Source organism: Streptomyces sp. HPF1205, assembly GCF_020400825.1.
Classification (GTDB): domain Bacteria; phylum Actinomycetota; class Actinomycetes; order Streptomycetales; family Streptomycetaceae; genus Actinacidiphila.
Window position 1 is genome coordinate 115,344 of the sequence record NZ_JAINVH010000012.1, and the last position, 57,671, is coordinate 173,014.

General features: G+C 72.5%; 47 protein-coding genes (2 of these 47 cut by a window edge). 31 read left to right on the forward strand and 16 right to left on the reverse strand.

What is annotated here, in order from left to right:
* Nucleotides 1-336, forward strand: partial view of a nuclear transport factor 2 family protein gene (locus K7G61_RS16055; protein WP_225847602.1) — the 3' portion only. Its footprint begins 138 nt before the window's first position; 336 of the gene's 474 nt are visible here — the last part of the coding sequence; its start codon lies beyond the left edge, outside the window; it ends in the stop codon at nt 334-336.
* A 92-nt stretch (nt 337-428) separates the two neighbouring features.
* Here the strand turns inward: K7G61_RS16055 and K7G61_RS16060 are convergent, their stop codons facing one another.
* Nucleotides 429-2,084, reverse strand: a complete 1,656-nt coding sequence (locus K7G61_RS16060; RefSeq protein WP_225847519.1) for an ABC-F family ATP-binding cassette domain-containing protein — start codon at nt 2,082-2,084, stop codon at nt 429-431.
* 95 nt (nt 2,085-2,179) lie between these two features.
* Complete coding sequence (locus K7G61_RS16065; RefSeq protein WP_225847520.1) at nt 2,180-3,814, reverse strand: ABC-F family ATP-binding cassette domain-containing protein; 1,635 nt, start codon at nt 3,812-3,814, stop codon at nt 2,180-2,182.
* Nucleotides 3,815-4,547: 733 nt separating this feature from the next.
* Here K7G61_RS16065 and K7G61_RS16070 point away from each other — a divergent pair.
* Both K7G61_RS16070 and K7G61_RS16075 read left to right on the forward strand, forming a co-directional pair.
* Nucleotides 4,548-6,170 carry a tannase/feruloyl esterase family alpha/beta hydrolase gene (locus K7G61_RS16070; protein WP_225847521.1) on the forward strand — a complete coding sequence of 541 codons (1,623 nt, stop codon included), beginning with the start codon at nt 4,548-4,550 and terminating at the stop codon, nt 6,168-6,170.
* 55 nt (nt 6,171-6,225) lie between these two features.
* Nucleotides 6,226-6,819: a DUF308 domain-containing protein gene (locus tag K7G61_RS16075; RefSeq protein WP_225847522.1), complete on the forward strand. Its 594-nt coding sequence runs from the start codon at nt 6,226-6,228 to the stop codon at nt 6,817-6,819.
* An 82-nt stretch (nt 6,820-6,901) separates the two neighbouring features.
* On the opposite strand, the gene K7G61_RS16080 is transcribed toward K7G61_RS16075, so the two are convergent.
* Nucleotides 6,902-8,236: an alpha/beta hydrolase gene (locus K7G61_RS16080; protein ID WP_225847523.1), complete on the reverse strand. Its 1,335-nt coding sequence runs from the start codon at nt 8,234-8,236 to the stop codon at nt 6,902-6,904.
* Between the two features lie 69 nt (nt 8,237-8,305).
* Here K7G61_RS16080 and K7G61_RS16085 point away from each other — a divergent pair, with 69 nt between their 5' ends.
* On the forward strand, nt 8,306-8,923 hold the full coding sequence (locus K7G61_RS16085) for a TetR/AcrR family transcriptional regulator (RefSeq protein ID WP_225847524.1): 618 nt from the start codon (nt 8,306-8,308) through the stop codon (nt 8,921-8,923).
* Between the two features lie 488 nt (nt 8,924-9,411).
* On the opposite strand, the gene K7G61_RS16090 is transcribed toward K7G61_RS16085, so the two are convergent.
* The 4 genes from K7G61_RS16090 to K7G61_RS16105 all read right to left on the reverse strand — a co-directional run bounded on the left by K7G61_RS16090 (nt 9,412) and on the right by K7G61_RS16105 (nt 13,481).
* The gene (locus K7G61_RS16090) at nt 9,412-10,302 is read right to left on the reverse strand and encodes a Bax inhibitor-1/YccA family protein (protein ID WP_225847525.1); all 891 of its coding nucleotides are present in this window, start codon (nt 10,300-10,302) and stop codon (nt 9,412-9,414) included.
* 233 nt (nt 10,303-10,535) lie between these two features.
* Entirely contained in the window at nt 10,536-11,099 is a 564-nt protein-coding gene (locus K7G61_RS16095; RefSeq protein ID WP_225847526.1) for an ABATE domain-containing protein, read from the reverse strand.
* Between the two features lie 348 nt (nt 11,100-11,447).
* Nucleotides 11,448-12,395: an alpha/beta fold hydrolase gene (locus K7G61_RS16100; protein WP_225847527.1), complete on the reverse strand. Its 948-nt coding sequence runs from the start codon at nt 12,393-12,395 to the stop codon at nt 11,448-11,450.
* Nucleotides 12,396-12,515: 120 nt separating this feature from the next.
* Nucleotides 12,516-13,481, reverse strand: a complete 966-nt coding sequence (locus tag K7G61_RS16105; RefSeq protein WP_225847528.1) for an RNA polymerase sigma factor — start codon at nt 13,479-13,481, stop codon at nt 12,516-12,518.
* 308 nt (nt 13,482-13,789) lie between these two features.
* Here K7G61_RS16105 and K7G61_RS16110 point away from each other — a divergent pair, with 308 nt between their 5' ends.
* From K7G61_RS16110 to msrA, 4 genes are all read left to right on the forward strand, one after another.
* Nucleotides 13,790-14,629, forward strand: a complete 840-nt coding sequence (locus tag K7G61_RS16110; protein WP_225847529.1) for an alpha/beta hydrolase — start codon at nt 13,790-13,792, stop codon at nt 14,627-14,629.
* 193 nt (nt 14,630-14,822) lie between these two features.
* A complete protein-coding gene (locus K7G61_RS16115; RefSeq protein ID WP_225847530.1) occupies nt 14,823-15,470 on the forward strand; it encodes an HAD-IA family hydrolase in 648 nt (215 codons plus the stop codon).
* 94 nt (nt 15,471-15,564) lie between these two features.
* Entirely contained in the window at nt 15,565-15,693 is a 129-nt protein-coding gene (locus K7G61_RS36445; RefSeq protein WP_263984453.1) for a hypothetical protein, read from the forward strand.
* A 58-nt stretch (nt 15,694-15,751) separates the two neighbouring features.
* On the forward strand, nt 15,752-16,267 hold the full coding sequence (msrA, locus tag K7G61_RS16120; protein ID WP_225847531.1) for a peptide-methionine (S)-S-oxide reductase MsrA: 516 nt from the start codon (nt 15,752-15,754) through the stop codon (nt 16,265-16,267).
* 144 nt (nt 16,268-16,411) lie between these two features.
* Here the strand turns inward: msrA and K7G61_RS16125 are convergent, their stop codons facing one another.
* A complete protein-coding gene (locus tag K7G61_RS16125; RefSeq protein WP_225847532.1) occupies nt 16,412-17,491 on the reverse strand; it encodes an alpha/beta fold hydrolase in 1,080 nt (359 codons plus the stop codon).
* Between the two features lie 441 nt (nt 17,492-17,932).
* Between K7G61_RS16125 and K7G61_RS16130 the strand changes: the two genes are divergently transcribed.
* Nucleotides 17,933-19,417, forward strand: coding sequence for an MDR family MFS transporter (locus K7G61_RS16130; protein ID WP_263984454.1), 1,485 nt, complete (start codon nt 17,933-17,935; stop codon nt 19,415-19,417).
* Nucleotides 19,418-19,570: 153 nt separating this feature from the next.
* Here K7G61_RS16130 and K7G61_RS16135 read toward each other — a convergent pair whose 3' ends face one another.
* Together K7G61_RS16135 and K7G61_RS16140 are read right to left on the reverse strand one after the other, a co-directional pair.
* Nucleotides 19,571-20,506: an SDR family NAD(P)-dependent oxidoreductase gene (locus K7G61_RS16135; RefSeq protein ID WP_225847534.1), complete on the reverse strand. Its 936-nt coding sequence runs from the start codon at nt 20,504-20,506 to the stop codon at nt 19,571-19,573.
* Nucleotides 20,507-20,698: 192 nt separating this feature from the next.
* Entirely contained in the window at nt 20,699-21,217 is a 519-nt protein-coding gene (locus K7G61_RS16140) for a TetR/AcrR family transcriptional regulator (RefSeq protein WP_225847603.1), read from the reverse strand.
* 188 nt (nt 21,218-21,405) lie between these two features.
* Between K7G61_RS16140 and K7G61_RS16145 the strand changes: the two genes are divergently transcribed.
* A complete protein-coding gene (locus K7G61_RS16145) occupies nt 21,406-22,848 on the forward strand; it encodes an aldehyde dehydrogenase (protein WP_225847535.1) in 1,443 nt (480 codons plus the stop codon).
* Nucleotides 22,849-23,037: 189 nt separating this feature from the next.
* Here K7G61_RS16145 and K7G61_RS16150 read toward each other — a convergent pair whose 3' ends face one another.
* From K7G61_RS16150 to K7G61_RS16165, 4 genes are all read right to left on the reverse strand, one after another.
* The gene (locus K7G61_RS16150; protein WP_225847536.1) at nt 23,038-23,856 is read right to left on the reverse strand and encodes an SDR family NAD(P)-dependent oxidoreductase; all 819 of its coding nucleotides are present in this window, start codon (nt 23,854-23,856) and stop codon (nt 23,038-23,040) included.
* Nucleotides 23,857-23,998: 142 nt separating this feature from the next.
* A complete protein-coding gene (locus tag K7G61_RS16155; RefSeq protein ID WP_225847537.1) occupies nt 23,999-24,856 on the reverse strand; it encodes an oxidoreductase in 858 nt (285 codons plus the stop codon).
* 143 nt (nt 24,857-24,999) lie between these two features.
* Nucleotides 25,000-25,905 (reverse strand): oxidoreductase, encoded by a 906-nt coding sequence (locus tag K7G61_RS16160; protein ID WP_225847538.1) that lies wholly within the window; start codon nt 25,903-25,905, stop codon nt 25,000-25,002.
* A 271-nt stretch (nt 25,906-26,176) separates the two neighbouring features.
* Nucleotides 26,177-27,535, reverse strand: a complete 1,359-nt coding sequence (locus tag K7G61_RS16165) for an amidase family protein (RefSeq protein WP_225847539.1) — start codon at nt 27,533-27,535, stop codon at nt 26,177-26,179.
* 261 nt (nt 27,536-27,796) lie between these two features.
* Here K7G61_RS16165 and K7G61_RS16170 point away from each other — a divergent pair, with 261 nt between their 5' ends.
* The gene (locus K7G61_RS16170) at nt 27,797-28,408 is read left to right on the forward strand and encodes a TetR/AcrR family transcriptional regulator (RefSeq protein ID WP_225847540.1); all 612 of its coding nucleotides are present in this window, start codon (nt 27,797-27,799) and stop codon (nt 28,406-28,408) included.
* Nucleotides 28,409-28,437: 29 nt separating this feature from the next.
* Here the strand turns inward: K7G61_RS16170 and K7G61_RS16175 are convergent, their stop codons facing one another.
* Nucleotides 28,438-29,238, reverse strand: coding sequence for an SDR family NAD(P)-dependent oxidoreductase (locus K7G61_RS16175; RefSeq protein ID WP_225847541.1), 801 nt, complete (start codon nt 29,236-29,238; stop codon nt 28,438-28,440).
* Nucleotides 29,239-29,670: 432 nt separating this feature from the next.
* Here K7G61_RS16175 and K7G61_RS16180 point away from each other — a divergent pair, with 432 nt between their 5' ends.
* The 12 genes from K7G61_RS16180 to K7G61_RS16235 all read left to right on the forward strand — a co-directional run bounded on the left by K7G61_RS16180 (nt 29,671) and on the right by K7G61_RS16235 (nt 46,993).
* Nucleotides 29,671-30,051: a hypothetical protein gene (locus K7G61_RS16180; RefSeq protein ID WP_225847542.1), complete on the forward strand. Its 381-nt coding sequence runs from the start codon at nt 29,671-29,673 to the stop codon at nt 30,049-30,051.
* Nucleotides 30,052-30,470: 419 nt separating this feature from the next.
* Nucleotides 30,471-32,282: a peptidoglycan-binding protein gene (locus K7G61_RS16185; RefSeq protein ID WP_225847543.1), complete on the forward strand. Its 1,812-nt coding sequence runs from the start codon at nt 30,471-30,473 to the stop codon at nt 32,280-32,282.
* A gap of 40 nt (nt 32,283-32,322) precedes the next feature.
* On the forward strand, nt 32,323-32,649 hold the full coding sequence (locus tag K7G61_RS16190; protein WP_225847544.1) for a hypothetical protein: 327 nt from the start codon (nt 32,323-32,325) through the stop codon (nt 32,647-32,649).
* Nucleotides 32,650-33,004: 355 nt separating this feature from the next.
* Complete coding sequence (locus tag K7G61_RS16195; protein ID WP_225847545.1) at nt 33,005-34,852, forward strand: phage tail sheath C-terminal domain-containing protein; 1,848 nt, start codon at nt 33,005-33,007, stop codon at nt 34,850-34,852.
* 8 nt (nt 34,853-34,860) lie between these two features.
* Complete coding sequence (locus K7G61_RS16200; protein WP_225847546.1) at nt 34,861-35,385, forward strand: phage tail protein; 525 nt, start codon at nt 34,861-34,863, stop codon at nt 35,383-35,385.
* 6 nt (nt 35,386-35,391) lie between these two features.
* The gene (locus K7G61_RS16205) at nt 35,392-36,132 is read left to right on the forward strand and encodes a hypothetical protein (RefSeq protein WP_225847547.1); all 741 of its coding nucleotides are present in this window, start codon (nt 35,392-35,394) and stop codon (nt 36,130-36,132) included.
* Entirely contained in the window at nt 36,125-36,835 is a 711-nt protein-coding gene (locus tag K7G61_RS16210; protein ID WP_225847548.1) for a hypothetical protein, read from the forward strand. The genes K7G61_RS16205 and K7G61_RS16210 overlap by 8 nt, the downstream gene beginning before the upstream one ends.
* On the forward strand, nt 36,832-37,491 hold the full coding sequence (locus K7G61_RS16215; protein WP_225847549.1) for a DUF4255 domain-containing protein: 660 nt from the start codon (nt 36,832-36,834) through the stop codon (nt 37,489-37,491). Before K7G61_RS16210 ends, K7G61_RS16215 begins: the two co-directional genes overlap by 4 nt.
* A 15-nt stretch (nt 37,492-37,506) precedes the next feature.
* Nucleotides 37,507-39,627, forward strand: coding sequence for an ATP-binding protein (locus K7G61_RS16220; RefSeq protein ID WP_225847550.1), 2,121 nt, complete (start codon nt 37,507-37,509; stop codon nt 39,625-39,627).
* A gap of 26 nt (nt 39,628-39,653) precedes the next feature.
* Nucleotides 39,654-40,037 carry a hypothetical protein gene (locus K7G61_RS16225; RefSeq protein WP_225847551.1) on the forward strand — a complete coding sequence of 128 codons (384 nt, stop codon included), beginning with the start codon at nt 39,654-39,656 and terminating at the stop codon, nt 40,035-40,037.
* Entirely contained in the window at nt 40,034-46,456 is a 6,423-nt protein-coding gene (locus K7G61_RS16230) for a Rossmann-like fold-containing protein (RefSeq protein ID WP_225847552.1), read from the forward strand. Before K7G61_RS16225 ends, K7G61_RS16230 begins: the two co-directional genes overlap by 4 nt.
* A gap of 9 nt (nt 46,457-46,465) precedes the next feature.
* A complete protein-coding gene (locus K7G61_RS16235) occupies nt 46,466-46,993 on the forward strand; it encodes a hypothetical protein (RefSeq protein ID WP_225847553.1) in 528 nt (175 codons plus the stop codon).
* Nucleotides 46,994-46,995: 2 nt separating this feature from the next.
* Here the strand turns inward: K7G61_RS16235 and K7G61_RS16240 are convergent, their stop codons facing one another.
* Nucleotides 46,996-47,580, reverse strand: a complete 585-nt coding sequence (locus K7G61_RS16240) for an alpha-ketoglutarate-dependent dioxygenase AlkB (protein WP_225847554.1) — start codon at nt 47,578-47,580, stop codon at nt 46,996-46,998.
* 67 nt (nt 47,581-47,647) lie between these two features.
* Between K7G61_RS16240 and K7G61_RS16245 the strand changes: the two genes are divergently transcribed.
* The 8 genes in view from K7G61_RS16245 to K7G61_RS16280 are tightly spaced (at most 44 nt apart) and all read left to right on the forward strand, a layout consistent with a single transcriptional unit that may run on beyond the window.
* Nucleotides 47,648-48,313: a hypothetical protein gene (locus tag K7G61_RS16245; protein ID WP_225847555.1), complete on the forward strand. Its 666-nt coding sequence runs from the start codon at nt 47,648-47,650 to the stop codon at nt 48,311-48,313.
* A 1-nt stretch (nt 48,314) separates the two neighbouring features.
* Nucleotides 48,315-48,677, forward strand: coding sequence for a hypothetical protein (locus tag K7G61_RS16250; protein ID WP_225847556.1), 363 nt, complete (start codon nt 48,315-48,317; stop codon nt 48,675-48,677).
* Nucleotides 48,670-49,812 (forward strand): hypothetical protein, encoded by a 1,143-nt coding sequence (locus K7G61_RS16255; protein WP_225847557.1) that lies wholly within the window; start codon nt 48,670-48,672, stop codon nt 49,810-49,812. The genes K7G61_RS16250 and K7G61_RS16255 overlap by 8 nt, the downstream gene beginning before the upstream one ends.
* A gap of 17 nt (nt 49,813-49,829) precedes the next feature.
* Nucleotides 49,830-50,342 (forward strand): phage baseplate assembly protein V, encoded by a 513-nt coding sequence (locus K7G61_RS16260; protein WP_225847558.1) that lies wholly within the window; start codon nt 49,830-49,832, stop codon nt 50,340-50,342.
* Between the two features lie 20 nt (nt 50,343-50,362).
* The gene (locus tag K7G61_RS16265) at nt 50,363-50,683 is read left to right on the forward strand and encodes a hypothetical protein (protein WP_225847559.1); all 321 of its coding nucleotides are present in this window, start codon (nt 50,363-50,365) and stop codon (nt 50,681-50,683) included.
* Nucleotides 50,684-50,727: 44 nt separating this feature from the next.
* A complete protein-coding gene (locus K7G61_RS16270; protein WP_225847604.1) occupies nt 50,728-51,120 on the forward strand; it encodes a GPW/gp25 family protein in 393 nt (130 codons plus the stop codon).
* Nucleotides 51,117-54,257, forward strand: a complete 3,141-nt coding sequence (locus K7G61_RS16275) for a putative baseplate assembly protein (protein WP_225847560.1) — start codon at nt 51,117-51,119, stop codon at nt 54,255-54,257. Before K7G61_RS16270 ends, K7G61_RS16275 begins: the two co-directional genes overlap by 4 nt.
* On the forward strand, nt 54,254-57,671 hold the 5' portion of the coding sequence (locus tag K7G61_RS16280) for a putative baseplate assembly protein (protein ID WP_225847561.1). Its footprint extends 362 nt past the window's final position; 3,418 of the gene's 3,780 nt are visible here — the first part of the coding sequence; the start codon lies at nt 54,254-54,256; the stop codon falls past the right edge of the window. Before K7G61_RS16275 ends, K7G61_RS16280 begins: the two co-directional genes overlap by 4 nt.

Consider the following 57,671-nt stretch of genomic DNA (forward strand, 5'->3'; position numbering starts at 1 on the left):
CGCAATCGCGTGGAGTTCGTCACGGGGCGGGACGAGATCGTCGCGTTCCTGACCCGCAAGTGGAACACCGAACTCGACTACCGGCTGATCAAGGAGCTGTGGGCCCACGACGGCAGCCGCATCGCCGTGCGCTTCGCCTACGAGCACCGCGACGACGCCGGGAACTGGTACCGCTCCTACGGCAACGAGAACTGGGAGTTCGACGAGCGCGGGCTGATGCGCACCCGCCACGCCTCGATCAACACCCTCCCGATCGCCGCGTCCGAGCGCGCGTACTTCTGGCCGCTGGGCCGCCGCCCCGACGACCACCCCGGCCTCGGCGACCTCGGCTTCTGAGCACGTCCCCGGGGGCGCCGTCCGGAATCCCCGGGCCGGGCGTGGTGCGGGGCCGCCGGTCAGGAGCCGGCACCACCGCGCGTCCCCTTCGGTTACGCGGACCCCTGCTCCAATCGCAGTTCGCGGCCCTGCCACCGGCGGCGCAGCCAGCGGTCGTGGCTCGCCACGACGATCGCGCCCGGCCCCGGCCCCAGCGCGGCCTCCAGTTCGTCGCACAGCACGGGCGAGAGGTGGTTGGTGGGTTCGTCGAGCAGCAGCAACCGGGGCGGGAGGGCCACGAGGAGGGCCAGCGCGAGCCGCCGGCGCTGGCCCACGGAGAGCTGTCCGACCGGCTTGTCCAGGTCGGCCTCGTGCAGGAGGCCGAGCGAGGTCAGCGGCACCTTCTCGGCCCGCTCCGCGCCCAGCGAGCCCTCATAGGTGTCGCGGGCCGTGCGGTCGGGCCGCCGGAACACGGTGTCCTGGGTGAGCAGCCCCAACGTCAGCCCGTGCCGCCTGCTTATCTCGCCCCCCGCCGGGAGACGCCCGGCGAGCACGGCCAGCAGCGTCGACTTGCCGGCCCCGTTGCCGCCGGTGACCAGCAGCCGGTCCGTCTCCACCACCTCCAGGCCGTCCAGCGCGAGCCGGCCGGGCACCCGTACGCGGCGCGCGGACACCAGCGGCCGCGGGTCCTGCCGCGCGCCCGCGGCGAGTTCGTCCTGCCGCGCGCCCGCGGCGAGTTCCGCGGCCGCGAACCGCAGTGGCCTCGGCGGCTCGGCGACCCGGGCGCGCTCCAGTTCGTCCAGGCGGCGGGCCGCGTTGCGCACGCGGCGGGAGATCTGGCTCTGCACGCGGCCGGCCCGGTGGCCGTAGCCCATCTTCTCGTTGTCGCGCGGCCCGCGGTCCGGCGCGAGGCGGTGCGCCGTCACTCCTGCCGAGTGCCGCAGCTCCTCCAACTCCACCTGCTGCTCGGCGTACCGCCGCTCCCAGCGTTCCCGTTCGGCGCGCTTGTGGCCGAGGTAGGCGCTGTAGGTGCCGCCGTAGCGGACCGGGCCGTCCACCGCCGGGTCGAGGTCGACCAGGTCTGTGCACACGGCGTCCAGGAACGCCCGGTCGTGGGAGGCGACGACGACGGCCCCGGGCAGGGCGCGCAGCTGCTCCTCCAGGAAGGAGGCGGCGCGGTCGTCGAGGTGGTTGGTCGGCTCGTCCAGCAGGAGCGCGGACGGCCGTCGTACGAGCAGCGCGGCCAGTGCCAGCCGGCCGCGCTGCCCACCGGACAGCGAGCCGAGCGGGCGGTCGTGCCCGAGCGCGCCGAGGCCGAGGCCGTCCAGCACCAGTGCCGCACGGCGGTCGGCGTCCCACGCCTCCCGGTCCTGGGCCCGCTCCAGCCGCTCGGCGTAGGCGTCGAGGAGCTGCCGGTGGCCGGGGTGGTCCTCGGGTACGCGGGCGAGTTCCGCGCCGAGCCGGTCCAGCTCGGCGAGGTCCTCGCGGGCCTCGCGCAGCGCCTCGTCGAGCACCGCGGCGACAGTTGTGCCGGAGTCGTACGGCATCTCCTGGTGGAGGAAGCCGAGGTCGCCCGGGCGGGTGACGCTTCCCGCGTCGGGTTCGTCCGCACCGGCCAGCAGCCGCAGCAGGGTGGACTTGCCGGCGCCGTTCTCCCCGATCAGGCCGATGCGGTGGCCGGGGGCGGCGGTCAGGGACACGGCGTCGAGGACGCGCCGGCCGCCCAGGACGCGGACGAGGTCGCGGGCGAGCAGGGCGGGTCGGGGCATGGGAAACCCTCCGGGGTGATCGGGCCGACGTGGGGCGGGGGGCGGGCCCGCGGGGCGTACGGCCTCGGGCGCGGGCCGCGTGGCACGCCGGCGGCTCACACCTCGGGGGCCCCCGCCTCCGTGAGGGTTCCGCCGGCCAGCCGCAGCCGGCGGTTCACGCCGATCCCGGCGAGGAACCGCTCGTCGTGGCTGACCACGACGAAGGCACCCCGGTAGGAGGTGAGGGCGCTCTCCAACTGGGCCGCGCCGACCAGGTCGAGGTTGTTCGTCGGCTCGTCGAGCAGGAGCAGGTGGGGGGCCGGTTCGGCGCACAGGACGCAGGCCAGGGTGGCGCGCAGCCGTTCGCCGCCGGACAGGACGGCGACCGGCAGGTGCGCCCGGGCGCCGCGGAAGAGGAAGCGGGCCAGCAGGTTCAACCGCTCGGCCTCGGGCCGCTCGGGGGCGAACGCGGCGAAGTTCTCCGCGACACTGCGGCTCGGGTCCAGCAGGTCCAGGCGCTGCGAAAGGTAGGCGATACGGCCCTCGTTGCGCTTGACCGTGCCGCTGTCCGGGGCGAGGTCACCGGTGACCAGCCGCAGCAGGGTCGTCTTGCCGGAGCCGTTGGGCCCGGTCAGCGCGATCCGCTCCGGGCCGCGGACGGCCAGGTCGATGCCGCCGTCGGCGAAGACGGGCCGGCCGCCGTGCGCGACCTGCATGCCCTCGCCGGTGAACAGGGTGCGCCCGGCCGGCACCTGCGTACCGGGCAGCTCCAGGACCAGGCGCTGCTCGTCGCGCAGCGCGCGCCCCGCCTCGTCCAGGCGGGCCCTGGCCTCCCCGACCCGGGCCGCGTGCGTCTGCCCGGCCCGGCCGGCGGATTCCTGCGCCGAGCGCTTCATGTTTCCGGCGAAGATACGGGGCAGCCCGGCGTTCTTCAGGTTGCGGGCGGCGTTGCTCGCGCGGCGCTCGGCGCGTTCGCGGGCCTGCTGCATCTCCCGCTTCTCGCGCTTGAGTTCCTGTTCGGCGTTGCGGACGTTCTTCTCGGCGACCTCCTGCTCGGTGCGCACGGCCTCCTCGTACGCGGTGAAGTCGCCGCCGTACAGGCGCAGTTCGTCGCGGCCGAGTTCGGCGATGCGGTCCATGCGGTCCAGCAGGGCGCGGTCGTGGCTGACCAGCAGCAGGCAGCCGGTGAAGTCGCCCAGTACGTCGTACAGCTTGTGCCGGGCATCGAGGTCGAGGTTGTTGGTGGGTTCGTCGAGCAGCAGGACGTCGGGGCGCTTGAGCAACTGAGCGGCCAGGCCCAGCGAGACGACCTGGCCGCCGCTGAGGGTGCCCAGGCTGCGGTCCAGAGCGAGGTCCCCGAGCCCCAGGCGGTCGAGTTGAGCGCGGGTGCGCTCCTCGATGTCCCAGTCGTCGCCGATGGTGGCGAAGTGCTCCTCGGCCACGTCGCCGGACTCGACGGCGTCCAGGGCGCGGATCACCCCGGCGACGCCGAGCACCTCCGCGACCGTCAGGTCGCCGGTGAGGGGCAGGCTCTGCGGGAGGTGGCCGAGCGTGCCGCCGACCGTCACCGAGCCGGAGGCCGGTTTCAGTTCCCCGGCGATCAGCTTGAGCAGGGTGGACTTGCCGGACCCGTTGGGGGCGACCAGACCCGTGCGACCTGTCGTCACGGCGAAGGACAGGTCCTGGAAGACGGGGGTGTCGTCGGGCCAGGCGAAGGACAGGTTGGAGCAGACGACGGCGACGTCGGACATGGAGAAGACCTCGGACGGATCGCGGGCAGCACACGCACCACTGCCCTGGGCAGACGTGGAAGAAAGGGGTACGACGAAACCGGCCACCCCCACAGCGCTCCCGAGCGCCGGCCGGTGGCCGTCAGATCCGGGTCTCACCCGGAGATGTCGTCTTCACCCACCACGTTTGCGGCTCCTCACCGGACGGTCTGCGTGCCTTGCCAGTTTAGCAGGCCCGGGTCCGCCCGGTCGGCGGCACGCGAGCCCGATGGGCGCGGCGAAGAACGCCCGGGGTCATACGTGTGCACCGTGGGGGCGCTTTCACGAGGGTGCTTCCCCGGTGCGTACGGCGACGGGTGCCGGGGGGAAGCCCGTCGTCGCGGGCGCCCGGGCGCGCCGGACCGTCGAATGACCTAACGCGCTCTCCACGCGGTGCGGTGCGGCCCGTGGGCGCGGACCGTCACCTGACGGTTGTTCCGGCGGACGGCCGACGGCCAGAGTGGGACCCGGTCGGGGGACACCGGTCCACCGGCTCGCACGGAGGTGGAACTTCTTCTTTCGTCACTGGCTCAACCGGTGATACGTTCTGACTCGATCTTCCGCGGACCGGGCCGGTCCCGGCTCGTACACCCAGGTCACGGGTCACACGCACGGAGAGCATCCGCCGCGGCCCGCCGAGGTGGCAACTCTCCCTGCTCACGTGCACATGTGCTGCCACAGCCAGGCGCACACCTACTTCTTGGATGGGAAAGCAATGAAACGACTCCTGACTGTCCTCGCGGCCGGCGTGCCGCTGGCCGCGGCGGCGGTGTACCTGCCGAGCGCGTCGGCGGATTCCCACGGCTCCTCGACCGCCGCGCCGTTCACCTGCTCGTCGCCGTCCGTGAAGGCCCCGTCCGGCACCGAGGTCGAATCCGTGGCGGCGGCCCTCCAGGCCGGGGGCACCGTCCACGGGACCGGGCTCCTGGGCGGCACGGTCACCGGCGTCCCGGCCTACTGCGAGGTGACGGTCACCCTCACCCACCCGGGCGACGGCGACCACGCCAAGGTGCAGACCTGGCTGCCCGCCAGCGGCTGGAACGGCCGCTTCCAGGCGCTCGGCGGCAGCGCCTACAGCGCCGGGGACAACGGTGTCGGCATGGCCAACGCGGTCAAGAACGGCTACGCGGTGACCACCACCGACGCCGGCGTCGGCGACGTCCTCGACGTCGGTTGGGCGCTCGACGGCCAGGGGAAGGTCAACACCGCCCCGCTGAAGGACTTCGCCTTCCGCTCCCAGCACGAGGCCGCGGTCGTCGGCAAGGAGGTCGTCGACGGCGTCTACGCCAGGAGTGCCTCGTACTCCTACTTCAACGGCTGCTCCACCGGCGGGCGCCAGGGCTACATGGAGGCCCAGCGCTACCCGAACGACTTCGACGGCATCCTCGCCGACGCGCCCGCGATCAACTGGGACGAGTTCGAGGTCGCCACCCTGTGGCCGCAGGTGGTCATGAACAACGAGAAGACCTACCCGACCGGCTGCGAGTTCGCCGCCTTCACCAACGCCGCCGTCAAGGCCTGCGACCGGCTCGACGGGGCCGTGGACGGCCTCGTCAACGATCCGGCCCGCTGCGACTTCGACCCCCGCCGCCTGATCGGCACCAAGGTCGTGTGCAAGGGCGTCGAGCTGACCATCACGGCGGCCGACGCCGACGTGGTGCGCAAGATCTGGGACGGCCCCCGTACCACCACGGGCGAGAAGCTGTGGCCGGGCGTGCCGGTCGGGGCCGACCTGTCGGCCCTGGCGGGCGTCAACCAGCCGGACGCGAACGGCGTCGTGACGGGAGCGCCGTTCCCGGTGCCCGCGCTGTGGACCAAGCTGTGGGTGGCGAAGGACCCGTCCCTGGACCTGTCGACGATCACCTACAGCCGGTTCACGCAGCTGTTCAAGCAGTCCGAGGCCGAGTACGACAAGGTCATCGGCACCGACGACCCGGACCTGTCCGCGTTCCGCGACTCCGGCGGCAAGCTGCTGACCTGGCACGGCCAGGCCGACCAGTACATCCCCACCCAGGGCACCGTGCGCTACCGCACGCAGGTGGACAAGGCGATGGGCGGCTCCAAGCACGTGGACGACTTCTACCGCCTCTTCCTGGCCCCGGGCACCGTCCACTGCGGTCTGAACAAGGGCGACGGCACGACCGACGACCTCGGCGCCCTCACCGCCTGGGTGGAGCACGGCAAGGCCCCCGCGACCCTGCCCGCCACCCTGATCAACGCCAACGGCGAGCAGGTCAGCCGTGACCTGTGTGCCTATCCCGCGGTGTCCCGCTACGCGGGCCACGGCGACCCCTCCCTCGCCTCCAGCTTCCGCTGCGTCTTCCCGTCCCGGCACTGACCGGACCGATGACGCCCCGATGACGTCCCGATGACGTGAGAAAGGCCGAACCATCATGAGCACGCAGACAGCGGCCCAGCCGCACCGCCGGGCGCCGGACGAGCGTTCCTCCCTGCTGAAGCTGTACCTGACTCGCGGCGTCCTGGCCGTGGCGTGGGCCCTGGCGTTCGCCCGAGCCCACGAGCACCTCGACGCGGCGGCGGTCACGCTGCTGGTCCTCTACCCGCTGATCGACGCGGTGTCCTCGCTGATCGACCACCGCGCGACGCCGGGTCGTTCCGAGCGCCGGGTCATCGCGTTCAACGGGGCGCTCAGCACGCTCGCCGCCGTCGCGGTCGGCATCGCCGGCGCCGCCGGCGGCGTGGCACCGGTGCTCCACGTGTTCGGCACCTGGGCCGTCGTCTCCGGCGCCGCCCAGGTGGCCGTCGGACTGCGCAGGCGCGGCCCCGAACTGGGCGGGCAGTGGCCGACCCTGATCTCGGGCGCCCTGTCCTTCCTCGTCGGCATCACGTACAACATCCAGGCCGCGGGCGACCACCCCTCGCTGGCAGTCCTGTCGGTGTACGCCACGGGCGGCGCCGTGTGGTTCGTCCTCCAGGCCGGCCTGCTTGGCTGGAAGACCCGCCGGCTGCGCGTCAGGACCGCCTGACCGCCGGCCCCCGCGAGGCACCGTCCCGGCCCGCGCCGCATGGCGCGGGCCGGGACGGTGCCGGTGACGGGCGGCGGCGTCTTCATTTGTGGTCACGCAGGAAGGTAGGGATCTCGTCGCGGGTCGGGTAGTTCGGCAGAGGTGCCGGCTTGTCCTGGAGGAACGCGGTGATGACGGCGGCGGCTCGTTCGTTGTTGTCGTCCAGGCCGTTCCACATGTGGTGTCCGACTCCGGGCATGTACTGCGTGCGCCGGATGGCGGGGTCATCGGCGAGGACGGTGGTCTCCCATTGACGGATCTGGGAGGAGCACTCGGCGATCATCAGCATCGCGGGGGTCCGGGACTGCCTCAGTTGCGAGGCGATGGAGGGAGAGTCCTTGACCGTCTGCTGGATGCGGAGGCTGGCGGCGGGGCTGAAGGAGAAGTTCTGTGCGGTGTCCTCGGCGGGGATGCGGTGCGCGTCGCGCGCGCAGTACGCGGATGCGGTGTCGCTGCCGAGGTCTGCGGCGGTGAAGGCGTTGTCGCCTTCGGCCTGTCCGATCAGTCCGGTGTCGGGGCTGAGGAGTCCCAGTCGCATGAGGCCGAATGCCACGGCGTACCGGGGGACGTGTGTCGATCGCGGTCCGGTCGGGGCCGGCGCGAGGCCGCGTGCGGATTTTCGGCCCTTGTGCCCGGTGATGTGTGCGGTGGGGCCATCCATGGGGCCGGGTTCGGCGATGATCGCCCGGTGCAGGCGTGCGGCGACACTCGGGTCGGCCAGGGCTCGGGTGAGCACGGCCCCGCCTGAAGAGAATCCGAGGATGTCGACCGTGCCCTTGTTCAGGCGGTCGATGAAGGCGGCAAGGTCGCTGACCGACCTGGAGATCGTGTACTGGCTTATGGGGAGCAGGTCGCTGCGTCCGCCGCCGGCCTGTTCGTAGGCGTAGACGTCGTAGCCCTGGCGGGCCAGGAGTTGCAGGAACCGGTGGTCGAGTACCGAGATGCCACGGACCGGTCCGCCATTGAGATACACGAGCGGGACGGGGCGTCGGGGGCCGGGGTTCGCAGGCGGGTAGTGGTACACCGCGACCCGGCTGCCGGTGGACAGGCGCCAGTGCTGCGTAGTCACGAACGGCAGGGCGGGCGGGTACCGCCGGGCCGTCGGCACGGTCGGAACGCAGACCGACGCCGTCAGTGCTGCCGCGACGACCACCGGCAGGAACAGCACGAGCCGCGTCGGCCGACTGCGGCGCCGACCCCGCCATATCGCGAGGGCAGCCCCGACTCCAAGGGTCGGCAACCATGAGGCGAGCCCCGAGCCTGCCCCGTCCGTGAGGGCGATCAGCGTGAGAAAGACGACGACCAGCATCACGACGGCGGCCAGGGCCGGCAGCAAGCGTCCGGCGAAGCGGACGAGACGTATGGCGGACGTGGGCACAGCGGACCTCCAACAGTTTCAGAACGTCGTTTCAAAACGATGTTATCAAAGCGAGGTAGGCTACTGGTCGTGGGTAGGCCGAGAACGAACGACGAGGCCGTCAAAGAGCGGCTTGTGGAGTGCGCGACCGAGATGCTCGCCACCCGTCCACGGGAGTCACTCACGGTCCGCGCCGTGGCCGCTGCTGCCGAGGCTTCAACGACGGCGGTGTATTCGTTGTTCGGCGGTAAGGACGGGCTGATCGGCGCGGTGCGCGACAGGGCCGTCGCGGGCCTGTTCCACCACCTGTCGGCGGCGCAGACCTCCGCGGACCCTCTCGCCGACCTCTACGCGCAGGCCGTCGCCTACCGTCGTTGGGGGCGCGGACACAGCCACCTGTACACGGTGCTGTTCGGCGGCGTGCAGTCCTTCGACCCGTCGGGGGAGGTCGGTTCCAGTGACCCGATCCTTCCGCTCCTCACGGCGATCGATCGCGCGTTGGCGGCGTCCGTCCTCGTCGGCGATGCGACGGCGATCGCCCTGTCGATCTGGGCCACCCTGCACGGGCTGGTGACTCTCGAACTGGCTGGGGCCCTCGACGACGCCACGGCCGAGGCCGCATTCCGATCGGCGATTCACGCCACGTTGCGAGGATGGGCGACCCCGGCGGTGTTCCGCAGCCTTCGCCAAGCCGAACTCGCTCATTGACAGGATCAGGGCCTGTTGTCCGGGCCCTCCCGGTCCCTGCCGGAGCGGAGTGCGTCGTCGGTGAAAACCGGCATGCGCTCGCGGAGGTTCTGGATGAATGAGGCGTGGCCTCTGGCGGGGGTCCACCTGGAGAACGGGGCAGCAGATGCGGGCGTGCTCGTAGTCCGGTCGACACCTCGGTGGCACTCGCCGTCGCAGCACCTCGCTCACGGCGGGAAGCCGACCTCCCGTGCGGCAAGGGGAGTTGCGGGACGACGGGGGCTGCCGGCCGCGGCGCCGCAGCGGCTCGCAGGCGCCGCGGCCGTTACCCACGGGGGCGTGCCGCTGCCGTGCGAAGGGCTGCCCGGCTGCCCGCACGCCGCGCCTGCCGCAGTGTGCCCGCCCCGGTCCCGGAGCCCGGAGGGGGCGGACGGCACGCGTCGACGGGGCATGCGCGGTGCGCATGCCCCGTCGGGCCGAAAGGGATCCGAAGATCCGAAACGAAGAGGTCAGTCGTCGCTGTTGAGAATCGTCACCACGCGCAGCACCTCCAGATAGATCCACACCAGCGTCGTGGTCAGGCCGAAGGCCGCCAGCCATGCCTCCTCGCGCGGCGCGCCGTGGGCCACGGCGTTCTCGACCTCCTTGAAGTCCACGGCGAGGAAGGCCGCGCCGAGCAGGATGCCGGCGATGCCGAAGAGGACGCCGAGGCCGCCGCTGTGGAAGCCGAGGCCGCGTCCCGCGCCGAAGGCGGAGAAGAGGGAGTCGGCCACCAGCAGCAGGAGGAACCCGGTGGCGGCGGAGGCGGCGAAGCCGGTGAACCTCCGGGTGACGCGGACCCAGCCCGCCCGGTACGCGACGAGCACACCCGCGGTCACCGCGAGGGTGCCGAGCACGGCCTGGACGACCACGCCCCGCGCGATGTAGGTCGAGGTCGCGCTGGAGATCACACCGAGGAAGACGCCCTCGAACGCCGCGTACCCGAGGATCAGCGCGGGCGCCGGCGTCCGCCTGAACACCTGTACCAGCGACAGGACGAAGGCGACGAGGGCGGCTCCCACGGCGATCGCGTAGGACCGGCCGATGTCCGACTCGCCCGTCGGCAGCAGCAGCCAGGACAGCGTCGCCGTCAGGGCCACGGTGCCGAGGGTCGCCGCGGTGTGGACGACGACGTCGTCCATCGTCATCGCGGCCCGGCCCGCCCGCGCGTCCATGTCCGTGCCGGTGCCGGTGCCGGTGCCGGTGCCGGTGCCCGCGGCCGGGGTGTAGAGGGCGGCCGCGCGGTTGTCCGCCGGTCCGGTGCCGGCCGCGGCGCCCACCGGGCTGCGCACGTACGCGCCGGTCCGGCGGGCGCCGCGGGCGGCATCCCAGCGGGAGAAGACCGGGTTGCTGGTTCTCACGTCGTTCCTCCTCGTTCGCCGCGATCCGCGGCCTGGGGCAAAGGTGTTGTCACCGGGACCCGGGCGGCACACATGCGATATGGCCGGTCCTCAGGGGCGGGTCGGCGTCCGGCCACCACTGTTCCGGCAGAGGAAGAAACGGCGCATCAGTCACATGACGGTCAACAGGCCGGACCGGCACACGTGACGGAACACGTGTGCCGGTCCGGGCCCGCTCGCGAGTCCGCGTCGCGTCAGGAGGCGACCGCAGCGGGTGTGTTCTTCTTGCGGGCGCGGTAGGCGGCGGCTTTGATCTTGTTTCCGCAGGATTCCATGCCGCACCATTGGCGGCGCATGCCGCGGGAGCGGTCGATGTAGACGCGGGTGCATTCGGGGTTGCTGCATTCCTTGAGGAGGGGTACGTCGGGTCCGCTGAGGAGTTCGACGGCCTGGCGGGCGACGGTGGCCAGTGCTTCTTCCGGTGTGGCCGAGGTGCGGCGGCCGTTCGGGGTGAGCTGCGGTACGGCGGCGGGTTTGCGGGCGGCGGTGTTGAGTACGTCCAGGGCCCGCGGCTGGTAGTCCTCGCCGAGTCGGCGGGCGGTGACCAGGCTGTAGATGGCTTCTCGTACGGTCACTGCCTGGTCGACGTCCGCCTGGCGGCTGGGGGCGAGTGCGTCGACGATTCCGGCTTCCAGGTACCAGGCGTCCAGCCGGTCCGGTGCCGCGAACATCTCGAAGCGCGTCGATCGCCTGGCCCGCAGGGTCGCGGCGAAGTCCAGCGCCGGGTGGTCGCAGACGAAGACATGGGTGAGATTCATGTCACCATTTTGACAGGTGACATATGGAGGAGCAAGGGCCTGGGCGCCTTCGGGCGGCGGGGAGTCACCGGTCCCTCGCACAGAGTACGGCTTCCGGACACCCCGCCGCCCGCCCGCACCGGCTCCGCCCGCTCCGGGCCGCCGCGGGGCGGCTCGCGGTCACTGCCGGTCGTACGCGGTGCGGTTCACCCGCCGCAGGTCACCCGCCGCAGGTCGGCCCGCAAGGCGGGGGAGACCAGCTGCGGGCTCGGGCCGGCAGCCCTCCACCGCCCCAACGGGCCGGGATCGCGCACGCGTTCACAGGGCGCCCGCCGTCGTGCGGCCGGCGCCCGTGCCCGACGACCCGCGCTACAGGGCCTCCTCCCGCGGCGTGGGACCGGTTTCGAGGACGAAGCGGCGTACCGCGTCCGCGAAGCGGACGGGTTCCTCGATGTGCCCCATGTGACCGCTGTTCTCCAGCACCACCAGCCGCGAGTCGGGGATCAGTTCGTCGAGTTCGCGTGCCCAGCGCATTCCGCAGATGACGTCGTGCCGGCCCGCGACGACCAGGGCGGGTACGGTCAGCCCCTTCAGTTCGGCCCGGTCGTCGACGACGTCGGCCACGAGGTCCTCGTCCAGACCGGAGACGTACGTGGCCCGGACGGAGTCCCGGAACGGGGCCAGCCGCTCCTCGTCGCCCCAGTAGTCGGCGAAGTACGAGGGCAGGACCCCTCGGGCGACCGCCGTGGTCTGCTCGTCGGTGGACATGCCGGACATGGCGGCGAACGCGGCCATCACCCCGGGCAGCCCCGGGTGCCCGGCGTGCCGGGCGGCGAACGCCTCGACCATGCGGGCCGCCTCGGCGGCGTGCTCGGGGCCCGTGACGGGCGCGCCCGCGTACAGCACGACGCCCGCGAGGCGTTCGGGACGGCGCAGGGCGTGGTACGCGGCCACGAAGGCCCCGTGGGAGTGGCCCAGCAGGTGAACCTCGGGCACGCCGAGCCGGCCGATCAACACGTCCAGGAAGCCGCTGTACCGCTCGCGCGTGTACCCGTGGGGGTGGGAGGGCAGGCGGCTGTCCGCAGCGGTGCCGACGGGCTCGACGTACACCATGGTCAGGTGCTCTTCGAGGGCCGGCATGCGCATGTACTCCCAGTCGATGCCCGGGCCTCCGGAGTGGGCCACGCACACCGGACCGCTGCCGTGGACGTGGTACCGCTGGGTCACTCCGGCCAGCCGGTAGCCGTGGGTGCCGGGGGAGAGGGGGCCGGTGCCGGACGCCTGGGCGTCGGTGTGTGCGGCAGGACGATCGGTCATCGCGTCTCCATGGATGTGTGGGTGTCGGTGACATCCACATGACGGCGCGTGGGGGGAGAAGTTCGATCGCCGCTGTGTGATCCGGGTCACGGTCGCCGTGGCGGGACGCGCCGCGCGGGATCAGGCCGCGGCGGGCGCGGGCACCTCCCGCGGGTGCGCCGCGTGGTACAGGTGGACCCGCTCGACGCGGCCGCCCTCCAGCGTCATGATCCAGGCCACCCCGGGCGGACAGTGGTGCGGGTCGTCCGGCGGGCTGAGGAGTTCCATCTCCCACACGACCAGCGAGCGGCCGGCCGTCACGTGCAGGGGACGCTGGCGTACCCCCGCCGACAGGTCGCTGTCCATGCCCGCCAGCAGCAGTTCGGCGCCGCCGAGCCGGGCTCCGCCGGCCAGCAGGGACACCTCGCGGGAGTAGCGGTCCCTGACCACCGTGCCGAACTCGCCCCGCTCGGCGGCCGCGAGCGTCTCGTGCGCCTCCTGCCAACTGGCCCTGGTGCGGCGCAGCGCGTCCTCGTGCGCGGTCGCAGCGGTGGCCTCCAGTGCCCGGGCCAGGGCGGTGCGCGCCTGGTTCAGCCGGCTGCGCACGGTGCCGACCGGAATCGCGCACGCCTCGGCTATCTGCTGGTACGACGTGATCCCGGTGGAGAAGTAGCGCAGCACCACCGGCAGGCGCAGGGCCGGTGACAGCGTCTCGACGGCCTCCCACACCCAGTCGCGCAGGGCATGGCTGTGCAGGACCTGTTCCGGTGTGCCGCCGTCCGGCGGCAGCGGCACGTCCGCCACCGGCTCGACCCGCCGGGAGGCGCGCAGCAGGGTCCGGCAGCTGTTGCGCACGACCATGCGCAGCCACGCTCCCACGGCCTGCGGATCACGGACGTCCGCGATCCGCCGCAGCGCCACCAGCGCCGCGTCCTGCATGACGTCGTCCACGTCCGCGCCCGGCCCGAGCAGGTTGACCGCGACCGCGCGCATCCCTGGCCGGTGCCGTTCCAGCAGCACGGCCAGCGCCGAGACGTCGCCCGCCTGGGCGGCGCGCGTCAAGGCCGCGTCCTGCGCCGGGCCGGCGCTCTGTGGCGTTGCGTACATACCTCGTCCCTCGGCCGTGACACATGTTTCTGCCCGGACCCTAACGTCTCCCGTACCCGGCCGGGTACGGACGCCCCGGCGCGCGGACGCCCTCCCGGCGGCCACCGGGGCCCTGCCGGGGACCCTCGGCACAGCGGCCGGCCGCGCGTTCCGGCGGCGGACCGGACCGCCGCCGGACCGCCGCCGAAACGCCACCGGTCGCGAACATTAAGTCATTCGACTGTCGTCGCCGCCGTGCGCCCGAACGATGCTGGTGCAATCGCCCGCGTGCCGGTACCGGGTGGTCGTCGTGCTCGGAGGGGCCTGCCGTGAACCGTACTCCCGTCGTCTTCATCCACGGCGCGTGGCTGCACGCGCTGGCCTGGGAGTCATGGGCGGAACGCTTCGCCGGCCGGGGGTTCCGCGCCATCGCGCCCGGATGGCCGGGGGAGGCGGCCGCCGCCCGGGACATGCGTGAGGATCCCCAACCGCTCGGCAGTGTCGGCCTGGACGCGCTGATGGACCACTACGCCCGGATCGTGCGGTCGTTCGACATCTCGCCGGTGATCGTCGGCCACTCGGTGGGCGGGCTCATCGCACAGCATCTCATCGGTGCCAATGTCGGCCGGGCAGCGGTGGCGATCGCGCCCGCTCCGGTCAACGGCGTCCCCCTGCCCGCCGCGCAGACCCGCCTGTGGACCCCCGGCGGGACGGACCCCGCGGACCCCGCGGACCCCGCGGGCCCCGCGGGCCCGCTGGTCTCGCTGTCCCCTCGGTTGTTCCACGAGGTCTTCGCCAACACGGTCCGGGCGGAGGAGTCCGACCGGCTCTTCGAGCGCTACGTGGTGCCCACGTCGCACCGGCTGCTCGCCGACCTCGGATACGTGGACGCGCGAGCGGGCCGCAGCCCGCGCGCCGTGGCCTGCGTCGACAACCCGCGTCGCGGCCCGCTGCTGCTGATCTCCGGGCAGGAGGACCGTCTGGTGCCCGACTCCGTGACCCGCGCGGTCTACAAGCAGTACGGCGACTCCACGGCCGTGACCGACCTGAAGCAGTTCGCGGACCGCGGCCACTCGCTGGTCGTCGACAGCGGATGGAGGTTCGTCGCCGACTACGTGCTCGACTGGCTCGCTGACCGCGGCGTAGACGCCCGTCAGGCGGAGGGCTGAACCCGCCGCGGCCCAGAGGCGGGCCCCGCCCGCGGGCCCCGCACCCGACGTACCGCGGTACCGCGCCGCCGGTCCGCGATGTGTGCCCGCCGAACCTTCTCCCGCGCGGACACGTGCACCGGCGCCCCCTCGCCCGGCGGGACACGTGTTCCCCGGGTGGGAGCCGGCGTCCGCGGGCGTCTAGGGTGTGCGCATGACTGATCGAATCGGCCTCGTCCTCGACTTCGGCGGTGTGCTGACGACGCCCGTACTGCCCGCCGCGCTCGCCTTCGAAAAACGCGCGGGGCTGGCCGAGGGGACCCTGCTCACCGGCCTCTACCTGGACCCCGAGGGGATCCGGCTCACCGAGCAACTGGAGCGCGGCACCCTCACCCAGGCCCAGTGGAACGAGGCGGCCGGGCGAATGCTCGGCATCGCTCCGGACAACCTGATGGGACGCATCTTCGCCGATCTGCGCCCCGAGCCGGTGATGACCGCCGCGGCCGCCGCCGCACGCCGGGCCGGGGTGCGGGTCGGCATCCTCTCGAACTCCCTCGGACTGACCCCCTGGAACGTGTACGAGGGGCACGACCTGGACGGGCGTTACGACGCCGTCGTGCTGTCCGAGCGGCACGGCATGCGCAAACCCGATCCGGAGATCTTCCGGCTCGTACTCCGGGAACTCGGCCTGCGGGCCGAGGAGTGCGTGTTTGTCGACGACACCGAGCACTACCTGCCGGCCGCGGCCGCGCTGGGATTCGCCACCGTTCACGCCGTGGAGCCCGCCCGTACGGTCGCCGCCCTGGAGGAACTGCTCGGCATCCCGCTGACCGGCGGAGATCCGCACCAGGCCACTGCCTGACCCTGCCGGGCGCCCGGCAAGCCCGCCGACCGGCCCGGCGACCTCCTCGGACGCCCACCCCGGCGGCCCGGCGGAAACGGGGGCGCTGCTCGCGATGCCGGCGGCAGCGGCCGCGCTCGACGCACTGGGCATTCCGCTGCTCGCGGCCACCGCCTTCCTGCTCGGCCTCGCCGGCCTCGGCGGATCGTTCATCACCTGTCAAGGCGGTGACGAACGGGAATAGTCGCCCGGTGCGCAACGCTGGAAGAGGTGATCCGTCACGGACAGAAAGGCAGGACGTCGTGAGCGACATCGAACAGAGGGCGCTGCTGGCGGGCGGGTGCTTCTGGGGCATGCAGGAGCTGATCCGCAAACTTCCCGGCGTGGTGGCCACGCGGGTGGGGTACAGCGGCGACGACGGCAAGCCGCGTCCCACCTACCGCGACCACGGACGGCACGCGGAGTCGATCGAGATCACCTTCGATCCCGCGGTCACCGACTACCGCGCGATCCTGGAGTTCTTCTTCCAGATCCACGACCCGACCACGAAGGACCGGCAGGGCAACGACGTGGGCGCCTCCTACCGCTCGGCCATCTTCTACCTGGACGACGAGCAGCTGCGCGTCGCGCGGGACACCATCGCCGACGTCGAGGCGTCCGGGCTGTGGCCGGGGCCGGTGGTGACCGAGGTCGTGCCGGCCGGTCCCTTCTGGGAGGCGGAGCCGGAGCACCAGGACTACCTCCAGCGCTACCCCGACGGCTACACCTGCCACTTCCCCCGCCCCAACTGGCGCCTCCCCCGGCGCGAACAGGCCTGAACGCGGACGCGACCGGTTCCGGACGCGAACGCGACCGGTCCTGAACACGCACGCGGCCGGGACGGTTTCTGCCGTCCCGGCCGCGCGTGCGTCCCGGCCGCCGGACCGGTGTGACGATCCGGCGGCGGTGCCCCGCGTGGGGTTTCAGAGGTGGTCGGCGTCGACGACGGCCTGGGCGAAGACGGTGGGCGCTTCCTGCGGCAGGTTGTGGCCGATGTTCGCGATGGTGCGGTGCTCGTAGGGCCCGGTGAAGTGGCCGCGGTAGCCGGCGCCGTCGCCGGGCGGGGTGAAGGGGTCCAGCGCGGGGTCGAGGGTGATCGTCGGCACGCCGATCGACGGCTGCGCGGCGAGCTGCGTCTCGTACCGTTCGTAGCGGCGTTCGCCGTCGATCAGGCCGATGCGCCAGCGGTAGTTGTACAGCACGATCGCGGCGTAGTCGGGGTTCTTGAAAGCCTGGGCGGTGCGCTGGAAGGTGGCGTCGTCGAAGTCCCAGCCGGGGGAGACGAGCGTCCACACGTAGCGGCACAGGGCGATGCGCTGCTCCTCGTTCTCCATGGCCTGCTTGCCGCGGTCCGTGGCGAAGTACCACTGGTACCACCAGTTGTGCTCCACGGCCGGCGCGGCGGGCGTCAGCTGGGCCCTGAGGTTGGTGATGACGTAGCCCGTGGTGGAGACCAGGGACGTCACGCGCTCGGGCCACAGCGCCGCGATGATGTCGGCGGTGCGCGAGCCCCAGTCGAAGCCGGCGAACAGGGCCTTGTCGATCTTGAGGGCGTCCATCATCGCGATGATGTCGAGGGCGATCGCGGACTGCTCGGCGTTGCGCGGGGTGCGCCGGGACAGGAAGGTGGTGCTGCCGTGGCCGCGCAGGTAGGGGACGATGACGCGGTAGCCCAGGTCGGCGAGCAGCGGGGCGACGTCGACGTAGCTGTGGATGTCGTACGGCCAGCCGTGCAGGAGGACGACCACCGGGCCGTGCGCGGGACCGGCCTCGGCGTAGCCGATGTCCAGGACGCCGGCCTCGACCTGCTTGAGCGTGGTGAAGCCGGTGTGGGTGCCGGGGACGACGTAGGGGACGGTGGGCGCGGGCGTGCCGCCCGTCGGCCGGGAGGCGGTGGCTGAGACGGTGGCTGCGGACGCGCTGCCCGGCAGGCCGGACAGCGAGACCGCCGCCACGCCGGTGCCCAGGCCGACGGCCTTGCCGAAAGTGCGCCTGTTGATCATGTGAAAACCCTCCGTCGTGCGTTCTCCGGTGACCGGCCCGTGCCCGGGCCCGCTCCCTGCTCCGTAGGAGGTCACCGCGGTGTGTGGCGCGACGACCCTCGCACACGGCCCGTCACCTGTCAAACAGGTGATCAATGGGTGCCCTCTCGCGCCGGGTGATGGGGAAGTGCTGGTGGAAGGGTCGGTCGGCGGGCCGCCCGGTCCGCGACACACATATTCGTTCGCCGCGGAGTCGGACGCTTCGGATCGCTCGCGTGTGCACCTTCCCATTGGAAGTGCTACAGTGAAGCGACAGATCGAATTGATAGTGCCAGCTGTACGAGTCAGAAGCGCCCTGTGGGCGGTTCGTGCGCCACTACTGGCACCCGCGTAGAAGGGCACTCGTCCATGTCGAAGGCACAGCAGTCCTCCCATCCCGGAACCGGAGGTGTCCGCGCCGCCATGAGCGCACTGGTCCTGGCGGTCCTCCTGGCGGCCCTCGACCAGACCATCGTGTCGACGGCGCTGCCGCGCATAGCCGAGGACCTGAACGGGTTCGCCGACATCGCGTGGGTCAGCGCCGCGTATCTGCTGGCCTCCACCGCGGTCACACCGCTGTGGGGCAAGCTCGGCGACATGTTCGGCCGCAAGCGCCTGTACCTGGCCTCGACCACCATCTTCCTGATCGCCTCGGTCACCTGCGGCATCGCCCAGAACCTGCCCGAGCTGATCGGTGCCCGTGTGCTGCAGGGCATGGGCGGCGGCGGCATGATCGTGCTGACCTTCGCCCTGGTCGGCGACATCGTCGCCCCCGGCGAACGCGGCCGCTACCAGAGCATGTTCGGCTCGGTCTACGGCGTCGCCAGCATCGTCGGCCCGCTGCTGGGCGGCGTCTTCACCGACCAGCTCTCCTGGCGGTGGGCGTTCCTGGTCAACCTGCCCGTCGGAGCCGTCGCCCTGGTCATCGCCGCCCGGGCACTGCCGGCCGCCACTTCGGGCACCAAGGCACGTATCGACTACGCAGGCGCCGCGGTACTGGCCGCCATCGCCACCGGCCTGGTGCTGGTCACCTCCTTCGGCCAGCGCTGGGGCTGGGCGTCGCCGGCCATCATCGGCCTGATCGCCGCCACCGTCGTGCTGGGCGCCGTGCTGGTGCCCGTCGAGCGCCGCGCCGCCGCCCCGGTCCTGCCGCCCTCCGTGTTCTCCTCCAGGACCGTGGTCTTCTCCTCGCTGATCGGGTTCGTCGCCAACGCGGCGATGTTCGCGGTCCTGGTGTACCTGCCCACCTACCTGCAGATCGTCCACGGCGTCTCGGCCACCCTGTCCGGCATCCACATGCTGCCCCTGGTCGCCGGCCTGGTCGTCAGCCAGTCCCTGGCCGGACGCTGGTCCGCCCACGCCGGCCGGCTGCGTCCGATCCTCCTCGGCGGCCTGCTCGCCAACCTCGCCGGGCTGCTCCTGCTGGGCACCATCGGCGCCGCCACCAACACCCTGGTCCTCGGCGTCTACTTCCTCATCACCGGCATCGGCATCGGCATGGTCCCCACGGTCGTGCTGACCACCGCGCAGAACAGCGTCCCCGCCGCCGACCTCGGCGCCGCGAGCGCCGCGGTGACCTTCGCGCGCTCGATCGGCGCGGCCTTCGGTGTCGCCGTCTTCGGCACCCTGCTGAACACCGGCTTCGCCGACCGCACCCACGGGCTGCCGACCGCCGGAGGGTTCGACCCCGCCCGCCCCGACACCGTCGCCCTTCTCCCGGCCGGCCTGCGCGACGTCGCGCTGGGCGCCTTCGCCCACGCCACCGCCACCGGCTACCTGTGGATCTCGCCCGCCCTCGTCGTCGGCACCCTGCTGGCCCTCTTCCTCAAGCCCGCCCGCAGGACCGGGCAGGGGGCGACCCGCGCCGCCGGCCCCGCCGGCACCAAGGAGACGGTCTCGGCCGCCTGAGACCGGCAGGCCGGGAACCCGGCCCCGTGGCACCTGACCCGCCGCCCCCGTAGCACGCAGACGGCCGGCGCCCTCACCGGGCGCCGGCCGCGGCCGTGTTCGCGGTGTGCGGCTCCCCGCGGCCCGTCCCCCGCCGGGCGCAGGGGCACCGGGTCAGCGCACCGCGGGGAGGGCGTGGTCCCACAGCCGGTCCGCGGCGGCAGGATCGACCGACCACCTCGCCACACCCGCCATCACGTCGGGGCCGCCCTCGACGACCTCCGATTCCTGGTTGTCCTCGAAGTACCGTCCGGTCACGCCGTCGAGCAGCGGCGAAGCGGCGAGCAGCACCGTGGTCGCCGCCCCCTGGGCCGGGGTCTTGTAGTAGTCGGGGGTGACGAGGTTGCCGTCCGCGTCCATGGCACCGAGGGCCTGCATGGTCGCCCGGTCGAGATGGCGCGCCAGATTGGTGTGGATCCACCCCGGCGCGCAGGCGTTGGCGGCGATGCCGTGTTCGGCCCACCGACGGCTGATCCCCACGGCGAGCAGTACGCCGGCGGTCTTGGACTGTGCGTAGGCGACGAACGGGTCGTAGGGGCGCCGCTCGAACTGCGGGTCGTCGAAGTCGAACCCCGCCCGCAGCTGGGCGCCGGAGCTGACCACGACCACGCGCGGCGCCGCGGCCGCCTGCAGCGCGGTGCGCAGACCGACGGCCAGGGCGAAATGGCCCAGGTAGTTGGTGGCGAGCTGCATCTCCCAGCCCTGGGCGTTGACCTGCCGGGTCGGGAGCATCATCACTCCGGCGTTGGCGACGAGGCCGTCGACGGGCCCGCTCCAGGCGTCGCAGAAGGCGCGGACGGACGTCAGGTCGGACAGGTCGAGCTCGACGGCCCGCGTTCCCGGGAACTCCTTGACCAGTGGCTCGGCGGCGGCGGGATTACGTGTGGCGATCGTCACCTGCGCTCCCGCACCGGCGAGCGCGCGAACCGTCTCCACGCCGAGACCGGAGGATCCTCCGGTGACGATCATCCGGCGCCCACTCAGGTCGACCCCGTCGAGTACCTCAGTGGCGGTGGCGCGCATGCCGAACGGAGTCGTCGTCAGTGTCATACGTGTGGCCTGCCTTCGATGTGCAGTGGTCTGTTCGGATCGCTGGTCCCCGCTCCGCTTCCGCGGGGAACGCGAAGAGAAACATACAACGTGTTCTCACGTGTCGATCGTGCGGAGGTGCGGGCCCGGCGGCCGGTGGACCAGGACGGCGGCAGCGCAGCACCCGTTCATGGCCGGCGCGTGCGGCCCGCGTCACCCGCCGTCCCGGTCGGCTTCCCCTCCGCCGGACGCGCCGACGCCACGCAGAAAGGTGTCGACCACCAGGTCGGCCGCCTGCCCGGGGCTGAGGTGTGCCCGCGTGTGTGCCGCCAGGCTCATCAGTTCCGGCAGCAGCGGCCCGGCCCATTCCCGCGGCAGTTCGCGGCGCAGCAGGCCCTCGTCGGTGGCGCGCTGAAGGAACGTCTCGACCTCGGCGACGGCGGCGTCGCGGCGGGCGTGGACGGCGTCGTCGGCCAGCATGCGGGCGAGGTCGACGGGCCAGGCGCGATTGACGGCGATGATGTTCTCGACGTAGCGGTGCAGGGCGACGGCGACGGGCGCGTCGCGCAGCCGGGCGTCCTCGATGGCCCGCTCGATGGCCGTGAGGCGGGACGTGTGGATGGCGGCCAGCAGTTCCTCGCGGGAGGCGAAACGCCGGTAGACCGTGCGCCGGTCCACGCCCGCCTCGGCGGCGATGCTCGCGACGCTCGCGCCGGGGTCGGCGGCGAGCATGCGCGCCCCCGTGCTCAGAACGGCTTCCAGATTGCGTGCGGCGTCGGCTCTCATGGCTCAAGCGTAGCTTCGATGTGGACAATGAGATATGAATCTCGCCCTCGGATGTGCATATATCGAATATAAGCGCTACGCTGAAGTGACAGTTAAGCCAAGTTGGGTCAGCTTCGGTTCGAAGGAGAAGGCACATGATCACCTACGACAAGCTCTTCGTCGCGGGCTCCTGGGCGGCGCCGAGCAGCCCGGACCTGCTGGAGATCCGCTCCCCGCACGACCGGTCGCTGATCGGTCTGGCCGCGCAGGCACAGCCCGCCGACGTGGACCGTGCCGTGGCCGCGGCGCGGGCGGCGTTCGAGGAAGGTGTGTGGCGTCGCACACCGCCGGCGGAGCGCATCGCGGTCCTGCGGCGGTTCAACGCCCTGCGCGAGCAGAACGCGGAGCGGATCGCCGACCTGATCACGGCGGAGAACGGTTCTGCGGGCTGGTTCACCCGGGCCGGCCAGCCCGGTCTGACCCGGCAGGCGAACGCCTACCTGAAGGCGGCCGAGGAGTTCGGCTGGGAGGAGACCCTGGCGCCCTCCGATCCGGCGTCCCCGTTCCGCAGCGTGGTGCGCCGTGAGGCGGTCGGTGTGGTGGCCGCGGTGATCCCCTGGAACTCGCCGTTCTCCTCGGCCACTTCGAAGATCATCCCCGCCCTGCTGGCCGGCAACTGCGTCGTCCTGAAGGTGTCCCCGGAGAACTCGCTGAGCATGGGCCTGCTGGCCGAACTGCTGGAGCGGACCGGCCTGCCCGAGGGCGTCGTCAGCGTCCTGCCCGCCGACCGGGAGACCAGCGAGTACCTCGTCTCGCACCCGGAGGTCGACAAGATCGCCTTCACCGGCTCCACGCGGGCCGGCCGCCGTATCGCCTCGATCGCCGGCGAGCAGCTCAAGCGGGTGAGCCTGGAACTGGGCGGCAAGTCCGCCGCCGTGATCCTGCCCGACGCCGACATCGACAAGGCGGTCGCGGGCCTGAAATTCGGCTCGCTGCTCAACAACGGCGAGTCCTGCATCGCGCAGACCCGGATCCTGGCCCCCCGGGACCGCTACGAAGAGGTCGTCGCCGCGCTGAAGGATCTCGTGGAGTCGCTGAAGGTGGGCGACCCCACCCGGCCTGACACCTTCATCGGCCCGATGATCCGCCCCGACCAGCAGCAGCGGGTCCGCGATTACATCGAGCTGGGCATCAAGGAAGGCGCCCGCCTCGTCACCGGCGGCCCGCAGGTCCCCGAGGGGCTGGAGCAGGGCAACTACGTCACCCCGACCCTCTTCGCCGACGTCGACACCACCATGCGCATCGCCCAGGAGGAGATCTTCGGCCCGGTCCTGGTGGTCATCGCCTACGACGACGAGGACGACGCCGTGCGCATCGCCAACGACTCCGAGTACGGCCTGTCCGGCGGCGTCTGGTCCCGCGACGAGGCCCACGCCCTGGACGTCGCCCGCCGCATCCGCACCGGCACCGTCACGGTCAACGGCGCCCCCATCGGCTTCGACGGACCCTTCGGCGGCTTCAAGGCCAGCGGCATCGGCCGCGAGTACGGCGCGGTCGGCCTCGGCACCTACACCGAGTACAAGACCATCACCGTCTGATCCGAAGACAAGCCCGAACGGAACCGCCGACGGCGGCAGGTGGACCGGACCACCTGCCGCCGTAACGGCTTCTCCGGCCGCCGGACCCGTACGACGGCCGCCCGAGCGCCCGGCCGTCTACGGGTCCGGCGGGCCGCGCCCGGCCCCCCGTACGCCCTCGCCGTCACCGTGCGGCGGCCCCGGCCCGGCTCACGCGGATTCGCTGACGTGCCGCCATCGCGCGTCCTCGGCGGCGAGCCGGTCGGCCATGCGCCGGGCGACGGCGACGGCGTCCTTGCCCAGCAGCAGGCGCAGGGGCGGGTCGTCGGTCTCGGTGATGTCCAGCAGGATGCGCGAGATGCGGTACGGATCGCCGGGCTCCGTGCCGTGTGCGCCGCGGATCCGTTCGACGGCGGCGCCGACGACGCCCCGGTACGGCGCGCCGACCGGCGGGGTGGCCATCGAGGAGCCCGCCCAGTCGGTGCGCATGCCGCCCGGTTCGGCGACGGTGACCTTGATGCCGAGGGGGGCCACCTCCTGGGCCAGGACCTCGGAGAAACCTCCCACCGCCCACTTGGCCGCCTGGTAGGCCGCCAGGCCCGGCACGCCCACGCGTCCGCCGACGGACGAGATCTGGATGATGTGCCCGCCGCCCTGTTCCCGCAGAACGGGCAGGGCGGCCCGGGTGACGTTGACGACGCCGAAGAGATTGGTGTCGACCTGGTCGCGGAAGGACTGCTCGGACATGTCCTCGACGGCGGCCATGTCGGCGTAGCCGGCGTTGTTGACGACCACGTCCAGACGGCCGAAGGCGTCCACCGCGGCCCGCACGGCGCTGCGGGCCGCGGCGGCGTCGGTCACGTCCAGGGCGACCGGCCGGACCCGGCCGCCGTACGCGCCGACGAGGGCGTTCAGCGACTCGGTACTGCGGGCGGTGGCGACCACGTTGTGGCCGGCCGCCAGGACGGACTCGGCGAGGATACGGCCCAGTCCGCGGGAAGTTCCCGTGATCAGCCATGTTCTGCTCATGACGGTGCCTCGGATTCCGTGCTCGGATTGTGTGTGCGGGTTCGGGGGATACGGAGCGCGCGTACGGGGCGGGTGGCCCCGGGCCGGTAACGGGCGTACGGGGACCACCGGCCCCGGGCGCGGGGCGTGCGGCCGGCGGGGCTCAGAGCACCGCGTTGTCGGCGGCGCCGGGAAAGTCCGTGCTGTGTGCCAGCTCCCTGCCCGCCTCGAACTCGGCCCGCAGCAGGTCGAGTTTGACGCCGATGCGCCGCTGGGCGTCACTGCCCAGGACGACCCAGTGCCGCGGCTCGGGCGCGTTGACGGCCTCGTAGACCGCCTCCGCGGCCCGCTCCGGGTCGCCGGGGAACATCTCGGGGGTGAGGCTGCCCATCATGGCGCGGAACGCTCCGGACGTGGCGGCGTAGTCCTCGATGGCCGCTCCGGAGGCCCTGGTCCGGTTCTCGATGCCGGTGCGGAAGGAGCCGGGCTGGATGATCATCGCGCGCAGGCCGAGGGGTTCGATCTCCTGCCACAGCGCCTCGGTGAAGCCCTCCAGCGCGAACTTGCTCGCCGAGTAGTAACCGTTCGCGGGCAGGCTCGCCAGGCCGTCCATGGAGGAGACGTTGACGATGACGCCGCTGCGCCTGGCGCGCATGCCGGGCAGCACCGTACGGGTGAGGGCGACCGCGCCGAAGAAATTGACCTCGAACAGCCGGCGGTAGTCGCACTCCTCCTGCTCCTCCAGGGCGCCGACGAAGTCGATCGCGGCGTTGTTGACCAGGACGTCGATGCCGCCGAAGCGCTCCTCGGCGGCCCGTACGGCGGCCGCGTGGTCGGCGGGCCGGGTCACGTCGAGTTCGAGCGCGAGCGCGGTGCGCGGGTGGCGCGCGGCCAGTTCGGTGGTGGCCTGCGTCGAGCTGGCGGTCGCCACCACTTGGTCGCCGCGCGCCAGCACGTGTTCGGCCAGGGCCTTGCCCAGGCCGCTGGACGCGCCGGTGATCAGCCAGGTCTTGCGGGACATGTGGGTATCTCCTTCGGATCGGAAGAGTGGGGTGGTGCGGTGGAAGGGGGGAGTGGCGGGAGAGGGACGACGGGTGCGGTGCGCCTGCCCCGGGGAGTCCTCGGCTTCGCGGTGAGTCCGTACCTCTGCGGGGAAGTGCGCGACTACGCGGGCAGCCCGTGCCCCGAGGTCCGGAGCCGCGCCAGGGGGTACGGAGCCGCGCCAAGAAGTCCGGAGCATGCCGGGAAGTCCGCGGCGCTGCTGGCCTCGGCCCACTTCCTGGTCTCGGCGGAGCGGGCCTCGCCCGCTTCCAGGGCCATGGCCACGGCCTGGGCGCCGAGCAGGAGCCGGCGCGGCGGGTCGTCGTGGCGGGCGACATCGATCAGGACCCGGGAGGCACGGACGGGGTCCCCGGGCTGCGTGCCGTCGTTCCGCGCCCGGTAGGTGTTCATGGCGCCGACGGTCTGCTCGTAGTCGGGGCCCACGGCGTGCAGTTCCATCGAGGAGCCCTGCCAGTCCGTGCGGAAGGCGCCCGGCTCGACGATGACGACCCGGATCCCGAACGGGGCGACCTCGCCCGCCAGGACCTCGGAGAACCCCTCCACGGCGAACTTCGCGCTCTGGTAGGCACCCATGCCCGGCGTGCCGCCCACCCGGCCGCCGAGCGAGGAGAACTGCAGGAACGTTCCCGAGCGCTGCTCGCGCAGCACCGGCAGGGCGGCCCGGGTGACGTTGACGACCCCGAAGAAGTTCGTCTCGAACTGGGCGCGGAAGTCGTCCTCCGCCATCTCCTCGATGGGCGCGCTGTTGGCGTAGCCGGCGTTGTTGACGACCACGTCCAGACCGCCGAAGGCGTCCACCGCGGCCCGTACCGCATTGCGGGCCGCGGCGGCGTCCGTCACGTCCAGGGCCACCGCGCGCACCCGCTCGCCGTAGCGCGAGACGAGGTCGTCGAGCTGCTCCGGGCGGCGCGCGGTCGCCACCAGCCGGTCACCGCTGTCCAGAACCGCTTCCGCCAGGGCGCGCCCGAAACCCCGGGACGCGCCGGTGATCAACCATGTGCTGGTCATGTGTGTCCTTCGTGTGGAGCGGGGAATGAGCTGAGGTCTCCCACCCTGTCGTCACGCAGGACCGGCGTCGTCCGTCGATTGACTGCCGCTCACACCCGCGCCGGCCGGCACGCGCGCCCATGTACGTAAGTCACCGCAGGACTCCCGGGCGGGCGGTTCACCTTCCGACGGCAACGGCCCCAGGCGCGTTCGAAGGGGCCGGTGGACGCGATCCGGCCCCGCCCATGCTGCACGGGCCGCGCGCGCCCCCACCGCGCCGCCCGGCCGCGTACTACCGCGTGTGCCCCCGCCGCAGGACGGCGTCGACGCGCCCCGCCACCGACAGCAGCGCCCTGTCGGACCCGCGGCGCCCGGTCAGCTGCAGGCCGACCGGGGGCGACGGCGCGGTGACCGGGAGGGGCACGGCCACCGACGGCATGCCCGCGGTGGCCGCGGGGGAGGTGTTGCGGATCAGCGTGAAGAAGGTGGGCACCTCACGGCCGTTCAGCGGCAGCGTCTGCTCGTGCCGGTGCAGCGGCCGCGCGACCACGGGCACCGCGGGGCCGAGGACGGCGTCCAGGCCGTTCCCGTCGAGGAGATCGTCGAAGGCGGCCTGCATCGCGCGGCGCTCCGCGAGCGCCGCGCGCAGGGCGTCCGGCCCCGTGTACGCCGAACCGGTGGGCAGCGCGCCTTCCCTGAGCATGCCCGCGATGCCGGGGTCGGCGGCCGCGTCGAGCACGTCGGACAGGGTGAGACCCGCCCTGTGTTCGTCGAGGTAGCGGGTGAAAGCGGCGGCGAACTCGCCGAACACGAGCGGGACTCCCACGCGGGCGTCGTACTCGACCAGATGGGCGGTGTCCACGGGGACCCACTCGGCGCCGTCCGCGGCGAGCCGCTCGACGGCCTCCTGCCAGGCGGCCGCGACCGGGTCGTCCAGATCCTCGGCGAACACATGTCTCGGCATGCCCAGTCGCAGAGGGCGTCCGGGATCCCGCGCGCTCCCGGTCTCCCCGGTGATCAGGGAGTCGAGCGCCGCGATCCGCTCCAGGGCGCGCGCCAGAAGACCCGGTGTGTCCCTGGTGACCGACAGAGGCGTGATCCCGGCCGACGGGTACCGTCCGGCAGTGGGCCGCAGGCCGTAGATCCCGCCCAGCGCGGCCGGGATCGTCACCGAGCCGCCCGTGTCGGTGCCCAGGCCGGCGTCCACCACCCCGGCGGCCACGGCGGCCGCCGTACCACCGCTGCTGCCGCCGGCGAACAGCCCGGGATCGGCGGCGTTGCCGACCGCGCCGAAGGTGTGGTTGTACGAGGTGGCGCCCAGGGCCAGCTCGTGCATGTTCGTCTTGCCCAGCACGATCGCCCCGGCCGCCCGGAGGGTCCGGACGACGGGCGCGTCCCGGTCCGGGACGAAGCCTTTGAGTGCCGGGGTGCCCGCGCTGTTGGGCAGTCCCGCGACATGGATGTTGTCCTTGACGACCAGGCACCAGCGGTCGCGGCTGCCCCGGGCGTCGTGGCGGGCCGCCTCGTCCAGCGCCCGCCCGCCGTCGAGGGTGATGAACGCGTTGAGGCCCGCCACCGCGGCGGCGCGGTCGAGGGCCGCCGACACCGCCTCCTGGGCGGGGCGCGGACCGTCTCCTCTCGGCTCCACCATGCGGTGCGGTCTCCTTCTCACTTGCGCCGGCATACGGCGGCCCGCGCACACGTGTCGGCACGTGCTGCCGACCGTCCGGGCCGTGCGGCGGACGGGCGGGAACCTGCCGGGGCCGAATCGTCCTGTCATGTTTGCACGCCGGCCGGTCCGGCTCAATCACCCCCCCGGCGGGCACAACCCCGCCGGATATCCGCCGCAGCCTTCGGGGGTCTCGTCTACGGCTGTAGACTCGCCTGTCGCGGCTCGCTAGACTTTCCCGGCATGCGCAGTGAATCGCCCCGGTCGCCGTCCGATCCCCCCGTGGTCAAGCGGCCGCGCAACGCGGAGGCGACCCGTGAGGCGATCCTCAGGTCGGCCGTGGAGGCTTTCACGCGTGTCGGCTACGACGCCGCGGGCGTGCGCGACATCGCCCGCGACGCGGGCGTGACCGCGATGCTGGTCAACCGCTACTTCGGATCCAAGGAACGGCTCTTCGCCGAGTGCGTGGACGTCGCTTTCGCCCCGCGAACCGTCGTCACGGACGATCCGGCGACGCTGAGCCGGGACATCGCCAGGTCGCTGGTGGAGCGCACCGGCCCGGAAGCCGACCATCTCAGCCCGTTCCTGCTGATGCTGCGGTCGGCGCCCAACCCGCGCACCGCCGAGATCGCCCGTGACGGCATCGAGCGGCATGTGCAGCGGGAACTGGCGCAGATGCTCACGGGCGACCAGGCGGGGGAGCGCTCGGCGCTGGCCCTGTCGGTGATCGCCGGCGTATGGCTGATGCGGAAGGTCCTCGGCACCACCGCACTGGTCGAGGCCGACGCGGACGACCTCGCCCGCCGCCTGGAGGAGGTCCTGCGTGTGGTGCTGGAGGATCCCGACCGGCCGTGACCGGTCGCCGCGCGGACTCAGGTGCGGGCTCAGAAGGCGGAGCGGATGAGTCCGCCGTCCACGCGGATGGTGGCTCCGCTGACGTACTGTGCGTAGTCGCTGCACAGGTAGGCGACCGCGGCCGCGATTTCGTCGGGCTCGCCGAAACGCTCCTGGTCGTTGGGGATCAGGGAGTTCACGGCATTGGGCCGGATCTCTTCCCAGGTGTTTCCCCAGCCGCGGGCGGGTCCGATGTTCGTGACGAGTTCCTTGGTCGCCTCGACGAGAATCGCCCCGGGCGAGACCACGTTCGAGGTGACCCCGGTGCCCTTGAGGTCGCGGGCCAGTGACACGGCGAGGTTGTGCCGGGCGGCGAGTGTCGCGTTGTACTGCGGGTGGGTGTTCATGGGCTGGGAGGCGAGGCCGCCGCCGATGGTGACGACCCGGCCCCAGCCGCGTTCACGCATCGCGGGGACGAGGCGCTGGATCATGCGCACGCCGGAGACGACGTTGACGTTGTAGGTGTCCAGCCATTCGTCGGGTCCGGCCTGCGCCCAGGACAGGTGCCGGTAGAAGCCGGCGTTGTTGACGAGGATGTCGACGGGCCCGTCCGCGGTCGCCGCCCGGGCGACGTTCGCGGCCCCTTCGTCGGTGGACAGGTCGCCCAGCACCGTGGTGGCGGTTCCGCCGGCCGTGCGGATGTCGTCGGCCACTTTCTCGGCGCGGTCCTTGTCGCGGCCGTGTACCACGACCGCGGCCCCCTCGGCCGCCAGCAGTTTCACGGTGGCCTCGCCGAGCCCGGCACTGGAACCCGTGACGAGTGCACGCCTGCCCTTCAGCTTCAGGTCCATGTTCCGCTTCCTTTCTCAGGCTCCCCGCGTCGGTACGACCCGGGGAAGTGTGTCCGTCCCGTTAAGTATACACCGGTAGACTTATCGCGGTCCGGGCCGGAACGAAGCAGTCCGCGGACCGATCCGGCGGCCGGCGTCGCGGACGTGAGGAGTCCGGCGACGCGAGGGCGAGGAATGCTCACGGCACGGACGAGGAGGTGGCCGCCGGTGGCGGCGCACGGGCCTGGTGGGCTCGTGCGCGGCGGCCCCGTTCCCGCGGGTGTACGGCCGGCCCGGCGGGGCTGGCCGACAGCCGTCACCGTCACGGAGTTCCTCGCCGCCGCCACCGGCTGACGGGGCGATGACGGCTTGCCGTACCGTGCCGCGGGGGCCGGGGCATGCGGGACGAAGGGGCGGGCACACGCTTTCTGACGGAACGATAAGGAGGCCCGCATGACTGAGCCGGCACCCCGCTTCACGCCGGAGGCGGCGTCGGAGCGTGACAGGGCGGGTGCGGCGGCGGGCGGACGCGCGGGTGTGCCGCCTTATCGCGCCCAGGCCGTGTGGTCGGACGGGCAGTGGCATCTGGCCGTGGAGAGCTTGAACGACCACCCGGACCGGGGCGAGGTGGACTCGGTCGTCGTCACCTTGGCGGCGGGGCGACCGGACGGCGGCCGGCCTCCGGCCGAGGTCGACGACAAGCTGCGTGAGTGCGGATTCGACCGGCAGGGGGAGTGGGCGCGGCACGGCGACGGCTGGTCCGCCCAGTGCGTCCAGTCGGACTCCCGGGCGGCCCCGGCCCCAATCACGCAGCGACGGCGCGGTGCCTCTTGAGGCGGTCGATCCCGCACTCGACCGCGTGGCGCAGCCGGTGATCGACCGGGTCGAAAGGTGGCGGCCGGCCGGATCGCGGCGGCCGCCCTGCTCGGACCGTGGTCGATCCGGTTCCCATGCCTTGGCACGTACCTGGACGGCGCCCGCACGCCGACACGCATCCATGAGGTGGTCACCGCCGACGTCCGCCGTGCGGCCGGGCTCATCGACACCGGCCTGACCTCGTTCGAAGAGGCGCTTCGACCAACTGAGGTGCTCAGCCGCGGACCGCGTGAACGGGGGAGCGCGCGATCCGCCGTACGGCGGCCTGGTGAGTGCCCGGGGCCGGGGCGCCCGCTGGGGCAACGATGCGGAGGCATGCGTCCCATATGTGGGGAAGGCGCAAATGATGGGGCAGGAACGACGGATGAGACCGCAGCATGGGTATCTCCGCCCACAACGGGGTGAAGGGGGAGGAGAAGGGGCCGGTGAACGCTGTCGGTTACGACGTGTCCGACTACCAGTCGGGTATTCCGGGGGACGCGCAGTTCGTCTTCATCAAGGCGACCGAAGGGGGGCACACCGAGCAGTCGGGGTATCGGGCCAAGCTTGCGGAGGCCAGGCGGCGGAAGCTGGTGGTGGGGCACTATCACTTCCTGCACGCGGAGAATCCGGTCGAAGGGGAGATCGAGCACTTCTGCCGGGTCGTGGGGCGGGTTCCGGCCGGCGAGCTGCTGGCGCTGGACTTCGAGCCCTACGGCCAGCACGTGAGCGATGCGCACGCCACCGCGGTGAAGAACCGGTGGCTGACCGCGGTGGCCCAGCGCTACCGCGGCTGCCGGGTGGGTCTGTACACCGACAGGGACTACTGGCTGCGGACCGACGACAGCGCCGGCGACTTCCTGTGGATCGCGGACTACGTCCGGGCCGGAGCGCCGCGGATCAGAGCCGCATGGCGTTTCCACCAGTACACCAGCCGCCCGCTGGACAAGGACGTGTACCACGGTTCACTGGAGGAGCTGCGCGCCTGGGCCGGTCACACCGGCACTCCGGCACCACGGCCCACTCCGCAGCCGCCCGTCCCGAAGCCCGCTCCGAAGCCCGCGCCCGCTCCCGTCCCGAAGCCGGCACCCGGGCCCGCGCCCTGGCCGGGACTTCGCCTGGTCACCCGCGAGCAGTGGGGCGCCCGCGCGTGGCGTGAGCCGAACGGCTCGATCCCCTACCACGGTCCGCGGGCCGGGGTGAAGATCCACTATCTCGGCACCAGGTACTCCTTCGGGGACCACGGCACCTGCGCGGCGTACGTGCGGAAGATCCAGGATTCCCACATGGGCCACGACGGCTGGTCCGACATCGGCTACAGCTTCGTGGTGTGCGAGCACGGGTACGTCTTCGAGGGACGCGGCCTGAGCGGGCGCAACAGCGCCAACGGTGACGTCCCGCTGAACGAGGCCCACTACGCGGTCTGCGCGCTGCTGGGGTCCGAGGGTTCCACGCACCCCACGTCCGACCAGCTCAACGGCCTGCGTGACGCGGTCGAGTACTGCCGTGCCGAGGGCCCGGCCGGAGCGGAGATCAAGGGGCACAGGGACGGCTACGCCACCGACTGCCCCGGCCCGGTGCTCTACGCCTGGGTGCGCGCGGGCGCTCCGCGTCCGGCGGGCCCGCAGAACCCCCGCACCGGTCCCGTACCCTCCCCGGCCCCCACGGGCGGCGGCCACAGCACGATCGGCGGTCTCCGCTACGGGGACGGCGCGCACGGCCCACACGTCACAGCGGTCGGCCAGGCACTGGTGGCCGCCGGGTTCGGGAAGCACTACGCCAAGGGGCCAGGACCGGACTGGGGCCAGGCCGACACTCTCAACTACGCCGATTTCCAGCGCAGCCTGGGGTACAAGGGCACCGACGCCGACGGCGTCCCCGGAGAGACGTCCCTGCGCCGGCTCTTCGGCGGCGCGATCCCGCTGGCGGCCGTCGCCCATGCGGACCTGGTCGCCGCCGCCCGCCACGACCCCGGCGGGCAGGGGAAGCCGAAGAGCCATCCCGACCCCGTGTTCACGGTGGAGCTCGCCCTGGTCGCCGAGGGCCTGCTGGAGCGGCAGCGGGCCGACGGCTCGTTCGGCACGAAGACCATCACGGCCTACGCCGCACTGCAGCGGCGCTACGGCTACACCGGGCAGATGGCCGACGGCATCCCGGGGAACGAGTCGCTGACCCGGCTCGGTCGCGCCCACGGGTTCACCGTCACCTGACGGCCCGTCACCGTTCGGAGACACACCCCCGGGGGGACCCTTGTACACGATCGCACTGTCGTTGTGGCGCACCTGCGTGCCCTACCTGGTGGCCTTCGCAGGAGTGCAGGCTGCACGGCTCGGACTGCACCTGGACAACGCGACGGCCACCTCGGCGCTCACCACCGGCTTCGGCACCGTCTACTACATGGTGTTCCGCTTTCTCGAACACCGCTTCGGCGCGCGGTGGGGGTGGGCGCTCGGCGCCGCCCGGCCGCCTTCGTACCCTTCCGCCCTCCCGCGGTCGGGGACGGAACCGGGGCCCGGGGCGGGCGATCAGCCGACGGAGCCCGCGGTGGATTATTCGTCACTTCCGGAAGGCGGTTGAAGGGTCGGCAAACTGATAGGTGGATCATCATTCCATATTCTCCACGAATTCCCCACGGCGTGCGTATCGGCGTCGGCGGACATGGTGAAACCAGGCCGGAGGGATAGCGGCTGCCATGAATGACCGCTCCACCTGACCGGCTTCCGGAATTGGTGCCTTCCGGCCTCTTGACGCCCAATCAAAATGGTGGTGAAACTTGGACGCAGCCACCGGACCGGCTCATGTGCCGTGTGCCCAGGGGGGGATGTGGAATCGCTGTGCCGGGGGCACGCGATGGCGATTCCGGTAGCCGTCCGTACGGCATTCCCCATGACTGCCGGCGCCCCTCGGCGCTGCAGAGGGATAGGAGGGGGAATTGCCGACGACACCCACGTACCCCGGCGTATACATCGAAGAACTTCCCAGCAGTGTCCGCACGATCACCGGGGTGACCACCTCGGTCACCGCCTTCGTCGGACAGACGCGCCGGGGGCCTGTGAACAGCCCTGTCACCATCACCGGTTACGCCGACTACGAACGGCGGTTCGGCGGGCTCGACCCGCTCAGTGCGGTCAGCTACGCCGTCCAGCAGTTCTTCGTCAACGGCGGCTCGGTCGCCGTCGTGGTACGGGCGGTCGCCGCCGGCACCGGACAGTCCGCGGCCGTCACCTTGAACTCCACCCAGAGCAGCACCGCGACAGCCGCGCTGCGGATCACCGCCCAGGAGCCCGGAGCGTGGGGCGGCGGACTGCGGGTGGTGGTCGACTACAACACCACCACCCCCGACCAGACCTTCAACCTGCAGATCTTCGACACCTCCGGCAGTGCCCGCGAGGTCTTCACCGGGCTGTCCGCCACAGCCGGACAGCCGTCGTTCGCCGAAGCCGTGGTCAACGACGGCTCGGCGCTGATCACCGTCAAGGTCCTCGCCGAGGAGTGTCCCGACCCGGTCGGCACGGTGTCCAAGCCGTTCGCCACCCCGCTGCCCGACCTCACCAAGGACGTCCAGGTCAAGATCGGCCAGGACGAGCGGACCCTCAAGATCTACGAGGCGGACCGCGACGGGACCGCCCCGGCCACCGTCACGGACGTCGCCCTGCTGCTCGAACGAAAGCTGCGCGCCCTGCCCGACGCTCCCGGCAGACGTGTCTTCGCCGGCACCCGAGTGACCGCGTTCGGCAACCGCCTGCAGGTCGTGGCCGGCTCCACCGACCCGGCCGACACCGTCCGCTTCCTCGGCGAGGCCGCCAACAACCTCGGCCTGGAGGCCTCGGTCAACCCGTCGGTGTTCGCACTCGCCGGTGGCGAGGACGGCGGCGCCCCCGGTCCGGCCGACCTGATCGGCAGTGAGGCGGCCAAGACCGGCCTCCAGGCGCTGCGGGACGTTCAGGACGTCAACCTGCTGGTCCTGCCGGAGATCTCCGCGTACCGGAACGTCGACGACCAGCTCACCGTCCTGTCCGCGGCCGAGGTGCTCGCCGAGGACAAGCGGCTCTTCGTCATCGCCGACGCCCCTGCGACATGGACCGGCCTCGACGCCGCACGCGCAGGCCTGCCCGCTTTCGACTCCGTCCGCAGCAGCCACGCCGCCCTGTACTTCCCCGCCATCGAGCTGGTCGACCCGCTCACCGGGCGGCTGCGCAGCTTCCCGCCCTCCGGTGCCGTGGCCGGCATCTACGCCCGCACCGACAGCGAGCGCGGTGTGTGGAAGGCGCCGGCCGGAACCGAATCCGTCCTGGGCGGAGTGCGCGACCTCACCGTGTCGCTGACCGACCGTGAGAACGGACTGCTCAACCCGCTGGGCCTCAACTGCTTCCGCACCTTCCCGGTCGTCGGCAACGTGGTGTGGGGGGCGCGCACGCTCGAAGGCGCCGACGCGCTGTCCTCGCAGTGGAAGTACGTCCCGGTGCGCCGGCTCGCGATGATGATCGAGGAGAGCCTGTACCGCGGTCTGAAATGGGTGGTGTTCGAGCCCAATGACGAACGCCTGTGGTCGCAGATCCGGCTCAACGTCGGGGCGTTCCTGCACATCCTTTTCCAGCAGGGCGCATTCCAGGGGACCACGGCCCGCGAGTCGTATTTCGTTAAATGTGACATGTCGACGACGACGCAGGCCGACATCGACCGCGGCGTGGTGAATGTCCTCGTCGGATTCGCGCCGGTCAAGCCCGCGGAATTCGTGATCGTCAAGATCGAACAGCTGGCCGGACAGTTCGAGGTATAGGAAGCTTCATGGCCGAGTTCACCGTCAACGCACAGCGGTTCGACCCCTACAAGAACTTCAAGTTCCTTGTCGTGTGGGACGGCCGCGTGGTCGCGGGCATCAGCAAGATCAGCCCGCTCAAGCGCACCACGGAAGTGGTCAAGCACCGCAGCGGAGGAGACCCGAGTTCCCCGCGCAAGTCGCCGGGGCGAAGCGAGTTCGAAGCGATCACCCTGGAGCGCGGGGTCACCCACGACCCCGACTTCGACCGCTGGGCCAACAAGGTCTGGCAGGTCGGCGCGGGCCGCGGCTCCGAGGTCTCCCTCGCCGACTTCCGCAAGGACCTGGTCATCCAGGTGCTCAACGAGGCCGGTCAGGTCGCCGTCGCGCACAAGGTCTACCGCGCGTGGCCCAGCGAGTACCAGATCCTCGGCGAGATGGACGCCAACGCCAACGCGGTCGCCATCCAGTCCCTGAAGCTGGAGTGCGAGGGCTGGGAACGCGACGGCGAGGTGCCCGAACCCGAAGAGCCCTCCTTCACCAACCCCGCCTAACCGCACGTGAGTCCGCAAGCGACCCCCGCGGCCGACGCGCTCCTGGCCACCTGGGAGGCGGGGCTGGCGGCCGGGAACGTGTCACGCGCGCTGCTGCTGCACGCCGCCGCCCGCCCGGCGGCTGCCACCGCCGAACTGATGGCCGTGCCGGTCGGGCAGCGCGACGCAGACCTGTACGAACTGCGCGCGGCGCTCTTCGGCGACCGGATGAACGTGCGCGTGACCTGCCGCCAGTGTGCCGAGGAGATGGAGTTCGACCTCGCCGCCCGCCGTATCGCCGCCACCGAGGGCGCGTCCCGCGACGAGTTCACGGTGGAGCACGGCGAATGGAACGTCCGCTTCCGCCTGCCGACCACCGGCGACCTGGCCGTGGCCGAAACGGCGCCCGCCGCACGTGCCGCCACGATGCTGGCCGAGCGGTGCGTACTGGCGGCGGACCGGGCGGGCGAGGCCGTGGAGGCGGGACAACTGCCGGAAGACGTAAGGCAGCGGGTCGCCGCGGCAGCCGCCGAGGCCGACCCGCGCGCCGACGTCACGCTCAAGGTCGCCTGCCCCTCCTGCGGCCACCAGGCGGCCGCCGAACTCGACATCGCCTCGTACCTGTGGGCCGAACTGGACGCCTGGGCGCGCGGCACCCTGCTCGACGTCCATCTGCTGGCCACCGCCTACGGCTGGAGCGAGCCCGAGATCCTGGCGCTCAGCCCGCTGCGGCGCCGCTACTACCTGGAGCTGTGTGCCGATGCCTGACTTCTTCGACCGCCTGGTGGCGCGCCACGCACCGGACGCCGGTGGGGCGCCGCGGGCCCGGCCGCGCCTGCCGGGCCCCTTCGAGCGCCTCGACACGCGCGACCCGCAGGCCGACCCGCCGCTCCTTGACACCGAACGGCCCGCGCCACCGCCCTCGGCCCCCCTGGTACGGGCGGCACCGGCAGCCGGGCCGGCCGTCACCGCGCCGGTCGCGCGGCCCGGGCAACCCGCCGCGGCGCGCGTTCCCCTGGTGGTGCGCGAGACGGCCTCACCGGAGCAGGGCGCGCTCGTGGCCCCAGCCGTGCCGAGGTTCGAGCCCGCCGCCGCGGCGGTTCGTGAGGGGGAACGGGGGGCCCGCCGGGAGACAGCGGCGCCGAGGCAGGAACAGCGGGGCCGGAGCGAACCGCGGGAGGGCCGGGAGCGCGTGGTGATCCGCGAGTCCGCGGCGGCCCTGGCCGCACCGCCCGCCACCACCCCGCCCCGTACGCCCGCCCGGCCCGCGACCGCCGCCGCGCGGCAGCCCGCGAGCCGCCCGAAGCCACCGGAGCGGATCGTCCACGTCAGCATCGGACGCCTGGAGGTCACGGCCGCCGGCCGGCGTCCCGGCGCCGAGCGCCGCCCGGACCGCGCCGGACGCGCGGTCCGTGCCACCCCCGTGCTGAGCCTGGAGAAGTACCTGACCCGGGGGGAGGAGCAGCGGTGAGCAACACCCTCGCCGTGGCCACCGTGACCGAGGGACTGCGGCAGCTGATCGCGCAGTCGCTCGCGCCGGACATCCCCTTCGCCGTCGACGTCGCCGCGCGCAAGCCGCCCACGGACCCGCCGGCCGATCCGACGATCACCATCTTTCTGTACCAGGTCACGCCCAACGCCTCGCTGCGCAACGCTGACGCGCCCACCCGCGCCGCCGACGGCACCGTGCTCACCAGGCCCGCCGCCGCACTCGACCTGCACTTCCTGATCAGCTTCTACGGCGACGAGGCGGAACTGATCCCGCAGCGGCTGCTCGGCTGCGTCGTGCGCACCCTCCACGAAAACCCCGTCCTGCCCAGGACGTTGATCGAGGCGGCGGCGGAGCAGCCGTACCTGCACGGCTCGGACCTGGCCGACTCGCCGCAGCGGGTGCGGTTCACGCCCACCGCGCTCGACATCGACGACACCTCGAAGCTGTGGGGGATGCTCTACCAGAACCAGACGCCCTACGCCCTTTCCCTCGTCTACCAGGGCATCGCCGTCCTGATCGAAGGACGCGGCAAGCCCGTCACCGGCAAGCCGGTCCGGACCCGTACGGTGCGCGCCGTTCCCTCGGTGCCGCCCGTCACGCAACCGGCGACCACGGGCACCACCGAGCAGGGCTGACGGGGGGGATGAGCGGTGACTGGGGAGGAAGCGGCACGGGCAGCGCGTTCCGGAGGGAGCCGGCGTGCCGCCGGCCGGGCCGGCGGACATCGCGACGGCGACCGGGCCGCCACCCGTGGGGCCGCCGGTGACGCGGTCGTCACCGACCGGGGTGATCCGCACCAGCGGGCGCTCGCCGGGGCCGTCCGGTCCGTCCTGACGCACCTCGACGAGCACGCGGCCGGGCGGACCGGTCCGGCGGGCGGTACGCGAGAGGCGGATGAACGGGCCGGTGCGGCCGACCGCGCAGCGGACGCCGCCGGCGCGCGAGGCGCGGCCCGGGCTCCCGTAGCGGGCAGCGCCCTCGACGTGCTCTGTTCCTCCTTCGGACTGACTCCCTTCGAACGCGACGTCCTCGTCCTCACCGCGGCCGCGGAAGTGGACGCCACCACCGGGGGCCGCTGCGCGGCCGCTGCCGCTGACCCGGCCCGCCCGTACCCCACCTTCGCCCTCGCGCTCGCCGCCCTGGCCGAGCCGCACTGGAGCGCGCTCACCCCGGTGGCGCCGCTGCGCCGCTGGCGGCTGGTCGAGCTGGACGATGAAGCGGCCCTGACCGCCTCCCGGCTGCGGATCGACGAACGCGTCCTGCACTTCCTCGTCGGCGTTCCCTACCTCGACGTACGGCTGCACGGCCTGCTGACCCGCGTTCCCGCACCCTCCGCCGCCCTCGCGCCCGCCCACACGGCCTGCGCGCAAGCCGTCGCGGTGGCCTGGGACGAGGCCGCGCCCGACGGGCCGCCGCACGTCGAACTGACCGGAGCCGACCGCCGCAGCCGCTGGGACGTCGCCGCGGCCGCGGCCCGGGAGGTCGGGATCGGCCTGTACGCGGTCGACGCCGACCATCTCCCCGGCGACCCCGCCGAACGCGACCAACTCGCCCGGCTCTGGCAGCGCGAAGCCATCCTGCTGCCCGCTGCGCTCCTCGTCGAGGCCGCCGAGCACGGCGAGCCGTCCGCACGCGGCACGGCAGCCACGACCGACGCCTTCGCCGCCGCACTCGCCGTACCCGTAGTGCTCTCCAGCACCGACCCGCAGGGTCCCGGGGCCCGGGTGCGGGCCGAACGAGTGACCGTACCGCCGCTGACCCCCGACGAGCAGCTGCTGATCTGGAGGCACGCCCTCGACGGCGTGCCGGGGCTCGGCGAACACGACCTGCGCGACCTCGTGGCCCAGTTCTCCCTGCCCGGGCACGTCATCCGCGACGCCGCCGGCGCCGTACGACGCGCCGGGGGCGACGACCCCACCCGTCTGGCCTGGCACGCCGGGCTCGCCGAGGCCCGCATGGCCCTCGACGAGTTGGGGCGGCGTGTCGAACCCCGGGCGACCTGGGACGACCTCGTGCTCGCCGAACGCCAGCGGGCCGTGCTCCACGAGGTCGTCGCCCACGTACGGCAGCGCTCGACCGTGCACCAGGAATGGGGCTTCGAGAACGTCCTGCGGCGCGGGCTCGGAGTCACCGCGCTCTTCGCGGGCGGCTCCGGCACCGGCAAGACGCTGGCCGCCGAGGTCGTGGCCGGCGAACTCGGCGTGGACCTGTTCGTGATCGACCTGTCCCAGGTGGTCAGCAAGTACATCGGAGAGACCGAGAAGAACCTGCGCCGCGTCTTCGACGCCGCCGAACGAGGCGGCGCGCTGCTGTTGTTCGACGAGGCCGACGCGCTGTTCGGCAAGCGCAGCGAGGTCAAGGACAGCCACGACCGCTACGCCAACCTCGAAGTCAGCTACCTGCTGATGCGCATGGAGGCGTACCGGGGACTGGCCGTCCTCACCACGAACATGAAGAAAGCCCTCGACAGCGCCTTCATGCGCCGCATCCGCTTCGTCGTCGACTTCCCCTTCCCGTCCGTGGCCGAACGCGCCCAGATCTGGCGCCGCGTCATCCCGGCCCGCACACCGACCAAGGACATCGACCCCGAACTCCTCGCCCAGCTCACCGTCGCGGGCGGTTCCATCCGCAACATCGCCCTGGCGGGTGCGTTCCTCGCCGCCGAGGAGGGCCGCCCGCTGCAGATGCGGCACATGCTCGCCGCCACCCGCACCGAATACCTCAAGCTCGAACGATCCCTGACTCCGTCGGAGGTCCAGGGATGGGTGTGAACGGGAGTCGGGCGGATTCGCAACCGGTGGACGTGCGACCGCTGGACGTGCGACCGGCGGACCGTAAGGCGCCGGGCGCGACGCCGGCGAGCGGGACGCAGTCGGCGGTTGTGCCGCCCGCAGGACCTGCCTCCGTCCGGGTCGAGATCGGCGAGCTGGTGCTCGAAGGCTTCGGACCGGTCGACTCCGACCGTGTCTCGGAGACGTTCCGGCGCGAGCTGGCCCGACTCGTCACCGAGCGGGGCGTGCCGCTCGCAGCCGACGGGGACCGCGCGGTGAACGTGCTGTCCGGGCTCCCGGCGCTGCCGGCCACCACCTCACCGGACCGGCTCGGCGAAGCGCTGGCGCGGGCGGTCCACGCGGGTCTGGCCGGACGCGCCCGGTCCGGCCGGGTCAGGCGGCGCACATGAGCACGGCGCACGCCCCCGCCCGTCAGCCCGTCCGGCGTGACGGCAAGCAGAAGGCACGAGGCACGCGGCGCCCGGCCCGGATGCCCGAGCCCAAGCAGATCATCAGCGGCGCCGGCCATCCGCTCGACCCGGGCGTGCGGCGGGAGCTGGAGGCGCGGCTCGGCCACGACTTCAGCCGCGTGCGCGTCCACACCGACGCCGACTCCGCCGCCCTGACCGAACTGGTCGGCGCCGACGCCGTCACCGTCGGACAGGACATCTTCTTCCGCGAGGGCGCCTTCCGCCCCGGTACCCAGGACGGCCGTCGGCTGCTCGCCCACGAACTCCTGCACACCGTTCAAGCCCCGCACCCCCTCGGCGCGCTGCGGGCCGGACGTGACCTCGGCGGTGTGAGCCTTCCGCAGGACGCGATCGAACGGCAGGCGGAGACGGGCGCCCGCGGGATCGACCGAGCCGCCGAGACCACGCCCGCGGCCACCCCCGGCTGGCTGCGCTACGCCAGGGTCGACGCCGACCGGTTGCGCACCGAACGCCTCGACCCGGCGACGCTGGTCGACCGCCTCACGGCCGGCATCCTGCGTTCGCTGCGCGGCGACCCGACCGACGTCTCGGGGCGGGTCCGACTGCAACTCGCCCGTTTCACACCGGAGTTGCAGTCGGCTGTGCTCGACCGCATGGAGCGGCGACTTCCCTCCGCGGACTACGAACGGTTGCTGGACCTGGTCCGGGCCGCGGAAGAACAGGGCGGTCCGCTGGGCGCCGACCCCGCGCGGACACCGGAACCGGTCACCGACACGGCCGATCGCACCGAGAGCGACCGTGACCGCGGACGGCAGGACGCGTACGACGAGCGCGAGTCGCGGCGGCAGCGGAAGGAGGACACGAAGGAGGCGCGCCAACGCGGGACGCGGCGCACGGACGGCTCGGACAAGGAGCGGTCCGGGAGCGGGGCCGCGGACCGGGACGGCGACCGTGAGCACGAGCACGAGCACGAGCACGAGCAGGAGCACGAGCACGAGTACGAGTCCGGCCGCGGCCACGAGTCCGGTGCGGCGGCCGGCGACCGTGCGGCGCGGCGCAGGGAACGGGCCGAAAACAAGGGCCGTTCGGGCGGCTCGTCCGGTGCGGCGCGGGCCGGGGAGGCGGACTCCTCGGGTGCGGGTGCGGGTGCGGGTGCGGGTGCGAGTACGGCAACGGGCGCCTCGGCGGACGCGGCGGCCGAGCGGGACGGTCAGGGCGCCCCGGCCACCGACCAGGCAGCCGACCAGGGACCCGACGACCGGGCCGGGACCCAGCAGCCGGACCGGGCTGCGCAGGACCGGCTCCAGGGCCGGGCACAGGACCAGGCACAGGACCAGGCCGGTTCGCGGCAGCAGGGCTCCGACGCGCAGCAGGGCCCCGGCGGACAGTCGGAGACCAAGGAGCCCGAACGCAAGCCCGCAGCCGCCAAAGCGCCCGGCTCGCCCGAGGAGCAGCGCAGGACCGACGCGAAGCAGCCCGTCGCGGGTTCGAAGGCCACGAATCCCGACCACCTGCCGACGCCGCGGCCCGGACCGGTTCGCCCGGAGCTCGTGGACGAGATCGCCGAGGCGGCCGACGGTTCGCTCGCCCGGCACGGCCTGCTCGACCGCGACGAGGAGCACGGCGAACCGCGCGAGGAGGAGCAGCCGGAAGGGCTGGAAGCGGGCGCCGGCAGCGAGATCGAGGCGCCGGGCGGCGAACTGGCCGCCGAGGCGGCGGGGCCGGGCGGGACGGAGCTCACAGCCGAGGACTTCCTGCCCTCCACCGACCTCGACGTGTCATCGGTGCCGACCGCGGACCGGCTCCGGCTGCCGACCGACGGCTCGTCAGGGGAAACCCCCGCCGCGCCGAGCTTTCCGGCACCACCCACCACCAAGGCCGAGCAGGTCCAGGCGCAGCGCGACGCCGCGCGCGCCGACGACGAGCCCGCCGAACCGGAACCGGTCGGGCGGCCGAGCCGGCCCGCACGCTCCACGCCCGAGCCGGGCCCCGTCGCCGAGGGCGAGGCCGAGGGGCGCACGGTCCGTGACCTGCAGACGGAGCAGCCCGTCGAGCAGGAGGTCGGGCCGGCCCCGGACTCCACCGGGTCGGCGGCCGGCGGCACACCCGAGGCCGCGGTCCCCGACCCCGTAACGGAGTCCGAGGGTCCCGGCGGCCCGGCGCAGGCGGACACCACGGGGTCCGCGCAGGAGAGCGCGGCCGAACACAACGAACGCCAGGAGTCCGAGCGCGCCGCCCCAGCGGGGGCCACGGCGTCCGCCGCCCCGCACCGGGACGAGCCCGCGGGAGCCGGACGTGTCACCGGGCCCGGCACCTCGCGCACGCGACAGGCGCCCGCGCCCGGGGCCGGCGCCGCGGTGCCCGCGGGACCTGGCGCGGCCCCCGCGGCAACCGCCCGTACCGCGACCGGTCCGGCGGCTGAGCAGACCGACGCGCCCGGCGCTCTCGGGGCCCCCGGAGCGCAGCCTGCCCCCGGCGCCTCACTCGAACCGGGTGGCGGTGCCTGCGCCGGCCCCCAGCAGCCGAGCACCGAGGCCGACAAGCCGGAAGGCAGCGGCGGCGGTTGCGGTGGCGGTGGTGGCGGCGCGGCCAAGCAGGAGCAGAAGCCCGCCCCGCCCGACGTGTCGAACCAGGACCCGCAGGCCGCCATGGCGACGGCCGGCAGCCTGCCGCCGGACCGGACGGTGACCACCTTGTACGGCGTGGACGGCGCCGTGGACCACTCGATCGGCAAGCAGCAGGCCGAACTCAAGGCCGCCCCGCCGACCGCGCAGCGGCCCTCGGGCGCGCCACGGACCCAGTCCGGCACACCGCAGGAGGCCCCGCCCGCCGAGGCCGTCGCGGGCCGGCTGGAACGGGTCACCCCGCAGGGCGACCGGGGCGGGCCCCAGAAGGCCGCGGACAAGCAGGTCCAGGGCGCCAACCCGGCTGCGCGGGTGCAGCCGCCGAACGTCCCCGACACCGGCTCGGACCAGGTCGGCCCGCAGGACGTACAGAACATGCAGGGCGCGGTCGCCGACGTGCCCACGGACGATCCGGCGCTGAACGTCACCGTGGGGCCGGCCCCCCAGGTCGAGCTGACCGGCGACGCCGACCCCGGACTGACGGACCGGCAGGCCGACAAGTACGACGACAAGACGTCGAAGATCCAGCAGACCGGCCGGCAGGACGCGGCCAAGCCGATGGGCGAGGACCGGATCTACCCCGACGTGCCCAAGGAGACCCTCAAGGGCAACGTCCCCGGCGGCGCGGGCGGTTCCGGCGGTGCCCAGGCCAAGGACGCCGGGGCGATGAAGCCCGGCGTCGCCACCGTCGTCCAGCAGGAGCGCGGGCCGCAGATCAGGCAGGCGGTCGCTCAGGGCCAGGGCCGGATGGGTACCGCCCAGGCCAGGAACAAGCAGGACCAGGCCCAGGAACGCCGCAAGAACCAGGCCGACATCGACAAGGCGACCGCCGACAACGCGCGGCAGCAGACGGACAAGCGGGGCGAAGCCGCCGACCAGGCCAAGCAGGCCCGCGACCAGTGGCGTACCGAGCAGGACAAGCAGATCAAGGACTCCGACGACCGGGCCGGCAAGGAGCACTCGGACAAGAACCGGCAGATCCTGGCGAAGCGCGACGACACCGACAAGCAGGTCAAGGATCGGCAGAGCAGCGACAACAAGCAGATCCAGGACAAGCGCCAGGAGGCGCACGACAAGGCGCAGGAGGAGAAGGAGAAGCACAAGCACCAGCACTCCGGCGGCCTGTGGGGCTGGGTCAAGTCGAAGATCAAGGAGGCCTTCAACGCCCTCCTCGACGCGATCACCAAGGTCTTCGACTTCTTCCGCAAGCTCGTCAACGACATCATCAGCAAGTTCGAGCAGTTCGTCGACGCGGCGATCGACGCGTGCCGCAAACTCGCCGTCGGCCTGATCAAGGCCGTCGCCGACACCCTGATCGGGATCTGCGACGTGCTGCTTGCCGCGTTCCCCGCTCTGCGGGACAAGTTCCGCAAGGCGATCGAGGACCTGCGCGACAGGGCCATCGCCGGGGTCAACGCCCTCGCCGCCACGCTCAAGGCGGCCGTCAACAAACTCCTCGACGCACTCGGCACCGTGCTGAACGCCCTGCTGAAGCTGGCCGAGTCCACACTCAAGGCCATCGTCAACCAGGTACGGGCGGCGGTCGAGGCGGCGATCAGCTTCGTCGAGAAGGCCATCGCCGTATTCGGCCAGTTCGCCGCCCTGATCGCCGACATCGCGCCCGATCCGGGCGGCTGGCTGAGGAAAATGGGCGGCGCCGCGGTGGACGGCATCCAGCACCACCTGTGGGGTGCGGTCAAGACCGCGGTGAAGGCGTGGTTCGACCAGAAGGTCGAATCCGTCGTCGGTCTGACCTCCACCCTCCTCAACATCCTCGTCAAGGGCTGCATCTCGCTCAAGCAGATCGGTCGTATGGCTTGGCAGGCGGTGATCGCGGCGCTGCCGATGATGCTCGCGCAGATCATCATCGAGAAGGTCATCTCGATGATCGTGCCCGCGGCCGGCGCCATCCTGACGATCATCCAGGGCCTGATGGCCGCCTGGAACACGGTCAGCAAGATCATCGCGGCCTTCGGCAAGTTCTTCGCCTTCCTGAAGGCCGTGCGGGTGGGCCCCGCCGCCTGCCTGTTCGCCGAGGCGGTGGCGGCCGGCGTCGTCGCCCTGCTGGAGTTCGTCTCCAACTACCTTCTGTCGAAGCTGAAGTCGGCGGGCAAGGCGGTGGGCACCAGGCTCAAGGCGCTCGCCCAGCGCATCATGAAGGCCCTGGCCAAGGCGGGCAGGGGCGCCCGCAAGGCAGTGGGCAACGCCGTCAACCGCGCCCGTACCAGCCTGCGCGACGCGGCGGCGTCGCTGCGTCAGCGACTGGGCCTCGCGCGCCGCGAGCCCGCACCGGCCGGCCACCCGCACGCCCCCGCGGCCGAGCCGCACCGCCCGGTACGGCACCCCGAGGGGGAGCACCGGCCGGCGCGGCGCCCGGAGGACGGAAACCCCGAGACCAAGCACCCCACGGCCCAGGAACCGCCCGAGCGGGAGCCGAAACACGAACCGGAGCCGGCGAAGCCGAAGGAGCCGGAGCCGCCGAAGAAGCCCACCCGCCCGACCCGCCCCACCTCGCGCGCCGGCCGCGCCCTGAACGGCGCCAAGCACGCGGTCAAGGGCGCCCTGACAAAGGTGCGCAACGCCGCCCGCGCGCTGGGCCGCAAGCTCAGGAACAGCAGGCTGGGCCGCGCCATCGAGAACAGTGCGAAGAAGGTCCGCGACGCGTACCGGCGCCGGCGCGACCGGCTGAAGGACTGGTGGACCAAGCGCAAGGAGCAGCGCAAGCAGCGCCGTGACGAGCGCAGGAAGCGCGAGAGCTCACCGGAGGCGAAGCGGGACCGTTTCGAGAAAATCGTCTCCCGGATCCGGCCGCGCCTTCACACCCTCCTGCACAGAGGCCTCATCCGCCCGGTACTCGCAGCGACGCTCTCCGCGATGCGGCTGTGGTACCGCCTGTCCTCGCTCTCCCTCAAAGGTGAGCAGGCGGGGCGTGTGTGGGCGACCCTCAATCCCGGAGGACCTACCAATGATTTCGTCGAGCAGGATCAGGAGGACGAGCCGAGGAGAGCGCGGCCCGTTCCCGAGGAGTCGTCCGAGCCCGCGCAATCACCACCCAGGAAGAAGCGGAAGACACGGGGAGAGCAGCTTCAACCTTCCGGTGACCTGGCCTCGTCCGCCCTTCGGGCGCTGCCCGGTGGCGTCCGGCTGGAAGGCGGTCACGCCGCAAGTGCCGGGGAGCGGGCGGGCGGTGGACCGAGGGTACCCATGTCCGGCCGAACCCTTCTCGTCGGTGAGGGTAATCTCACCTTCGCCGAAGCGAACGTCGGTCTGCGGCGGGTGGAACCCCGGAACCTGACGGCCACGATTTATGAGACCAAGGCCGACGCGCAGAAGAGAGATGCCGATACCGCTCTCCGGGCAGATCGTCTGGAAAAGCAAGGCGTCTCGGTGCAGTACGGTGTCGACGCCACACGGTTGCATGAACGCGAGCCCGTCGTGACCTACGACAGTATTGTCTGGATGTTCCCGTACCCGGCCGGAGCCGGCCGGGCACGGGCCGGTGTGGCCGGTGCCGCGCTGCTGTCCGCGTACTTCGCCAGCGCCAAGAAAGTCCTCGCGCCCGGCGGTACCGTATCCGTGACTCTCAAAGAGAAGCGATATGTCGCAATGTGGAATCCGGTGGCCCTTGCCGCGGCGGCGGGGCTCAAGCTGCGTGCCCGGGAAGTGTTCTCGGTGAGCGACTATCCTGGCTACACGCATGAAACGACATCGGCCATGGCGCAGAAAGCCGACGTGTCCGGGGCCGCGGTCACTTTCGTCTTCGAGCCGGCATGAGGTGCGCGAATGGACATTGATGAACTCGTGATCGCACTCGGTGCGCTACCTGGAGCCGAGGTCGGGAGGGGGCCGTGGTCCCAGGAGGAACCCGACGAGGAGCAGCGGAAGGAGATCGAGGATTTTCTTTCGCTGTACCCGCGCTTGCGACAGGATGCCGGATACGTCGATTTTCTGAAGCGATACTCGGGGGCTGTGATCGCGGACGAGAAGCGCGGACAGTACGTCGACATCTTCGGTTTCGGTGAGGTGTCGTCGCACATTCTGGAGATCGAGGGGGACGTGGTGGACGAAGAGGGATACCTCGTCTTCGCGCAGTGTATGTACCACGACATCCGCGACGGAGCCCTGCTGGACTCGTTTGAATACGATTTCGCATACAACGTCAAGGAAAGGCAGGAGCCCGGTGTCTACTGCTGTCGGTCAACCCTGGGCGACCGGAGTCAGCCGTTCGTGCGTTACGCCGATGACTTCTCCTCCTGGCTGGGAGAACTCGTGGCGGCGAGGGGATGGTTCAGAGCACCCGTACCCGAGTGATCTCACTGCGCGGATGGACTCTCGATCACCGAGCGGAACGTCAAGGACAGGCGCCGGCCGCGTGGCAGGGAGATGCCGTCGACGCGATCGGTCTTGCGGGGCGCGATCCCGTGCTTCCACTCGTACCGTGCCGCGCCGGACAGAACGAGGAGAGCCCCTGGTTCGAGAAGGATGTCGGCCTCGTGCCCGTCGCTGAGGCGCGTCATCGTGAGGACGCAGGTGGAACCCAGACTGAGGGAGAGCACGGTGTCGGTGAAACAAGGGACGCAATCGACGTGCGGCGAGATGCCCTGGCCCGGCAGATACTCGTTCACGATGAGCTGGTCCAGTTCGCGGGGGGCGTATCCGTCCCCTCGCAGTTGATCGGCCAGCGCGCGTGACCAGTCGGGCAGCGGACCGAGCCGCATGGCGGCGTCGACCGTCCTGCGTTTGTAGTCGTAACGGTAGCCGTAGTGCTGGACGCGTCGCTTCAGATCCTTTCGCCACGGAAGTCGGTCGACGGTCGCACAGAGGCCGGCCTGCTCGTCCTCTCCCAGATACGCAGGAACAAGAAGAAGGCCGGGAACCGATGAATCCCCGAGGTGCATCAGCCGTGTTCGCTTTCGTCGACCGCCGTGTTCGATCCCGTGCGTTCTGGGTGAGGGGAGTGAACGGATGACCCGCTACCCGGACATTCCCAAGCCTACCCGTTCCGGCATCGTCGTCGTCGATCCGCGGCGCGGCACCCCGAGCCAGGTGATCGTCATGCAGTTCAACCCCGACAGCCTGGAGCGCAGCATCGCGCCCCAGGCCGCCGGGGCGGACAACTCCTCGGGGGACCGGACGGAGGCCCTTCGCCTCAAGGGGCCCGCCGTCGAGACGTGGAAGTTCACCGCCGAGGTCGACGCGACCGATCAGTTCGACGTCGCCGCGCCCGACGGGATCCACCCGCAACTGGCCGCGCTGGAGATGCTGGTGAACCCGGCCGGCGCGCGGCTGCGGGAACTGGAGGCGCTCGCGGCGCTCGGGACGCTGGAGGTCACCCCGATCGAGAGCCCGCTGACCCTGTTCACCTGGGGGAACAAGCGGGTGCTGCCGGTGCGGCTGACCGAACTGTCCGTCACGGAGGAGGCATTCGACGTCAACCTCAATCCGCTCAGGGCCGCCGTGGCCATCGGGATGCGGGTCCTGACCACCAGCGACCTGCCGGTCGGACACCGCGGCTACGACCTGTACCTTGCGCACCTCGCGCAGAAGGAACGCCTCGCCGGCGCCGCCGCCACCGGGCGGCTCAGCGCCCTCGGGCTGACCGGCATCAGCACCGGCACGGGAGGGATCTGACATGGCGGCCTCGATGGACAACCCGCTGGACGCGCCGGCGCTCACCCGGTCCGGCACCGCGTACCCACGGTCCAGCCGCTACTACGGCATCGCGACCGCCGTGTACACCCAGGCAGACGGGGAGCAGGTGACGTACCTGCGGCGCAGGCTGCTGCCGCGGCCCGACAGCCTCGCCGAGATCGGTACGCACACCGTCACCGCGGGCGAACGGCCCGATCTGCTCGCCGCCCGCTACCTCGGCAACGCCGAGCAGTGGTGGCAGATCGCCGACGCCAATCCCGTCCTCGACCCGCGCGAGCTGACGGACACGCCCGGCCGAACCCTGCGCATCACGCTGCCCTCGGGGGTGCCCGGCAATGGCTGACCGGCCGATCACCACCGGGCCGGTGCGTCTGACACTGATGATGGGCCCGCAGATCGCCGTGCCGGTGCCGCGGGAGGTGTCGGACGCGCTGCTGTCCGCGCAGGTGACCGTGGCCTCCGGCCAGCGCAGCGGCTTCCAGCTCGCCTTCGACCTGGCCAAGCACGGGCTGATCAACACCGTGCTGCTGCCCGGCGGTTACTTCGACCCCAGGACCCGGGTGATCCTCACCGTCACCGTCGAGGGCACGCCGACCGTCCTCATGGACGGCGTGATCATCCGCCAGGAGGTCGGCATCAGCAACCAGCCCGGCCAGTCCACCCTCACCGTCACCGGCGAGGACCTGACCGTACTGATGGACCTCGAGGAGCGGGCCGGCGTGCCCTTCCCCGCGATGCCGCCCGCCGCGCGGGTGCAGGCGATCATCGCGCAGTACGCGCAGTACGGCATCACCCCGCTCGTGATCCCCGAACTGATCCCGCAGACCCCGATGCCGACCCGGCGCATCGACTTCCAGAAGGGCACCGACCTCGCCTACGTCAACGACCTGGCGAAGGCCAACGGCTACGTCTTCTACCTCGACCCGGGCCCTGTGCCCGGGTTCAGCAGGGCCTTCTGGGGACCCGAGGTCCGCCTCGGCGAGCCGCAGCACGCCCTCAGCGTCAACATGGACGGCCTGTCCAACGTCGACCAGCTCACGTTCGCCTTCGACGGCACCGCGCGTGAGCAGCCCGAGGTCCGCGTCCAGTTCCCGACCACCCGGGTCTCGGCGATCCTGCCGGTGCCCGAACTGAGCATCCTGCGCCCGCAGCTCGCACAGCGCCCCGCGCCCGCGCTGAAGAAGAAGGTCGTTGCCGACACCGCCAAGAAGGACGCCGCCCAGGCGCTCGCCGAGGCGCTCGCGAAGGTCGAGGAGTCCGCCGACGCGGTCACCGGCTCCGGCCGGCTCGACGTGGTGCGGTACGGGTACCTGCTGCGCCCGCGCGAACTCGTCGGCGTGCGCGGCGCCGGGATCACCTACGACGGGCGCTACTTCGTCAAGTCCGTGACCCACGACATCGGGCGCGGCTCCTTCACCCAGAACTTCACGCTCGCCCGGGAAGGGCTGATCGCCCTGGAGCCCACCGTTGTCCCGTGACCGCAGGAGACGACCGCATGGCCGCAGAATCCAGCCGGTACCTCGGCAAGTACCGGGGGACCGTGGTGAACAACATCGACCCCATGGGCATCGGGCGCATCCAGGTTCAGGTGCCCGACGTACTCGGGGACGCCCCCTCGTCGTGGGCGATGCCGTGCTTTCCCCTGGCCGGGCCGGGCATGGGGCAGTACCACCTGCCGCCGAAGGACGCCGGGGTGTGGGTGGAGTTCGAGCAGGGGGACCCCAGCTACCCCATCTGGTCGGGCTGCTGGTACGGGGCGGCGCACGAGGTGCCGCCGGACGCGGGGACCAATCCGCTCTCGCCGAACGTGGTGCTGCAGACGCCGGGGCAGCGCGCGCTCGTGCTCTCCGACGAGCCCGGCGGTCCGGGGCTCACGCTCAAGCACCCCTCGGGAGCGTCGATCGTGATCGACGACTCCGGGGTGCACATCAGCAACGGCCAGGGCGCGTCGATCTCGCTCGTCGGCTCGACCGTGACCATCAACCAGGGCGCGCTGAGCGTGACCTGACGGGGGAAAGGTTCTTTGTCTTGTCCGGAAACCTGTTGAACACGGCGGCCACCGTCACCTGCCCGCACGGCGGGAAGGCCACCGCGCTGCCCACGCAGGGGCGGGTCGTGGCGGCCGGCGGTCCGGTCACCACCGAGGCCGACGTATGGACCGTGGCCGGGTGCACGCTCACCGACAGCCCGTGCACCACGGTCCGCTGCACCAGCCCGTCGGGCCGGATCGCCGTGAACGGCTCGCCCGCCCTGCTGCAGTCCTCCACCGCTTTGTGCCTGAACGCGGGGGGCGCCGCCCAGGGGCCGCCGAACACCGTGGTCGTCCAGCAGCGGGTGGTGGGACGGTGACCCCCCGCACCAGGCGTACGACCGCCCCTGCGCGCGTCGTGGACCTGCCCGCGCAGCCGGCCGGTCCGCGCCGCAGCGACATCGCGTTCCCGTTCCGCGTCGACCGGCGCGGACGCACCGCGGAGGCCGGATACGACGACCACGTCCGGGACATGATCGAGCAGTTGCTCTTCACCGGGCCGGGGGAGCGTGTCATGCGGCCGGACTTCGGGTGCGGGCTTTTGGACCTGGTGTTCGCGCCCGCGGGCCCGGAGGTCGCCTCGGCGCTGCAGTTGTCCGTCCAGGCCGCGCTGCAACGCTGGCTGGGCGACGTCATCGAGGTCGAGTCGCTCGACGTGACGGGCGAGGAGAGCGTGGTGCGGGTGGAGCTGGCGTACACGGTGCTGCGCACGGGGACGCGACGCACCGACGTGTTCGAGGGGGGCGCAGGCGCATGAGTACGGACTGCCGCGACGAGCGGCGGCGCAGGGACGTCCGGGCCGCCCGGCTGAACGGCGTGGACGGGGTCGAGGTGAGCGACGACGGGCTCACCCTCACGGTCACGTTCCTGGGCAAGGCGCCTCACCACGTGCACCCGGGCAACATCCTCATCACCGGCGGCCGCCGGATCACCGGCCTGCGCGCGGTCGAGGTCACCGTCGAGCGCGCGCAGGACCCCGAACTCGACGACCGGATGCACGTGCGGCTCGACCGCTGCGGGGACACCTCCCCGTACCGGCTGTGCGTCGTCGAGTCCGACGCGTACGGGCGGCCGGGCACGCGGCCGTACCGCGGGTTCGATCCGCGCTATCACTGCGCCGGCTTCTCCTTCCAGGCGGGCGGCCCGACCCCGTACGACTGCCGGGACGACGAGGAGAGTCCGCCGCAGTACCCGCGGCGGCCGGTCATCGACTACACCGCGCGCGACTACGACAGCCTGCGACGCCTGGTGCTGGAGCGGCTCAGCCTGACCGCGCCCGCCTGGGTCGAACGGCACGCTCCCGACCTCGGGCTGACCCTCGTCGAACTGCTCGCCCACACCGCCGACCAGCTCTCCTACCAGCAGGACGCGGTGGCGACCGAGGCGTATCTGGACACCGCGCGGCGCCGGGTCTCGGTGCGCCGGCACGTCCGGCTGATCGACTACGCGATGCACGACGGGTGCAACGCCCGCACGTTCGTCGCGCTGGAGGCCGAGCAGCAGCTCACGCTCGGCCGGGGCGAGTTCCGGTTCGCGGCCCTCGACCTGAGCGGGCTCGACGTGCGGGAGCGGCCCGACCTCGGCACCGTGATCGCCGACGAGGACCTGGACGCCCTGTCCGGGCGGGTCCGCCTGGAGGTCTTCGAACCGCTGCCCGGCGGCGACTTCACCGTGCGGCCCGAGCACAACGCCATCAGGCTGTGGACCTGGGGCGACGAGGAGTGCGTCCTGCCCGCGGGGGCCACCTCGGCCTCCCTGCGGGACGGCGAGGGACCCGGCCGGCCCCGCCGGCTGAAGCTGCGGCCGGGTGACCTGCTGCTGCTGGAAGAGGTGCTCGACCCGCGCACCGGCACGGCCGCGGGCGCCGATCCGGCCCACCGTCAGGTGGTCCGGCTCACCGAGGTCACCCCGCTCACCGACACGCTCTACGACCAGCACGTGCTGGAGGTCTCCTGGGCCACCGAGGACGCCCTCGCCTTCCCGCTGTGCGTCTCGGCGCGCGGCGGCGCCGACTGCGCACCGATGCACGACGTCGGCGTCGCGCGCGGCAACGTCGTCCTCGTCGACCACGGCCGCTCCCTCACCTTCTGCGGCGCCGCGCCCGAGTCCTTCGACGTACCGCGGGGCGCGGTGACCCCCGCCTCCTGTGAGCCGCCCGCCTTCGGCTGCGCGGACGAGCGCACCGATACCGACGACGCGACCGCCACCCTGCACGCCCTGCTCGACCGGACCCGCGCCGGCCGCCGGCTCGGCCCCGACCAGGTCCGTGAGGCCGCCGCGGTAGTGGGCGAGGCCGCCGTCACCCGCGCCGGGATCACCCTTCGGCTCGGCCCCGGCGGAGCCGAGAGCGTCGAACCGGCCACCGCCGACGCGCAGGCGACCGCGCTGGTGACGCTCATCGCCCAGGTCACCTACCCGGCGATCGCCCCGCGCCCCCGCCCCGTACTGCGCTTCGCCCAGGTGACCCAGGCGGCGCCCTACCCCGAGCCGGCCCAGGTCGCCGCCGCCCAGGCCCACCTGCTGGCCGCGATCCCGCAGCGGGTACGGACACGGCTGCAGGACCTGTGGCACGCGGCCGAGAACGGCGCGGAACCGACCGAGGCGGAGACGGCCGAGCTGACCGTGCTGTTCGGGGCGTCCACGCTGCGGCGGTACGGCTTCCCCGAACGGCCGGCGCACGCACTGCGCGAGCTGATCGCCCGCTTCGAGCGGCTCCTGGACGGCAAGCTGCGGCGACTGGAGGTGCTCACCGCCCGCGCCCGCGCCGGCACCGTGCTGCACGCCTACGTCGTATGGGAGGCCGCGCAGAGCTGGGGCGAGCGGTACACCGCCGGACTCGACCCGGCCGACCCGGTACTGGCCGGGCCGGCCCGCGCGGTGAACGGGCAGAACCCCCGCGCCGCGCTGCCCGCCGTACGGGCCGGCGCGGGCGACGGCGTGTGGACGCCCCGGCGCGACCTGCTGCGCAGCGGGCCGCGCGACCGCCACCTGGTGGGCGAGGTGGAGAACGACGGACGGCTGGCCCTGCGGTTCGGCGACGGCAGGCACGGCGCCCCGCCACCGCCCGGCGCCCGGCTGGAGGTGGCCTACCGCGTCGGAAACGGCATCGCGGGCAACGTCGGCGCCGACGCCATCAGCCACCTCGTGGTCTGCCGCGACGCGCCCGCCCGCAAGTCGCGCAAGGGCGGCCCCCTCGCCGTCACCCGGGTCCGCAACCCGCTGCCCGCGACGGGCGGCACCGAGCCCGAGGCGCTCGACGACGTACGGCAACTCGCGCCGCCGGCCCTGAAGCGGACCCGGCTGCGGGCCGTCACCGGCGAGGACTACGCCGAACTGGCCGGCCGGGTGCCCGGTGTGCAGCGCGCCGCCGCCGACATCCGCTGGACCGGCAGCGTCCAGGAGGTCCACGTCGCCGTGGACCCCGTGGGCACCGACGCCCCTTCCCGGACCTTGCTCGACGCCGTGGCGCACTCGCTGACCCCGTACCGGCGCATCGGGCACGACCTCGTGGTGCGCCCGGCGACGCTGGTCCCACTGGACGTCCAGGTGACCGTGCTCCTGGCGCCCGGCCACCAGCGCGGCCACGTCCTGGCCGAACTGCGCCGGGTGCTGGGCAACGGCCGTGTGCCCGGCGGGCGGCTCGGGTTCTTCCACCCGGACGCGCTCGTCTTCGGCGAACCGGTGCGGGTCAGCGGCCTCGTCGCGGTCGCCGCCGCCGTACCCGGAGTGCTCAGCGCCCAGGTGACCCGGCTGCGCCGGCTGTTCCGGCCCGACGACGGCGAACTCGCCGCCGGGCTGCTCCGCGTCGGCCCGCTGGAGGTCGCGGCGTGCGACAACGACCCCGACCGGCCCGAGAACGGCCGGCTCTCGCTCGTGATCGGAGGTGGCCGATGACCGGCACCGACTGCCGTTGCGGCTGCGGCGGCGCCGGCGCGCCCACGCCCGCGTCGCTGTTCAACCCGCCCGGCCGCAGCGAACTGCGGTACCGGATCGGCGAGTACGGCACATTCCTGGCCACCATGCTCGACCGGCTGTCGGGCCCCGCCTACCCGGCCCTGCGCGACCTGACGGTGCGCACCCTCGACGACCCGGCGATCGCGCTGATCGACGCCTGGGCGGTCCTGGGCGACCTGCTCACCTTCTACTCCGAGCGCACCGCCGACGAAGGCTACCTGCGCACCGCCACGGAAGACGCCTCGCTCGCCCTGCTCGGCCGGCTGGTCGGGCACCGGCCGCGCCCCGGGGTGGCCGCCGACAGCTTCGTGGCGTACACCCTCGACCGCGACCCGCGCACCGGCCAGGAGGCCGCCGTCACCATCCCGCGCGGCGCCCGCTCCCAGAGCGTTCCGGGACCCGGCGAGGAGCCGCAGTCCTTCGAGACCGACGAGGACCTGCCCGCCCGCTGGTCGTGGAACGAACTCCCCGTACTGCTGCGGCGCCCCTACCAGCTGACGGCCGATCATCTGCGGCGGCGGGCACGGATCTTCGCCGCGGGGACGGCCAACAACATCAAGCCCGGCGATCAGCTGCTGTTCGTCTTCAGCGCCGAGAAGACGGCCGACCGCAGCCGGCGGGTGCTGCTGCCGGTGCCGGACGTCAGCGTCGACCGGGACAGCGGTACCACCGCCATCGGTCTGCCGCGGCCCGCGCTCCCCACCCTCGAAGGGCTCGTCACCGAACTGGGCGACTGGATCACCCCCGGCAGCGAGGGCCGGCCCAACCCCGGTCCGTACCCCTGGCCGAGCGGAAGCCGGATCGTCACCGCGTTCGACACCGACGTGCTCGCCCCGCTCCGCGAGGGCGGCCTGCAACTGATCACCACGGTCGCGAAGTTCGCCGACGTGCTGGACCGCACGATCGAACGGCTGCGGGAGGCCGAGGAGTTCGCCCGCGACTACCCGGACGTCGCCGACTGGTTCGAGGCGCTGGACACCGAACTGGTCACGCTGCGGACCACCGCCCTGCAACTCGAGCCCCCGCAGCCGCCGGAGGACGACCACAAGGCCGCGGTGGCGCCGCCCGGTTCCGGCGAGGACGGGCCCGCCACGGTCGCCGACCCGGCCGTCAGCGGCCTCGGCCCCCTGCTCGCCGCGCTGCGCAAGACCGCGGCGCGCCCACCCGCGAACGCCCGTCACCTCGCCCGCGACCCCGAGCACATCTACGCCCCCGGCTCCGATTCCGCCGCCCAGTTGCTCCCCGCGCTCGACCCGCGCCTCGCCGACGGCCTCTACGCCGCCTGGCGCGCCGTCGACCTGACCGTGCCGCTCGCACTGCGCGAGGTCCAGGCGATGCGGGTCACCGCCACCCCGTTCGGCGCGACCGCACCGCTCAAACCCGTCTACGACGCCGCCAACCACGTCATCCGCAACGACGAGTGGCCGCTGACCGGCACCAAGCTCGTCAGCATGCGCGTGGGGTACGACGACCCCGGGGTCGTACCGCGGCAGGCCGAATTCGGCTACACCGAGGGGGGCGGCTCGGTCAGCACCTCGTTCTCACTGCCCCGCGACGACGGCCCCCACGAGTTCGGCCCCGGCCGCATCGAACTGACCACCACTGAACCGGCCCAGCCGCAGCGCCGCCAGGCCGACGCCAGGGAGCCGGGCGTCACGGCCGAGCTCCTGCCCGACCTGCCCGAGCGGACCGTCTTCGTCTCCCGGACCGGTGACGACGGCCGGGTCCACGTCACGATCACGGGGGCGGGCGCGGGCGCGGACTTCGACCGGCGCCTCGCACCCGGAGACGAGGAGACCGCGACGCAAGGGGAGTGGAAGGTGCTCGTGCGGCGCGCCGCCGCCTCGGACCCGCCCTCGGTCGAGCTGACCTTCACCTCCCAGCTCGCCCCGACCTCCCGTAACGTCATCGCTCTCGACGCGGTCTACGACGGCATCGCCGCGGGCAGTTGGGTCGTGGTGGACAGGCCGCGCAAGGGCGTGCCGGGCCAGGTCCCCGGTGACCCGAAGCTGTCCCGGGTCGTCACCCGCGTCAGCGGCGCGCGCGTCCTGTCCCGCGCGGACTTCGGCGTCACCGGCAAGGTCACCGAACTCACCCTTGAGGACCCCTGGCTGGACGAACAGGACACGCTGCTCTCGCAGATCCGCGACACCACCGTCTACGCCCGCGGTGAGGGCCTGCGACTCGCCCCGGAACCGGTCACCGACGACGTCGCCGGGGACACGATCGAACTGGCCGGCCTCTACGACGGCCTGGCCCCCGGCCGCTGGATCATCGTCACCGGCGAACGCACCGACATCCCCGCGACGCCCGGCGTCACCGGCACCGAACTCGCCATGGTGGCGGGCGTCGAGCAGGACGTGGACCCGGCACTGCCCGGCGACACCGTCCACACCACCCTGCATCTGACCGCCGCCCTCGCGTACCGCTACAAGCGGCAGACGGTGAGGATCCACGGCAACGTGGCCCACGCCACCCACGGCGCCACCCGGGACGAGCCGATCGGCAGCGGCGACGCGAGCAGGCCCGGCCAGACCTTCGCGCTCTGGCAGTCCCCGCTGACCTGGCTCGCCGCCGACACCCCGGAGGGCGCGCGAAGCACCCTGCAGATCCGCGTCGACGGCGTCCTGTGGCACGAGGTCGACAGCCTCGCCGGCCGCGGGCCCAAGGAGCGTGTCTACGTCACCGGCACCGCCGACGACGGACGGATCACCGTGACCTTCGGCGACGGCGTGCACGGCGCACGGCTGCCCACCGGGCAGGAGAACGTCCGCGCACGCTACCGGGTGGGCATCGGCAAAGCCGCCAACGTCGCCGCCGGCCGGATCACCCAGCCCACCACCAGGCCGCTCGGCGTCTCGGCGGTGACCAACCCGCTGCCCGCCACGGGCGGCGCCGACCCCGACGGCCCGGGCCTGGCCCGCCGCAACATCCCCCTGGCGGTCTCGGCTCTCGACCGGCTCGTGTCCGTACCGGACTACGAGGACTTCAGCCGCTCCCGCGCCGGAATCGGCCGGGCGAGCGCGACCCGCCTGTACGACGGGGTCCGGCAGGTCGTGCACGTCACCGTCGCAGGAGTCGACGACATCCCGATCGCCGAGGACGCCGACCTGCTGGTCGCGCTGCGCTCCTCCCTCGCCGAGTACGGGGACCTGCACCTGCCCGTCGAGGTCGCCGTCCGCGAACGGGTACTGCTGGTCCTGGCGGCCGAGGTCAAGGTCGCCGCCGACCACTCGTGGGACCTGGTCGAGCCGCAGGTGCGCGCCGCACTGCTGGCCCGGCTCGGCTACCCGGGGCGTGAACTCGGCCGGCCCGCCCACCTGTCGGAGGTGCTCGCCACCGCGCAGGCCGTCC

Bases quoted from the DNA above. Each gene is read 5' to 3' on its own strand.
- K7G61_RS16060 (WP_225847519.1), bottom strand. From the start codon at position 2,084: ATGCCCCGACCCGCCCTGCTCGCCCGCGACCTCGTCCGCGTCCTGGGC.
- K7G61_RS16065 (WP_225847520.1), bottom strand. From the start codon at position 3,814: ATGTCCGACGTCGCCGTCGTCTGCTCCAACCTGTCCTTCGCCTGGCCC.
- K7G61_RS16070 (WP_225847521.1), top strand. From the start codon at position 4,548: ATGAAACGACTCCTGACTGTCCTCGCGGCCGGCGTGCCGCTGGCCGCG.
- K7G61_RS16075 (WP_225847522.1), top strand. From the start codon at position 6,226: ATGAGCACGCAGACAGCGGCCCAGCCGCACCGCCGGGCGCCGGACGAG.
- K7G61_RS16095 (WP_225847526.1), bottom strand. From the start codon at position 11,099: ATGAATCTCACCCATGTCTTCGTCTGCGACCACCCGGCGCTGGACTTC.
- K7G61_RS16100 (WP_225847527.1), bottom strand. From the start codon at position 12,395: ATGACCGATCGTCCTGCCGCACACACCGACGCCCAGGCGTCCGGCACC.
- K7G61_RS16105 (WP_225847528.1), bottom strand. From the start codon at position 13,481: ATGTACGCAACGCCACAGAGCGCCGGCCCGGCGCAGGACGCGGCCTTG.
- K7G61_RS16115 (WP_225847530.1), top strand. From the start codon at position 14,823: ATGACTGATCGAATCGGCCTCGTCCTCGACTTCGGCGGTGTGCTGACG.
- K7G61_RS36445 (WP_263984453.1), top strand. From the start codon at position 15,565: ATGCCGGCGGCAGCGGCCGCGCTCGACGCACTGGGCATTCCGCTGCTC.
- K7G61_RS16125 (WP_225847532.1), bottom strand. From the start codon at position 17,491: ATGATCAACAGGCGCACTTTCGGCAAGGCCGTCGGCCTGGGCACCGGC.
- K7G61_RS16130 (WP_263984454.1), top strand. From the start codon at position 17,933: ATGAGCGCACTGGTCCTGGCGGTCCTCCTGGCGGCCCTCGACCAGACC.
- K7G61_RS16135 (WP_225847534.1), bottom strand. From the start codon at position 20,506: ATGACACTGACGACGACTCCGTTCGGCATGCGCGCCACCGCCACTGAG.
- K7G61_RS16140 (WP_225847603.1), bottom strand. From the start codon at position 21,217: ATGCTCGCCGCCGACCCCGGCGCGAGCGTCGCGAGCATCGCCGCCGAG.
- K7G61_RS16145 (WP_225847535.1), top strand. From the start codon at position 21,406: ATGATCACCTACGACAAGCTCTTCGTCGCGGGCTCCTGGGCGGCGCCG.
- K7G61_RS16150 (WP_225847536.1), bottom strand. From the start codon at position 23,856: ATGAGCAGAACATGGCTGATCACGGGAACTTCCCGCGGACTGGGCCGT.
- K7G61_RS16155 (WP_225847537.1), bottom strand. From the start codon at position 24,856: ATGTCCCGCAAGACCTGGCTGATCACCGGCGCGTCCAGCGGCCTGGGC.
- K7G61_RS16160 (WP_225847538.1), bottom strand. From the start codon at position 25,905: ATGACCAGCACATGGTTGATCACCGGCGCGTCCCGGGGTTTCGGGCGC.
- K7G61_RS16165 (WP_225847539.1), bottom strand. From the start codon at position 27,535: ATGGTGGAGCCGAGAGGAGACGGTCCGCGCCCCGCCCAGGAGGCGGTG.
- K7G61_RS16170 (WP_225847540.1), top strand. From the start codon at position 27,797: ATGCGCAGTGAATCGCCCCGGTCGCCGTCCGATCCCCCCGTGGTCAAG.
- K7G61_RS16175 (WP_225847541.1), bottom strand. From the start codon at position 29,238: ATGGACCTGAAGCTGAAGGGCAGGCGTGCACTCGTCACGGGTTCCAGT.
- K7G61_RS16180 (WP_225847542.1), top strand. From the start codon at position 29,671: ATGACTGAGCCGGCACCCCGCTTCACGCCGGAGGCGGCGTCGGAGCGT.
- K7G61_RS16185 (WP_225847543.1), top strand. From the start codon at position 30,471: ATGGGTATCTCCGCCCACAACGGGGTGAAGGGGGAGGAGAAGGGGCCG.
- K7G61_RS16200 (WP_225847546.1), top strand. From the start codon at position 34,861: ATGGCCGAGTTCACCGTCAACGCACAGCGGTTCGACCCCTACAAGAAC.
- K7G61_RS16210 (WP_225847548.1), top strand. From the start codon at position 36,125: ATGCCTGACTTCTTCGACCGCCTGGTGGCGCGCCACGCACCGGACGCC.
- K7G61_RS16230 (WP_225847552.1), top strand. From the start codon at position 40,034: ATGAGCACGGCGCACGCCCCCGCCCGTCAGCCCGTCCGGCGTGACGGC.
- K7G61_RS16235 (WP_225847553.1), top strand. From the start codon at position 46,466: ATGGACATTGATGAACTCGTGATCGCACTCGGTGCGCTACCTGGAGCC.
- K7G61_RS16240 (WP_225847554.1), bottom strand. From the start codon at position 47,580: ATGCACCTCGGGGATTCATCGGTTCCCGGCCTTCTTCTTGTTCCTGCG.
- K7G61_RS16245 (WP_225847555.1), top strand. From the start codon at position 47,648: ATGACCCGCTACCCGGACATTCCCAAGCCTACCCGTTCCGGCATCGTC.
- K7G61_RS16250 (WP_225847556.1), top strand. From the start codon at position 48,315: ATGGCGGCCTCGATGGACAACCCGCTGGACGCGCCGGCGCTCACCCGG.
- K7G61_RS16255 (WP_225847557.1), top strand. From the start codon at position 48,670: ATGGCTGACCGGCCGATCACCACCGGGCCGGTGCGTCTGACACTGATG.
- K7G61_RS16260 (WP_225847558.1), top strand. From the start codon at position 49,830: ATGGCCGCAGAATCCAGCCGGTACCTCGGCAAGTACCGGGGGACCGTG.
- K7G61_RS16275 (WP_225847560.1), top strand. From the start codon at position 51,117: ATGAGTACGGACTGCCGCGACGAGCGGCGGCGCAGGGACGTCCGGGCC.